45 protein-coding genes and 2 pseudogenes are annotated in these 50,617 nt (G+C 74.4%); 20 read left to right on the top strand and 27 right to left on the bottom strand.

Annotated elements, in window-relative coordinates; genetic code table 11:
- Window positions 1-170 precede the first annotated feature (170 nt).
- Both ACZ4W5_RS19660 and ACZ4W5_RS19655 read right to left on the bottom strand, forming a co-directional pair.
- Window positions 171-881 (bottom strand): alpha/beta hydrolase, encoded by a 711-nt coding sequence (locus ACZ4W5_RS19660; protein ID WP_465655791.1) that lies wholly within the window; start codon window positions 879-881, stop codon window positions 171-173.
- 226 nt (window positions 882-1,107) lie between these two features.
- A complete protein-coding gene (locus ACZ4W5_RS19655) occupies window positions 1,108-1,944 on the bottom strand; it encodes an IclR family transcriptional regulator (RefSeq protein ID WP_465655789.1) in 837 nt (278 codons plus the stop codon).
- Between the two features lie 330 nt (window positions 1,945-2,274).
- On the opposite strand from ACZ4W5_RS19655, the gene ACZ4W5_RS19650 reads away from it, so the two are divergent.
- The 3 genes from ACZ4W5_RS19650 to ACZ4W5_RS19640 are packed head-to-tail and all read left to right on the top strand — an operon-like array spanning window position 2,275 to window position 5,450.
- Window positions 2,275-3,585 (top strand): extracellular solute-binding protein, encoded by a 1,311-nt coding sequence (locus ACZ4W5_RS19650; protein WP_465655788.1) that lies wholly within the window; start codon window positions 2,275-2,277, stop codon window positions 3,583-3,585.
- A gap of 27 nt (window positions 3,586-3,612) precedes the next feature.
- Window positions 3,613-4,593, top strand: coding sequence for a carbohydrate ABC transporter permease (locus ACZ4W5_RS19645; protein WP_465655786.1), 981 nt, complete (start codon window positions 3,613-3,615; stop codon window positions 4,591-4,593).
- 5 nt (window positions 4,594-4,598) lie between these two features.
- Window positions 4,599-5,450: a carbohydrate ABC transporter permease gene (locus ACZ4W5_RS19640; protein WP_465655803.1), complete on the top strand. Its 852-nt coding sequence runs from the start codon at window positions 4,599-4,601 to the stop codon at window positions 5,448-5,450.
- Window positions 5,451-5,468: 18 nt separating this feature from the next.
- Here the strand turns inward: ACZ4W5_RS19640 and ACZ4W5_RS19635 are convergent, their stop codons facing one another.
- On the bottom strand, window positions 5,469-6,104 hold the full coding sequence (locus ACZ4W5_RS19635; protein ID WP_465655784.1) for an alpha-ketoglutarate-dependent dioxygenase AlkB: 636 nt from the start codon (window positions 6,102-6,104) through the stop codon (window positions 5,469-5,471).
- Window positions 6,105-6,218: 114 nt separating this feature from the next.
- Here ACZ4W5_RS19635 and ACZ4W5_RS19630 point away from each other — a divergent pair, with 114 nt between their 5' ends.
- The 4 genes from ACZ4W5_RS19630 to ACZ4W5_RS19615 all read left to right on the top strand — a co-directional run bounded on the left by ACZ4W5_RS19630 (window position 6,219) and on the right by ACZ4W5_RS19615 (window position 9,007).
- Window positions 6,219-6,638 (top strand): ester cyclase, encoded by a 420-nt coding sequence (locus ACZ4W5_RS19630; protein ID WP_465655782.1) that lies wholly within the window; start codon window positions 6,219-6,221, stop codon window positions 6,636-6,638.
- A gap of 36 nt (window positions 6,639-6,674) precedes the next feature.
- Window positions 6,675-7,745 carry a helix-turn-helix transcriptional regulator gene (locus tag ACZ4W5_RS19625; protein WP_465655781.1) on the top strand — a complete coding sequence of 357 codons (1,071 nt, stop codon included), beginning with the start codon at window positions 6,675-6,677 and terminating at the stop codon, window positions 7,743-7,745.
- Window positions 7,746-7,803: 58 nt separating this feature from the next.
- Window positions 7,804-8,400 (top strand): hypothetical protein, encoded by a 597-nt coding sequence (locus ACZ4W5_RS19620; RefSeq protein ID WP_465655779.1) that lies wholly within the window; start codon window positions 7,804-7,806, stop codon window positions 8,398-8,400.
- An 85-nt stretch (window positions 8,401-8,485) separates the two neighbouring features.
- Window positions 8,486-9,007: a universal stress protein gene (locus tag ACZ4W5_RS19615; RefSeq protein WP_360237175.1), complete on the top strand. Its 522-nt coding sequence runs from the start codon at window positions 8,486-8,488 to the stop codon at window positions 9,005-9,007.
- Between the two features lie 32 nt (window positions 9,008-9,039).
- Here the strand turns inward: ACZ4W5_RS19615 and ACZ4W5_RS19610 are convergent, their stop codons facing one another.
- From ACZ4W5_RS19610 to ACZ4W5_RS19550, 13 genes and pseudogenes are all read right to left on the bottom strand, one after another.
- On the bottom strand, window positions 9,040-10,671 hold the full coding sequence (locus ACZ4W5_RS19610) for an amidohydrolase (protein WP_465655777.1): 1,632 nt from the start codon (window positions 10,669-10,671) through the stop codon (window positions 9,040-9,042).
- Entirely contained in the window at window positions 10,668-11,510 is an 843-nt protein-coding gene (locus ACZ4W5_RS19605; protein WP_360237171.1) for a PaaX family transcriptional regulator, read from the bottom strand. Before ACZ4W5_RS19605 ends, ACZ4W5_RS19610 begins: the two co-directional genes overlap by 4 nt.
- 317 nt (window positions 11,511-11,827) lie before the next feature.
- The gene (locus ACZ4W5_RS19600; protein WP_465655776.1) at window positions 11,828-12,580 is read right to left on the bottom strand and encodes a maleate cis-trans isomerase family protein; all 753 of its coding nucleotides are present in this window, start codon (window positions 12,578-12,580) and stop codon (window positions 11,828-11,830) included.
- Between the two features lie 16 nt (window positions 12,581-12,596).
- Window positions 12,597-13,490, bottom strand: a complete 894-nt coding sequence (locus ACZ4W5_RS19595) for a fumarylacetoacetate hydrolase family protein (protein ID WP_465655774.1) — start codon at window positions 13,488-13,490, stop codon at window positions 12,597-12,599.
- A 16-nt stretch (window positions 13,491-13,506) separates the two neighbouring features.
- The gene (locus tag ACZ4W5_RS19590; protein ID WP_465655772.1) at window positions 13,507-14,649 is read right to left on the bottom strand and encodes a cupin domain-containing protein; all 1,143 of its coding nucleotides are present in this window, start codon (window positions 14,647-14,649) and stop codon (window positions 13,507-13,509) included.
- Between the two features lie 13 nt (window positions 14,650-14,662).
- Complete coding sequence (locus ACZ4W5_RS19585; protein ID WP_360237163.1) at window positions 14,663-15,631, bottom strand: carbon-nitrogen hydrolase family protein; 969 nt, start codon at window positions 15,629-15,631, stop codon at window positions 14,663-14,665.
- A 9-nt stretch (window positions 15,632-15,640) separates the two neighbouring features.
- Window positions 15,641-18,046 carry an oxidoreductase gene (locus ACZ4W5_RS19580; RefSeq protein WP_465655770.1) on the bottom strand — a complete coding sequence of 802 codons (2,406 nt, stop codon included), beginning with the start codon at window positions 18,044-18,046 and terminating at the stop codon, window positions 15,641-15,643.
- Window positions 18,043-18,570 carry an acyl-CoA thioesterase gene (locus tag ACZ4W5_RS19575; protein ID WP_465655801.1) on the bottom strand — a complete coding sequence of 176 codons (528 nt, stop codon included), beginning with the start codon at window positions 18,568-18,570 and terminating at the stop codon, window positions 18,043-18,045. Before ACZ4W5_RS19575 ends, ACZ4W5_RS19580 begins: the two co-directional genes overlap by 4 nt.
- A pseudogene (locus ACZ4W5_RS19570) lies at window positions 18,553-20,163 on the bottom strand (AMP-binding protein); the annotation flags it as partial. The pseudogene ACZ4W5_RS19570 and the gene ACZ4W5_RS19575, both read right to left, overlap by 18 nt.
- A gap of 229 nt (window positions 20,164-20,392) precedes the next feature.
- A complete protein-coding gene (locus tag ACZ4W5_RS19565) occupies window positions 20,393-21,550 on the bottom strand; it encodes a hypothetical protein (protein WP_465655768.1) in 1,158 nt (385 codons plus the stop codon).
- 142 nt (window positions 21,551-21,692) lie between these two features.
- A complete protein-coding gene (locus tag ACZ4W5_RS19560) occupies window positions 21,693-23,012 on the bottom strand; it encodes a hypothetical protein (protein ID WP_465655766.1) in 1,320 nt (439 codons plus the stop codon).
- Window positions 23,013-23,109: 97 nt separating this feature from the next.
- A complete protein-coding gene (locus ACZ4W5_RS19555) occupies window positions 23,110-23,637 on the bottom strand; it encodes a GNAT family N-acetyltransferase (RefSeq protein ID WP_465655765.1) in 528 nt (175 codons plus the stop codon).
- Entirely contained in the window at window positions 23,634-25,001 is a 1,368-nt protein-coding gene (locus ACZ4W5_RS19550; RefSeq protein WP_465655763.1) for a DUF6271 family protein, read from the bottom strand. The genes ACZ4W5_RS19555 and ACZ4W5_RS19550 overlap by 4 nt, the downstream gene beginning before the upstream one ends.
- A 392-nt stretch (window positions 25,002-25,393) precedes the next feature.
- Here ACZ4W5_RS19550 and ACZ4W5_RS19545 point away from each other — a divergent pair, with 392 nt between their 5' ends.
- The 7 genes from ACZ4W5_RS19545 to ACZ4W5_RS19515 all read left to right on the top strand — a co-directional run bounded on the left by ACZ4W5_RS19545 (window position 25,394) and on the right by ACZ4W5_RS19515 (window position 31,594).
- Complete coding sequence (locus ACZ4W5_RS19545) at window positions 25,394-26,593, top strand: peptidoglycan-binding protein (RefSeq protein WP_360237151.1); 1,200 nt, start codon at window positions 25,394-25,396, stop codon at window positions 26,591-26,593.
- Between the two features lie 212 nt (window positions 26,594-26,805).
- Window positions 26,806-27,432, top strand: coding sequence for a DUF2269 domain-containing protein (locus ACZ4W5_RS19540; RefSeq protein ID WP_465655761.1), 627 nt, complete (start codon window positions 26,806-26,808; stop codon window positions 27,430-27,432).
- A 63-nt stretch (window positions 27,433-27,495) separates the two neighbouring features.
- Window positions 27,496-28,503 (top strand): MsnO8 family LLM class oxidoreductase, encoded by a 1,008-nt coding sequence (locus ACZ4W5_RS19535; protein ID WP_465655759.1) that lies wholly within the window; start codon window positions 27,496-27,498, stop codon window positions 28,501-28,503.
- A gap of 634 nt (window positions 28,504-29,137) precedes the next feature.
- The gene (locus ACZ4W5_RS19530) at window positions 29,138-29,521 is read left to right on the top strand and encodes a hypothetical protein (RefSeq protein WP_360237141.1); all 384 of its coding nucleotides are present in this window, start codon (window positions 29,138-29,140) and stop codon (window positions 29,519-29,521) included.
- Between the two features lie 55 nt (window positions 29,522-29,576).
- Entirely contained in the window at window positions 29,577-30,623 is a 1,047-nt protein-coding gene (locus ACZ4W5_RS19525) for a transcriptional regulator (RefSeq protein ID WP_465655758.1), read from the top strand.
- 82 nt (window positions 30,624-30,705) lie between these two features.
- The gene (locus ACZ4W5_RS19520) at window positions 30,706-31,101 is read left to right on the top strand and encodes a roadblock/LC7 domain-containing protein (protein ID WP_360237138.1); all 396 of its coding nucleotides are present in this window, start codon (window positions 30,706-30,708) and stop codon (window positions 31,099-31,101) included.
- A 118-nt stretch (window positions 31,102-31,219) separates the two neighbouring features.
- On the top strand, window positions 31,220-31,594 hold the full coding sequence (locus tag ACZ4W5_RS19515; RefSeq protein ID WP_360237137.1) for a hypothetical protein: 375 nt from the start codon (window positions 31,220-31,222) through the stop codon (window positions 31,592-31,594).
- A 71-nt stretch (window positions 31,595-31,665) separates the two neighbouring features.
- On the opposite strand, the gene ACZ4W5_RS19510 is transcribed toward ACZ4W5_RS19515, so the two are convergent.
- The 7 genes and pseudogenes from ACZ4W5_RS19510 to ACZ4W5_RS19480 form a co-directional block, all read right to left on the bottom strand.
- Window positions 31,666-32,082, bottom strand: a complete 417-nt coding sequence (locus ACZ4W5_RS19510; RefSeq protein ID WP_360237135.1) for a DUF6188 family protein — start codon at window positions 32,080-32,082, stop codon at window positions 31,666-31,668.
- Window positions 32,063-33,292 carry an NUDIX hydrolase gene (locus ACZ4W5_RS19505; RefSeq protein WP_465655755.1) on the bottom strand — a complete coding sequence of 410 codons (1,230 nt, stop codon included), beginning with the start codon at window positions 33,290-33,292 and terminating at the stop codon, window positions 32,063-32,065. The genes ACZ4W5_RS19510 and ACZ4W5_RS19505 overlap by 20 nt, the downstream gene beginning before the upstream one ends.
- Window positions 33,293-33,510: 218 nt before the next feature.
- Window positions 33,511-34,395, bottom strand: a complete 885-nt coding sequence (locus ACZ4W5_RS19500) for an SGNH/GDSL hydrolase family protein (RefSeq protein ID WP_465655754.1) — start codon at window positions 34,393-34,395, stop codon at window positions 33,511-33,513.
- Window positions 34,370-35,566: a glycosyltransferase gene (locus ACZ4W5_RS19495; RefSeq protein WP_465655752.1), complete on the bottom strand. Its 1,197-nt coding sequence runs from the start codon at window positions 35,564-35,566 to the stop codon at window positions 34,370-34,372. The genes ACZ4W5_RS19500 and ACZ4W5_RS19495 overlap by 26 nt, the downstream gene beginning before the upstream one ends.
- Window positions 35,563-36,885, bottom strand: a complete 1,323-nt coding sequence (locus ACZ4W5_RS19490) for a glycosyltransferase family 4 protein (protein ID WP_465655751.1) — start codon at window positions 36,883-36,885, stop codon at window positions 35,563-35,565. The genes ACZ4W5_RS19495 and ACZ4W5_RS19490 overlap by 4 nt, the downstream gene beginning before the upstream one ends.
- 154 nt (window positions 36,886-37,039) lie before the next feature.
- A complete protein-coding gene (locus ACZ4W5_RS19485) occupies window positions 37,040-37,228 on the bottom strand; it encodes a YegP family protein (protein WP_360237125.1) in 189 nt (62 codons plus the stop codon).
- Window positions 37,229-37,405: 177 nt separating this feature from the next.
- Window positions 37,406-38,092: pseudogene (locus tag ACZ4W5_RS19480) on the bottom strand (helix-turn-helix transcriptional regulator); the annotation flags it as partial.
- Here ACZ4W5_RS19480 and ACZ4W5_RS19475 point away from each other — a divergent pair.
- The 3 genes from ACZ4W5_RS19475 to ACZ4W5_RS19465 all read left to right on the top strand — a co-directional run bounded on the left by ACZ4W5_RS19475 (window position 38,045) and on the right by ACZ4W5_RS19465 (window position 41,764).
- Window positions 38,045-38,680 carry an SDR family oxidoreductase gene (locus tag ACZ4W5_RS19475; protein WP_360237217.1) on the top strand — a complete coding sequence of 212 codons (636 nt, stop codon included), beginning with the start codon at window positions 38,045-38,047 and terminating at the stop codon, window positions 38,678-38,680. The pseudogene ACZ4W5_RS19480 and the gene ACZ4W5_RS19475 overlap by 48 nt on opposite strands.
- Window positions 38,681-38,921: 241 nt before the next feature.
- On the top strand, window positions 38,922-40,325 hold the full coding sequence (locus tag ACZ4W5_RS19470; RefSeq protein ID WP_465655749.1) for a hypothetical protein: 1,404 nt from the start codon (window positions 38,922-38,924) through the stop codon (window positions 40,323-40,325).
- 95 nt (window positions 40,326-40,420) lie between these two features.
- A complete protein-coding gene (locus ACZ4W5_RS19465; RefSeq protein WP_465655747.1) occupies window positions 40,421-41,764 on the top strand; it encodes an MFS transporter in 1,344 nt (447 codons plus the stop codon).
- On the opposite strand, the gene ACZ4W5_RS19460 is transcribed toward ACZ4W5_RS19465, so the two are convergent.
- A complete protein-coding gene (locus ACZ4W5_RS19460) occupies window positions 41,761-42,429 on the bottom strand; it encodes a TetR/AcrR family transcriptional regulator (protein WP_465655746.1) in 669 nt (222 codons plus the stop codon). The genes ACZ4W5_RS19465 and ACZ4W5_RS19460 overlap by 4 nt on opposite strands.
- Window positions 42,430-42,572: 143 nt before the next feature.
- Here ACZ4W5_RS19460 and ACZ4W5_RS19455 point away from each other — a divergent pair, with 143 nt between their 5' ends.
- Entirely contained in the window at window positions 42,573-43,472 is a 900-nt protein-coding gene (locus tag ACZ4W5_RS19455; protein ID WP_465655799.1) for an SDR family NAD(P)-dependent oxidoreductase, read from the top strand.
- Between the two features lie 30 nt (window positions 43,473-43,502).
- Here ACZ4W5_RS19455 and ACZ4W5_RS19450 read toward each other — a convergent pair whose 3' ends face one another.
- Window positions 43,503-44,948: an amino acid permease gene (locus ACZ4W5_RS19450; RefSeq protein ID WP_465655797.1), complete on the bottom strand. Its 1,446-nt coding sequence runs from the start codon at window positions 44,946-44,948 to the stop codon at window positions 43,503-43,505.
- A 403-nt stretch (window positions 44,949-45,351) separates the two neighbouring features.
- Here ACZ4W5_RS19450 and ACZ4W5_RS19445 point away from each other — a divergent pair, with 403 nt between their 5' ends.
- Window positions 45,352-45,576: a hypothetical protein gene (locus tag ACZ4W5_RS19445; RefSeq protein ID WP_360237115.1), complete on the top strand. Its 225-nt coding sequence runs from the start codon at window positions 45,352-45,354 to the stop codon at window positions 45,574-45,576.
- Between the two features lie 120 nt (window positions 45,577-45,696).
- Here the strand turns inward: ACZ4W5_RS19445 and ACZ4W5_RS19440 are convergent, their stop codons facing one another.
- Together ACZ4W5_RS19440 and ACZ4W5_RS19435 are read right to left on the bottom strand one after the other, a co-directional pair.
- Window positions 45,697-47,787 (bottom strand): MMPL family transporter, encoded by a 2,091-nt coding sequence (locus ACZ4W5_RS19440; protein WP_465655744.1) that lies wholly within the window; start codon window positions 47,785-47,787, stop codon window positions 45,697-45,699.
- 169 nt (window positions 47,788-47,956) lie between these two features.
- Entirely contained in the window at window positions 47,957-48,898 is a 942-nt protein-coding gene (locus ACZ4W5_RS19435) for a deoxyribonuclease IV (RefSeq protein WP_465655743.1), read from the bottom strand.
- A gap of 307 nt (window positions 48,899-49,205) precedes the next feature.
- On the opposite strand from ACZ4W5_RS19435, the gene ACZ4W5_RS19430 reads away from it, so the two are divergent.
- Window positions 49,206-50,285, top strand: a complete 1,080-nt coding sequence (locus ACZ4W5_RS19430; protein ID WP_465655742.1) for a right-handed parallel beta-helix repeat-containing protein — start codon at window positions 49,206-49,208, stop codon at window positions 50,283-50,285.
- Window positions 50,286-50,617: the final 332 nt, after the last annotated feature.

Here is a 50,617-nt window from a genome sequence, read left to right as displayed (position 1 = left end):
GGTGCCCCCACCGCATGGACTCCCTCCTCCGCCTTGCGATGCACGCACCCTGACGCCGCGGTCTGGTCCGACCTGATCCACAAGACACGCCCTAGCGGGCGGGCTAAGGCCGTTGCGCGCGGATGGGGGCACTATGACAGTCACCCTCCTGGACCCGCCCGCCGGAGCGTCTAACCGAGCCCGGCCGCCCGGGCGAGGAGTGCGGCGGTCCGCCGGCCGGCCGCCAGGGTGGCCGGGTCGGTGGCGGGCAGGCAGCGGTTGGCCCCGGGGTCGTAGGCGGTCATCACCACCCCGGCGTGGTCGGTGGGGAGTTCGAGCAGTTCGGCGCCCGGCACCACCGCGTGCAGCTGACGGGTCAGCTCGGCGGGTACCACCTCGTCCGCGGTGCCCAGCACCAGCAGGACCGGCACCGGGGACGGGTCCACCGCCAGGTGGTCGAGCGGGACGTCCCCGGTGGTGACCGCCGGGCGGCCGTACGCGGAGGCTATGCCGACGGCGGCGGTGGGACGCAGCTCGGCCGGGGTGTTCGGGTGGGTGGCCACGGCCACGGCCTCCCGGCCGCCGAGCGACCAGCCGGCCAGTACGAAGCGGTCCGGATCCCCGCCGTACGCCGCCGCGTTGCGCCGGGCGAAGGCCAGCGAGGCGAGCAGGTCGGCGCGGCCGCCGTCCGCCCGGTCGGGGCGCCAGTCCGGGACGAGGACCAGTAGACCGAGCCCGGCGGCCTCCTGGGCGAGGGTGTGCAGCACGTCGCGCTCGTCGGGGCCCGAGCCGTGCCAGAGCAGCACGACGGGGGCGGGCCCGGAGCCGGTGGCGGTGGGGCGGTGGACGTCCAACAGCCGTCCGTCCGCGTACGGAACGGCCTCCGGTCGCGCGGTCGTCATGCCGGGTTCGCCTCCGATTCGGTGGGTGGTCACGGGGCTGCTACTGTACTTCCTGTCGCGAGGGAGATGATCTCTCGTCAGGCGTCAGCGGTGCTACCAGAGCACGTCCTACTTTCAGTAGGAAGAGTCCGTGCGATCCGGGCCTGGCGCTCCACGGTCGGACGGGGTCCGGCACCTTCACGGGTGCCGGGCCCCGTTCGCGTTTTCGCTTGCGGGGAGCGGGAGTTCAGGACGGCTGGCGGTCGGAGCCCAGTTCGCGGGAGATCCGCAGGCCGACCTGGGCGACGACCGGGCCGAGGGCGCGGACCCGGGCGGCCGTCATCCGGGAGGTGAGGCCGGAGACGGACAGGGCCGCCGTGACCTCGCCGGTGTGGTCGAAGATCGGCGCGGCCACGCAGCGCACCTCGGGTTCGTTCTCCCGGTCGTCGATCGAGTAGCCGCGGGCGCGGATCCGGGCGAGGTCGGCGCGCAGCCGCGGCTCGTCCGCGATGGTCCAGGTGGTGACCGGGCGCAGGCCGGCCGCGACGACCTCGGTGACCGCCTCCTCGGGCAGCCAGGCGAGGATCGCCTTCCCCGTGGCGGTGCAGTAGGCGGGCGCCCGGCTGCCGACCCGGGAGGCCATCCGGACGTTGGTCTCGTCCTCGACCTTGTCCAGGTAGACGATCCCGGGTGCCTGCCAGACGGTCAGGTGGACGGTCTCGCCGGCCTCGCGCTGGAGCCGGCGCAGGTGTTCGGCGGCGACGCTGCGCAGGTCGAGGGTGGTCAGGTAGGCCTGGCCGAGCCGGAGCGAGCCGTGGCCGAGGCGGAACCAGCCGGTCTCGCGGTCCCGTTCGAGCAGGTGCTCGTCGAGCAGGGGGCCGGCCAGCCGGAGCACGGTGCTCTTGTTGAGGCCCAGGGCGTCGGCGAGTTGGGCGAGCGGCACGCCGCGCCCGTCGCCGTGGTCCCGGACGTGGCCGAGGACGGCGAGTGCGCGGCGCAGCGAGGACGACTGGTTGCGCTCGGTCGTGGGCTTCGACGCGGGCGCGGCCGCCGTCGTGGGCTGCTGGGGCGACGTCTCCGTCATGGGTGCGTTTCCCTGGTCCGGGTTCTGCTGGCGTGGCCCCGCACGCCGGCGGGGGTGGTCAGAACGTACCCCTTCGGGCCCGGATCACCGCATCCTCGATACAACGTTGTGCAGTGCAAAACTTCGTGAACCGCCTCTTGTTGGGCCCGATCGCCCGCGCCTAACGTCCCTGCCATCGAGCAGGCGGCGTCGCCCACCCGAGGCGCTGCGCCCTGCCGTCACCCCCACCACTTCACCCACCACCGGCCCCGGTCAGGGCCTGCTTCGACGCGCCCGTCCCCCGGCGGAGCGTGTCCTTGCGGCAGCTGTCGGGAGGGGAGGTCTCCACCCATGCGACTCACCAGTCGGGCCGCCGCGGCCGTCGTGCTCGCCGCCGGCTGCCTCGCCGCCACCGCCTGTGCCCCGGGCACCGCGGCGCCGGCCGGCGGCAGGGCCGCCGACGACCGCACCGGCACCCTCCAGGTGTGGCTGTACAACGAGGCGGGCAACGCGACCAAGGAGGCCGTGGTGGCCAAGGCCGTCAACGAGTTCCAGGCCTCCCACCAGGGCGTCACCGTGAAGGTTAGCTACATCGACACCGACGCCTCGGCCCGCGCCGCCAAGATGAAGGGCGCCTTCAACGACCCCAACAGCGCCCCCGACCTGGTGGAGTTCGGCAACACCGACCTGCCCGGCTACGTCGCCGCCGGCGGACTGGCCGAGATCGGCGCCGAGTTGGACCGGTGGCAGGCCAAGGGCGACCTCGACCCGGCGATCGCCGGGACCGCGGTGGTCGACGGCAGGACCTACGGCCTGCCGTGGTGGGTCGGCGTGCGCGCCCTGTACTACCGCACCGACCTGTTCACCGAGGCCGGGCTCAACCCGCCCGCCTCGTACGCCGAACTGGTCGCGGCCGGGCAGCGGATCCACGCCGCGCACCCGGACACCTTCGGCATCGCGGTCGGCGGCAAGTACACCTACGGCGCGCTGCCCTTCGTCTGGGACGCGGGCGGCGACATCGCCGCGAAGAACGGCACGGCCTTCAAGGCCGCCATCGACTCGCCCGCCGCGCAGGCCGGGATCAAGCGCTACACCGACCTGTTCGGGCCGGACGGCTGCCCCGCCCAGCAGTGCGCGGACCTGACCGGCGGCAAGACCGTCGACCTGTTCGCGGCCGGGAAGTCGGCGATGGCGATCCTGGTCAACTCCAACCGCAGCAAGGTGGACGCGGGCGCGGTCAAGGGCAGGTACGGCGTGGTGCCGCTGCCCGGGGAGAAGGCCGGCTCGATCGCCCCCGCCTTCGCCGGCGGCAACCACCTCGGGGTGATGAAGGCGGCCAGGCACCGCACGCTGGCAGTGGAGTTCGCCGAGCTGCTGGCCAGCCCGGCGTACCAGGAGCAGATGTACGACGCGATGGGCAACCTGCCGACGCTCAGGTCGGTCAGCGCCGAGGTCGGGGCGAAGGACGCCTTCCTCAAGCCGTTCACCGACACCATCGCGGCCGGCACCCGCTTCGTGCCGCTGGACCAGGCGTGGGCGCAGATCGACGCCCAGGCGGTGATCCCGACCATGCTGCAGCAGGTGGTCACGGGCAAGGCGGACGTGGCCAAGGCCTCCGCCGACGCCGCGGCGCAGATCAACTCGGCCTTCGCCGCGCACTGACCCGCCGACAGAGAGCAGGTCCCGCACGTGTCCCCATCCACCACGACCGCCCCGTCGGCGCCGGCCTCCCCGCAGCGGCGCCGTGGGGGCAGGGCGCCGGCCGCACCCCCGGGCGGCCGGCGCCGACGGCCCCCGCTGCTGCTGCTCCTGCCGGCCGCGGTCATCCTGGTCCCGCTGGTGGCCTACCCGATCTACCAGCTCGGGCTGTTGTCCGTGCTGGACTTCGGGCAGGCCCAGGCCTCCGGCGGCGTCCCGACCTCCTTCGTCGGCCTCGGCAACTACGCGAAAATCCTGGCGGACGGCCAGTTCTGGACGGTGCTGGCGCAGACCGTCGGCTTCGCCGCCTTCTGCGTGGTCGCCACCCTGGCCGTCGGCGCGACCCTCGCGGTGCTGCTGACCAGGGTCGGCCGCTGGCCGCGGCTGGTGCTGACCACGGCGGCGACGGCCGCCTGGGCGGCGCCCGCGATGACCGGTTCGACGGTGTGGAGCTTCCTGTTCGACACCAACCTGGGGCTGGTCAACCACACCCTGGTGAGGCTCGGGCTGAGCGGCTTCCACGAGTTCAACTGGTTCTACGACAGGTGGACGGCGTTCCTGATCGTCGGCGCCGTGGTGGTGTGGCACTCCTACCCGTTCGTGATGGTCACCCTCTACGCGGGCATCCGGGCCATTCCGGAGGAGGTGATGGAGGCCGCCGCGCTGGACGGCGCCGGCACCTGGACCACCTTCCGCCGGATCACCGCGCCGATGCTGCGGCCGATCCTGACCATCGTGGTGATCCAGTCGGTGATCTGGGACTTCAAGGTCTTCACCCAGATCTACGTGATGACCGAGGGCGGCGGCATCGCCGGCCAGAACCTGGTGCTCAACGTGTACGCGTACCAGAAGGCCTTCGCCTCCTCGCAGTACGGGCTGGGCGCGGCGATCGGCGTGATCATGCTGCTGATCCTGGTGGTTCCGACGGTCCTGTACATCCGCAGCCTGCGACGGACGGGGAACGAGCTGTGAACGCCCTGCGCAACCCCCGCGGCCGGTGGCGGCTCGCGGCGAACAGCGGTGCCGTGCTGCTGGGCGTGGTCACCGCCTTCCCGATCTTCTGGATGGTGCTCTCGGCCTTCAAGCCCAAGGGCGAGGTGCAGTCGCTGGACCCGCGGCCGTGGACCGCCCACCCGACGCTGGACAGCTTCCGGCAGGTGCTCAGCGTGGACGGCTTCGGCCGGTACTTCGTGAACAGCCTGGTGGTCGCGCTGTCGGTGGTGGTGCTGTCGGCGGTGGTGGTCTTCCTGGCCGCCGTGGCGGTGACCCGGTTCAGGTTCCGGTTCCGCACCACGATCATGGTGATGTTCCTGATCGCCCAGATGATCCCGGTCGAGGCGCTGACCATCCCGCTGTTCTTCATGTTCCGCGACGCCGGCCGGTTCGCGCCGGGCATCGGGCTGAACACCCTGGCCTCGCTGGTGCTGGTGCAGTTGGCGTTCTCGCTGCCGTTCGGGATCTGGATGATGCGCGGCTTCGTCGCGGCCGTGCCGGTCTCGATCGAGGAGGCCGCGCAGCTCGACGGGGCGAGCCGGACCCGCATCCTGTGGCGGATCCTGCTGCCGCTGGTGGCCCCGGGGCTCGCCGCGACCAGCGTGTTCTCCTTCATCGCGGCGTGGAACGACTTCGTCTTCGCGAAGACCTTCATCATCAGCGCCACCCAGAACCAGACGCTGCCCTCCGCGCTGCTGGTGTTCCTCAAGCCGGACGAGAACGACTGGGGCGGGATCATGGCGGCGTCCACGCTGATGACGGTGCCGGTGCTGGTGTTCTTCGTCGCGGTGCAGCGCAGGCTGGTGTCCGGGCTGGCGGGCGCGGTCAAGGACTGATCAGCGAGGGATCAGCGCTCAGGCGACCCCGTACGGGCGGAACTGGATACTGATCCGCGGGCCGACCGGGCGGGCGGTCTTCGGGATCGCGTGCTCCCAGGTGCGCTGGCAGGAGCCGCCCATCACCACCAGGTCCCCGTGGCCGAGCGGCCGGCGGACGACGGCGCCGCCGCCGTTGCGCGGCCGCAGCGCGAGGACGCGCGGCTCGCCCACGGAGAGGATCGCGACCATGGTGCCCTCCCGGGCGCCGCGCCCGATCCGGTCGCCGTGCCAGGCCACGCTGTCCCGGCCGTCCCGGTAGTAGCAGAGCCCGAGGGTGCGGAAGGGCTCGCCCAGCTCCGCCGCGTAGTGCCGGCTCAGCTCCGCCCGGGCCTGGCCGAGGACGGGGTGCGGCGGTTCGGCGTCGGCGCCGTAGGAGGCGAGCAGCCGGGGGACGTCGACGGTGCGCTCGTACATCTCGCGCCGCTCGGCCCGCCAGGGGACGTCCGCGGCCAGCTGTTCGAACAGCCGGTCGGCGCCGTGCAGCCAGCCGGGCAGCACGTCCAGCCAGGCGCCGTCGCCGAGGAGCAGGCGCTGGACGCCGTCGAGCGGGCCGAGCCGGGGGCCGGCGGCTTCTTCGAACAGCGAGGGTTGGAGGTGGACGGTGCCGTGCATGGGGCCAGCGTACGCCGTGAATCGAACAGGTGCGCGAATATGTCGGGCGTGGTCTTCGGAGAACCCCAGGGTTCTGGGGTACCGGACGGCCCCGGCCGGTCGAAGACTGCCGGTATGGACACCATCGAACAGAACAAGAGCACGGTCACCGCGTTCATCGACGCGCTCTTCACCAAGGGTGACCTGGGGGCTGTCGACGAGTACCTCGCCGAGGACTTCGTCAACCACGACCCGCCGTTCGGCGGCGACGCCGGCCGGGAGGGGATGCGGAGGGCCGGAGCGCTGTTCCGGGCCGCCTGCCCCGACTGGCACAGCGATCAGGACCTGGTGCTCGGGGAGGGCGACCTCGTGGTCGAGCACTTCACCGCGACCGGCACCCACCGGGGCGAGCTGCTGGGGGTGGCGCCCACCGGTCGGCCGCTCACGCTGCCCGGGATCAACATCTTCCGGCTCCGCGGCGGTCGGATCGTCGAGCGGTGGGGCCGCCTGGACGAGCTCGGGCTGCTCCGGCAGCTCGGGCTGGCACCGGTCTGACGGCAGGTTCACCGCCCGGGGAGTAGCGTCGGTCCCATGGCGGCATCGTTGGTGGAACGCCGGACGGCCGGACTCGTCGACCGCTGCTACGCCGGGTCCGACCCGGCCCGGCTGCGGGCGGACGTGGTCCCCCGGCTGCTGCGGCTGGTCCCCGCCGACGCGGTGTTCTTCGCCACCGCCGACCCCGCCTCCCTGCTGTTCACGTCGGCTGCGGCGGACGAACCGCTGGTCGGCCAGACCACCCGCTTCCTCGAGAACGAGTTCGGCCGGGCGGACGTCAACAAGTTCGCCGAGCTGGCGCGGTCCGCCGATCCGGTGGCCACCCTCGGCCGGGCGACCCGGGGCGACCTCGCGGCCAGCCCCCGCTACCGGGAGATCATGGCGCCACTCGGGCTCGGCGACGAGCTCCGGGTGGCGCTTCGGGTCGGCGGGAGCTGCTGGGGGTTCCTCTGCCTGCACCGGGAGCAGGCGGAAGCCGGCTTCGAGGAGGCGGATCTCGCGGTGCTGCGGGCCGTCGGTCCGCACCTGGCCGAGGGGCTCCGGCGCGCGGTCGCGCGCGGGCTGACCGGTGCCGCGTCCGGCCGGGTGGTGGCCCCCGGGGTACTGGTGCTCGACGCCGATTCCGTCCTGCTGTCCGCCAGCGAGGAGGCCCGTGACTGGCTCGCCCGGCTGGACCCGGCGGACTTCCCGGCCGGCTCCCGGCTCCCGGTCGCGGTCAGCGCGGTGGCCGCACGGCTGGGTCGGCTGGGCGGGCAGCCGGCCGACCGGGTGCCGCCGCCGACCGTGCGGGTGCGGGACCGGTTCGGCCAGTGGTGGAGCGTGCAGGCCACCCGGCTCACCGGGCCGCCCCGGCCGCAGACCGCGGTGATCATCGAGCCCGCGCCGCCACGGCAGCGGTCCTCGCTGCTGCTCAGCGCCTACGGCCTGAGCCCGGCACAGACCAGGGTCGCCACCCTCGTGCTGCGCGGCCGCTCCACCCGCGAGATCTCGGCCGAGCTGTGCATCTCGGCCAATACCGTGCAGGAGCACCTCACCGCGGTCTTCGACCGGCTGGGCGTCCGCAGCCGCCGGGAGCTGGTCGCGCTGGCGCTGGCGGGGAACGGCTGAGCAACGCCCCCGGGGTCTGTCCCGTGTCGCGCGCGGCGGCGGGATCTAGCCTGTCGTCATGGCGATCAACGGGTTCGGGGTCACCGAGTTCCAGCTCTTCCTGCTGCGACGGATGGCCGACTACCACCCCGAGTTGGTCGAGGATGCGGTGCGGCGGCTCGGCGCCACCCGGGCCTCGATGCGGGAGGCGAACAAGCGCTGGCAGGCGATGGTCCGGGCGCCCCGGTTCCCGCGCGGCGGCGCCCGGTACGCCGCCGTGCTGGGGCCGGCGGAGGCGAGCCTGCCCCGGCGGATCGGCGACCTCGCCTGCACGGCCCGGCAGTGGGTGCTGCCGCTCTGGCCGGAGCTGCGCTTCGAGGTGCTGCTGGGACCGGCGGAGATCGGTGCGCCGGTGCTGAACGAGTGGCTGGTCCGCGCGCCGGGCGCTCCCGGGCCCGTGCTGCGTACGGCGGCCGACCTGGCTCCCTGGGGCTGCGTGGTGGGCGACGTGGGGGAGGCGTTCCCGGGGGCCGTGCCGCGCGAGGGGAGTGCGCCGACCCGCTTCCAGCTGGACTTCCGGGCGCCGGGCGCGGACGGGCGGGCGGGCTCCTGGACGGCCGACTTCACCTGGGGGCTGCTCCAGGAAGTCCGAGCGATGCAAGGCGATATTCAGTGAATGCCTTCGATTTGTAGGTCTGCGCCGTAATGTGGCAGCATAATCGCAGACACTGGATAGGCTTCACATCGGAAAGCGAAGGATCATGTCGGACGGCGCCCGCGTCATCGTCGGAGTCAGTGGCTCCCTGCACAGCCTGACCGCCCTGCACCGGGCGGCGGAGGAGGCCCGGGCCCGACAGGCCGTCCTGGTCCCGGTGCTGGCCTGGACCCCGGTCGGCGGCGAGCGCAGCTACCGCGCCCGGCCCTGCCCGCCGCTGCTCCGCGCCTGGCAGGATGCCGCCGGGGCCCGGCTGGAGAGCGCGCTCGGCCAGGCCTTCGGCGGCCTGCCGATCGGCCTGCCGGTGCAGCCGCTGGTGATGCGCGGCGAGGCCGGCCCGGTGCTGACCGCGCTGGCCGACCGGCCCGGCGACCTGCTGGTGGTCAGCACCGGCCGGCACGGCTCACTGCGCGGCCGCCTGCGCCGACTGCTGCGCGGCTCGGTCGCCCGCTACTGCCTCGACCATGCGCGCGGCGGCGTGCTCGTCGTCCCGCCGTCCACCCTGCACGACGACCTGCGCGCCCTGCACCGCGGCGACATCGACCTGCGGGAGCTCATCGCGGCCTGACGGTCCATCAACTACCGTGCACGGTCGGGCCGTCATCCCCCGTGCACGGTACAGCCGCCGACCACCGTACGCAGCGGCAGCAGCCCGCGCAGTTCCGCCGTCGGGCAGTGCAGCGGATCGACCGGCCACAGCGTCAGGTCAGCGAACGCCCCCGGCCGCAGGCTGCCGCGCTCGGCCTCCTCGCCGGTCAGCCGGGCGGCGTTCACGGTGTGCAGCGCGATCGCCTCGGCCCGTCCGATCGCGTGCTCGGGGCCGACCACCCCGGCCGTGGTGCTCCGGGTCGTCATGCCCCACACCGACAGCATCGCGCCGTACGGGCCGACCGGGAAGTCCGAGCCGGCCGAGAGCTGCGCTCCCTCGTCCAGCCACTCGCGCAGCGGGAACAGCGCGGCGGTGCGCTCCTCGCCCCAGGCCCGCTGCTGGGTGAGCGCGCCGTCGTGCAGCAGCGGGTGCTGCACCGTCACCGGGATCCCCAGCGCGACCGCCCGGGCCCGCTGGTCGGCCCGGGCCAGCCCGCCGTGCTCGACCACGAGCGTTCCCGGCGGCAGCCCCGGGTGGCGCTTCACCACCTGCTCGAAGACGTCCAGCAGCACCCGCAGCCCGCGGTCGCCCCAGGCGTGCACGCCCACCCGCCAGCCGCGCCCGACCACCCGCTCCACCGCGGCCAGCAGCTCGGCCGGCTCCCAGAGCAGCCGCCCGTGGTAGCAGGGCTGTCCCTGGTACGGCTGCTCCAGGGCGCCCGCCTCGAAGCCGCCGTCGATGCCGAACTTGACGCCCCACAGCCGCAGTCGGGCGTCGTCCCGGCCGTCCGCGCGCCAGTCGTCCATCCGGTCCAGCAGGGCGTCCACCTGCTCGGGGGTGCGGGCCGCGAAGCCGGAGAGCAGGGCCCGGACCCGGACGGCGAGCGCCCCCGCGGCCCGGGCCGCGTCCAGTACGTCGAGGTCCTCGACCGGGACGAGGCAGTCGCGCACCGTCCCGATCCCGGTGGCCGCGTAGTCGGCGGCGGCCGCGCGCAGCCCCTCGATCCGCTCGGCGAGGGTCGGCCGCGGCAGTACCCGCTCGACCGCCTCGATCGCCCGGTTGATCAGCCGGCCGGTCAGCCGCCCCCGCTCGTCCCGCTCGATCACCCCGCCGTCCGGGGCCTCGGTGGACTCGTCGATCCCGGCCAGTCGCAGCGCGGCCGAGTTGAGCACCATGTTGTACGCGCCGCGGCGCACCAGCACCGGGTGGTCGGCGGTGGCGGCGTCCAACTCCTCGGTGGTGGGCAGTCGTTGCTCGGTGAGCAGCACCTCCTGCCAGTTGACGGTGGTGACGATCCACTCCCCGGCGGGGGTGCGGGCGGCCCGCTCGCGGATCAGCGCCAGGAAGCCGTCGAGGTCCCGGGCCCGGTGCACCGGGACGCCGTGGACGCTGTGCCCGGCCAGGATCAGATGGGTGTGGGTGTCGTCGAAGGCGGGCAGCACCGTCGCGCCCGGGGCGTCCACCACCTCGGTGTCCGGCCCGACCAGGCTGTCCAGGCCGGTCGGCTCGGCGGCGAGGGCGGTGATCCGGCCGCCGGTGACGGCGATCGCCCGCTGCGGCGCCTCGCCCGGGACGAGGGTGTGCACGGCGGCGGCGCGGATCAGCAGATCGGCGGGGGCGGGGGTCCGCTCCGGGGTGGTCATGGCAGCTCCTGGGGGTGGGACAGTCCGGTGACCTTCTCGACGTAGCGCAGGCTCGGCTCGGCGAGCAGCCCGTGCACCTCGCTGAACACCGCGCGGGCCGGCACGGCGTTCCAGTGCTCGGGCAGCAGTGGCGCGGGCAGCCCGGGGTCGAGGTACGGCAGCCGGCGCCACTGGGTGAGCATCGGCACGTAGTCCCGGAAGGCCTCGACCGGGTCGATCCGCTCCCGCCCGCGCACCTGCTCGGCGACCGGGCGCCAGGCGTCCGTGAAGGCCGCGTACTGCGCCTCGATCGCCGGGAGGTCCCACCAAGTCGCCACCGCCGTACGGAGTTCGGCGAAGCCGGCGTACTCGGCGGAGAGGAAGAGGTGGACGTAGGCGCTCAGGCCGAGGCGTTCCAGCAGTCGGCGGGCGTCCGGCAGCAGCCGGGCGGGGGCCAGCCAGACGCCCGGGGCGGCGTTGCCGAAGCCGAGCCAGCTCAGCCGGGAGCGCAGCTGGTGGCGGTGGGCGCGTTCGGACTCCGGCACCGAGAAGACCGCCACCACCCAGCCGTCGGCGAGCTCGGCGGGCTCCAGGCTGTGGAAGATCCGGCGGTCGCCCTCGTCGAACACCGGGCCCATCGCGGGGGCCAGCCGGTAGCCGGTGCCCGAGCGGCGCTCCTGGAGCAGGGTGCCGGCCTTCTTCAAGCGGGAGATGGCCGAGCGGACGGCCGGGCCGTCGACGTCCAGCTCGGCCATCAGCGCGATCAGGTCGGCGATCGATATCCAGCCGCCGAGGCGGCGGACGAACTCGCCGTAGACGGTGTTGATCAGGGAGCTGGGCCGGGTCGTGCTCTCCGGCATCTGCGGGCCCTCCTCCCCGACGGCTGGTGGTGATCATAGCGACGCCACCGCGGGTCGGGTGGGCCGGTGGTGGGTCGGGCGTGGGGGTGGGGCGTGGGTGCGGGTGGGGCACGGGTGCGGTCGGGCTTAGGGCGTGTCTTGTGGATCAGGCCAGGCCCGCGACGCCAGGGCACGCACCTCGCCGCGTTGTCGTCGGTCGCCGATGGCCCCCAGCCTTCGGCCGGGAGGTGCCCCCACCGCATGGACTCCCTCCTCCGCCTTGCGATGCACGCACCCTGACGCCGCGGTCTGGTCCGACCTGATCCACAAGACGCGCCCTAGGCGTACGCGCCGGAGAGCAGGTGCCCGGCGCCGGGGGCGACGGCGGGCAGGCCGAGCGCCCGGAGCAACTGGTGGGTGGTGCAGATCGCCGCCGAGACCACCGGCTTGCCGAGCAGCTGCTCGGCCTCCTCGACGGCGGACAGCGAGGGCATCTGCACGCAGGCGGAGAGCACCACCGCGTCCGCCTCGCCGTGCGCCAGGCCCTTGGCGATCCCGGGCAGCCGGGCCGCGTCGTGGGCGGCCACGTCGAGGTTGTCGGCGATCTCCAGCGCGGCGTGGTCGAGCACCTCGATGCCCTCCCCGCCGAGGTAGTCGACCACCGTCGCGGCCAGCGGGCGCAGGTACGGGGTGACCATCGCGACCTTCCGCGCACCGAGCGCCCGCAGCCCGGCGACCAGGGCGCCGGCGCTGGTCACCACGGGCGCGGGCGCGCCGTTCTCGACGGTGCGGCGGTGCAGCCGCTGCTCGGCCTCGCGGTGGTAGCCGGGGCCGGTGGCCATCACCGCGACCAGGCAGGCGTAGCCGATCACGTCGACCCGGGCGTCCGAGAGCTCGGCGGCGCAGCGGTCGGACTCGCCGTCCATGGCGCGCAGTTGCTCGGGGGTGACCCTGGTCATCCGCATCCGGCTGGAGTGGAAGGTGAACCGTTCCGGGGCGACCGCCTCGCGGGCCCGCAGCAGGGCCGGGACTTCGGTCTCCATGGTGACGTTGGAGCTCGGGACGATCTGGCCGATCCGGTAGGTGGTCATCTGCGCCGGACTCCTCTCAGCGGGCGTCGATCACGGGGTTGGCGAGGGTGCCGATCCGCTCGATGGTGGCCTCGACCAGGTCGCCGGGCTGCAGGAACTGCGGCGGGACCATGCCGGCGCCGACCCCGGAGGGGGAGCCGGTGGCGATGACGTCGCCGGGTTCCAGGGTCATCCCGGCGGAGATGTCGGCGATCAGCCGGGCGATGCCGAACAGCATGTGGCGGGTGTTGGAGTCCTGCCGCAGTTCGCCGTTGACCCGCAGCGAGAGGTCGAGCTGCTGCGGGTCGGGGATCTCGTCGGCGGTGACCACGACCGGGCCGAACGGCGCGTAGCTGTCCTGGCCCTTGGAGAAGAACCACTGCCCGCTGCGGCGCTGGTCGCGGGCGCTGATGTCGTTGACGATGCTGTAGCCGAACACGTGCCGCCAGGCGTCCGCCTCGCTCACCCGGAACGCGGGCTCGCCGATCACCACGGCGAGTTCGCACTCCCAGTCGAGCTGCTTGGTGAGGTCGGCGTTGTGCAGGATGGGTTGGCCGGGGCCGGTGACGGCGGTGGCCGGCTTGCCGAACAGTACCGGGCGGTCCGGGAGTTCGCGCTCGGTGTCCAGGGTGCGGTGCGACTCGGCCACGTGCTCCACGTAGTTGAGGCCGACCCCGACGATCTTGCCGGGGCGCAGCGGGGCGCACAGCGTGACCTCGGCCAGCGGCCGGGTGGCCGGCGTCCCGGCGGTCAGGGCGCGGGCGGTGGCCAGGGCCGGTTCGCCCGCCCGGATCAACCCCAGGAGGTCGTCGGGGAGTTCGACGCCGGCGCCGGTGGCGAGGGCGGTCAGGTCGGCGACCCGGTCGCCGTCGGTGCGGGCGCCGAGCCGGGGGGTGGGGTCGCCGTCGGCGCGGTAGGTCAGCAGCTGCATCGGGTGGACTCTCCTGTTACGGGGTGGTGGGGTCGGTGGTGTCGATGGTGTCTTGGTGCCCGTCGTGGGCCGGGTGGGCCTCCTCGCGGTAGAGGCTGAGGGAGTGCATCACCGGGAAGTCGTTGAAGGAGAACAGGCAGGCGTCCTCGCCCTGGTCGAGGTTCTCGTGCTCGTGCCAGGCCCAGGATGGCACGACGAAGATGTCGCCCTGCTGCCACTCGAAGCGCTGCCCGGCGATCACCGAGACGCCCCGGCCCTTGGCGGCGGTGTAGACCACCGAGCCGGTGTGCCGGTGGGCGCGGGTGGCCTGGCCGGGGCGGAGCAGCTGGAGGTGGGCGGACATGGTGGGCATCACCGAGCCGCCGGTGACCGGGTTGGTGTACTCCATGATCACGCCGTCGTACGGGGATCCCTCGGTGGCGCGGGCCAGTTGACACAGGGCGTAGTAGCTGGGATCCCAGGGCCAGCCGAGCAGCGGCGAGTAAGGGCGGGTCCACTTCTCGACGCCGTACGGGAGCAGGTTGCCGCCGTAGCTGAGCAGCGAGGAGTTCGGGACCGGGCCGGGGCGCTGGTAGAGGTCCGGGTGGACTTCGTAGAAGTTGGCGTCGAGGGTGTTGACCAGCGGGATGTCCAGGCCGTCCTGCCAGATCACCGGGTTGTCCTCGGCCTCGTTGCCGTGCTCGTGCCAGGTGCCGTTGGGGGTGATCGCGAAGTCGCGCGGGCCGACCCGGAGCTTCTGGCCGTCGACGATCGTCCAGGCGCCGGTGCCCTCGTGGACGAAGCGCAGGGCGGAGGCCTGGTGGCGGTGCGCGGTCATCGCCTCGCCGGGGCCCATGATCTGCAGGCCGGTGTACAACAGGCCGACGGCGGCGCTGAGTTCGCGGCGTCCGGGGTTGACCAGCATCACCACCCGGCGGCCCGCGTCGTCGGCCTTCACCAGCGGGAGGGCCTTGCGGACCAGCGGGCGCAGGTCGGCGTAGCGCCAGAGCACCGGGACGGACTTCGGCTGCGGGTACCAGGGTTCGATCTCGTTCGCCACCGTCCACAGGGCGCCGGCCTCGTGCTTGGCCAACTCCTCGTAGTAGGCCAGGAGTTCTGGGCTGTCGTGGACGCGGGCCCGGCCGATCCGGCCGTCGTCGTAGCTGCCTTCGGCGCTCATGGCTCCTCCTCGGTCAGGTGTCGTCGCGGGGGTACGTCAGGGGCCGCAGCGGGCGGTCGTTCACGTGCAGTTGAAAGACGTCGAAGCGGTTGTAGTGGCCGACGATGTCGTGCATCTGCTTGGGCTGGATGCAGCGGCCGAGGTCGATCTCGGCGTAGACGATGCCCTCCTCGTCCACCAGCGGCTCGGTGACCGCCCGGCCGTCCGGTCCGAAGATCCCGGACAACGCGCTGTGCGGGCGGGTGAGTTGCCTGCGCAGCTGCGGGTCGTCGCCGGCGATCAGGTCGACCATCTCCGGTGAGACGGTGGAGCAGGAGACCACGGTGAACAGCTTGCCCTCGAAGCAGTGGGCGGCGGCGCGCAGCGCGATCGCCTCCGCCATGTCGTAGTCCTCGGGGCCCACCGGCAGGGCGATGTAGGCCGCGGCGTGGACGAGTTCGCCCTGCGCCAGCAGGGTGAAGCGGGCCAGGGTGTTGGTGTTCTCCCCGCAGGCCAGGGCGCCGAGCGGGCCGACGGCGGTGTGGTGCACCTTCAACGAGCTGCCGTCGCCCTGGGTCCAGGTCAGCTTCTCGGCCCAGGTGGGCACCAGTTTGCGGTGCACTCCGAGGAGTTCGCCGTCCGCGCCGATGATCAGCAGGGTGTTGTACAGCACCCCGAGGCTGTGCCGGCCGCGCTCGTTGACGCCGATCACCAGCACCACCCCGGCCTGCCGGGCGGCCGAGCACAGGGTTTCCACGTACGGCCCGGGGACGTCCACCGCGGCGCGGTACAGCCGTTCGTACCAGGGCGAGCCCTGCACCGGGGTCATCGTCCAGTTCCAGTACGGGTAGCCGGGTACGAAGACCTCGGGGAAGACCACGAGTTCCGCGCCGCGGCCGGCCGCCTCCCGGATCAGGGCGACGGCCTTGTCCACGGTGGCGGCCGGGTCCAGGTAGACCGGGGCGGCCTGGACGGCGGCGGCGGTGAAGCGCGGCAGGTCCATGGGTCTTCCTCACTCCTCGGTCGGAGCCGGCCGCCAGCGGCGGTGGACGGGCGGGGCGGCCTCCCGCAGCAGGTGCAGGCGCGGGGAGACCTTGTCGGCGCCCGGTCCCGGCGGCCTGCGGCGCCCGGCCAGCCAGGGCGCGGGCCAGGGGGCGCCCGGGCCGGTGTAGTCCTGGTCGGCGGCGGCGTGCAGGGTCCAGAACGGGTCGTGCAGCTGGGCCCGGCCGACCGCGACCAGGTCGGCGCGGCCTGCCAACAGGACGGAGTTGGCGTCGTCGTGGCCGGAGATCGCGCCGACGGCGACGGTCGGCAGGCCGGTGGCGGCGCGGACCAGTTCGGCGAAGGGCGTCTGGAAGCCGCGCCCGTACGGCGGCCGCTGGTGCGCCACCACCTCGCCGGTGGAGACGTCCACCGCGTCCGCCCCGGCCTCGCCCAGCGCGCGGCAGATCGCCACCGCCTCGGCCTCGGTGGTCCCGCCGGGGGCCCAGTCGGCGGCCGAGATCCGGACCAGCAGCGGCCGCCCGGCGGGCCAGACGGCGCGGACGGCGGACAGCACCTCGACCGGCAGTCGCAGCCGGTGGGCGAGCGGCCCGCCGTAGCCGTCGGTGCGGTGGTTGGTGAGCGGGGAGAGGAAGGTGGAGAGCAGGTGCCCGTGGCCGAACTGGAGCTCCAGCACGTCGAACCCGGCCCGGGCGGCGCGCTCGGCGGCGGCAGCGAAGTCGGCGGTGACGGCGGCCAGTTGGACCTCGTTGGCCTCGTGCGGGACGGCACTGCCGGAATCCCAGGGCAGTGGCGAGGGGGCGAGCAGCGGCCAGCCGTCGGCGAGCGGGCGGCCGATGCCGTCCGGTCCGGGCGCGGCCGTGGCGCCCCGGCGACCGGCGTGGGTGAGCTGGATGCCGACCGGGGTGTCGCTCACCGCCGCGACGGCGCGCCGGAGTTCGGCCCAGGCGCCCTGCTGGCGGTCGGTCCACAGCCCGGGGCAGTGGTCGGTGGCCCGGCCCTCGGGGCCGACCGCCGTCATCCCGGCGATCACCAGCCCGGCGCCGCCGAGCGCGTGGGCGGTCAACTGGGCCCGGTCGAAGGCGCTGGGCAGCCCGTCGGGGGAGGTGAAGGTCGCCAGCGGGGGCACCACGATCCGGTTGCGCAGCTCCAGGGCGCCGAGTTTCAGCGGACGGAACATCGGCGGCACCCCGGGGGAGCCGCCGGTGGCGGCGTCCACGGCGGCGGTGAACTCCGGGTCGCGGGCCCGCAGGTTGCCGTAGGTGACCCGGCGGCTGCGGGTGAGCAGGTTGAAGGCGAACCGGTCCGGGTCCTGCCCGGTGCGGCGCCCCACCGTCTCGAACCACTCCAGGCTGGCCTGCGCGGCCCGCTGGGTGGACTCCACCACCGGCCGGCGTTCGGCCTCGTAGGCGGCCAGTGCGCCGTCCAGGGTGGGCTGTTCGCTCAGCGCGGCGGCCAGGGCGAGGGCGTCCTCCAGGGCCAGCTTGGTGCCCGAGCCGATCGAGAAGTGCGCGGAGTGCGCGGCGTCGCCGAGCAGCACGGTGTTGCCGTGGCGCCAACTGGCGTTGCGGACGGTGGTGAAGCGGATCCAGCGGGAGGCGTTGGGGATCAGCCGGTGGCCGTCCAGGTGCCCGGCGAACAGCTCCGCGCAGCGCTCCACGCTCGCCAGGTCGCTCTCGCCGCGCGCGAACTCCCGTGCCGCGAGGGCCTCGAAGCCCGCGCGGCGCCAGGCGTCGGCGGCGACCTCGACGATGAAGGTCGAGCGGGTGGCGCTGTACGGGTAGGCGTGCACCTGCACGGTGCCGAAGTCGAACTCCTCGACGATGAAGGTGAAGGCCTCGAAGACCTTGTCGGTGGCGAGCCAGATGTAGCGGCAGTGCCGCTCGTCCAGTTCGGTGCGGAAGGTCTCCGGATGGGCGGCCCGGGTGCCGGAGTTGATGCCGTCGGCGGCCACCACCAGGTCGTACTCGGCGGCGAGCCGGTCGGCCGGCGGGGCGGACGTGCGGTAGCGCACGTCCACCGCCAGCTCGGCGCAGCGGTCCTGGAGGACGGCGCGCAGCCGGTTGCGGTCCAGGGCGGCGAAGCCGTGCCCGCCGCTGGTGCGGACCTGGCCGGCGTAGCGGATGTCGATGTCGCTCCAGCGGGCGAACTCGGCGCTGATCGCGGCGAAGACCTTCGGGTCGGCCTGGGCGATGCCGTCCAGGGTCTCGTCGGAGAACACCACGCCGAAGCCGAACTCGTCCTCCCGGCCGTCCCGTTCGAACACGGTGATCTCGCGCTCGGGGTCCAACTGCTTGGCCAGGGCGGCGAAGTAGAGCCCGCCGGGGCCGGCGCCGATCACCGCGATCCGGCGCGGGCCGCCGGCCGTGTGCTGCTGCGGCGCGCCGGCCCCGGCGGGCTGCGGCTTGCCCGTCATGCGACCACCTCCGGCTGCTGCGGACCGGCCTCGGTGAGCGCCCGGCGGACCGGGGCGGGCCAGGGCTCGGCGCCCTTGACCCGCGGCGCCGCGTGCACCACCGACATCCGGCCGCTGGCGGCCAGTCCCTGCGGGCCGTGCACCTCGAAGGCGTAGTGCAGCGAGGAGCCGCCGACCCGGACCACCCGCAGCTCGGTGCGGACCACGTCCCCGAACCAGAGCCGCTCCCGGTAGTCGGCCTCGAAGTGCACCCGGGGGATCCGTCCGAACAGCTCGGCCAGTCCGAGCCGGCGCAGCAGCGCCGCCTCGGCGGCCTCGGCCCAGCGTTGCACGGCGGAGAAGTGGTAGTGCCCGGCGGCGTCGGTGTCCGACCACTCGACCCGGCGCTCGATGGTGATGGCGGCGGGGGCGGGCGCCGGTTCCGGTGTCGCGTGCTGCGGTGCGGCGCCCTGGGGCGCGGTGCCTTGCGGTGCCGCGTCCTGCGGTGCGGCGTTCTGAGGTGTCACGGCGGCCCTTCTGCGCAGCTCGGCGCGGAGCAGCTTGCCGGTCGCGGTGCGCGGCAGCTCGGGAACGAACTCGACGGCGCGCGGGTACTTGTACGGCGCGATGGTGCGTTTGACGTGCTCCTGGAGCTCCTTGACGGTCTCGGCGCCGCCCGAGGTGCCCCCGGTCAGCACCACGTACGCCTTGACCACCGTGCCGCGCCGCTCGTCCGGCGCGGCCACCACGGCGCAGTCGGCGACCGCCGGGTGGGCGGCCAGCGCCTGTTCCACCTCGGGGCCGGCGATGTTGTACCCGGCCGAGACGATCATGTCGTCGTTGCGGGCCTGGTACCAGAAGTAGCCGTCCCGGTCGCGCAGATAGGTGTCGCCGGTGAGGTTCCAGCCGCCGCGGACGTACTCGCGCTGGCGCTCGTCGTCCAGGTAGCGGCAGCCGGTGGGGCCCTTGACGGCGAGCAGTCCGGGTTGGCCGTCCGGTACCGGGTTGCCCTGCCGGTCGAGTATCGCCGCCCGGTAGCCGGGGACGGGGCGGCCGGTGGCACCGGGCCGGATGTCGTCGTCGGCGGCCGAGATGAACACGTGCAGCAGCTCGGTGGCGCCGATCCCGTCGATCAGCCGCTGGCCGGTGGCGGCGTGGAAGGCCCCCCAGACGGCGGCGGGCAGCGGCTCGCCGGCCGACACGCAGCGCCGTACGCCGGACAACCGGTCGGCGAGCCCGGCGGCCAGGATCGCCCGGTACGCGGTGGGCGCGGTGAACAGCACGCTCACCCCGTGCCGGGCGACCTCCTCGGCGAGTTGTTCGGGGGTGGCCTTCTCCAGCAGCAGGCTGGCGGCGCCGACCCGCAGCGGGAAGACCAGCAGGCCGCCGAGGCCGAAGGTGAAGCCGAGCGGCGGGGTGCCGGTGAAGAGGTCGTCGGGGGTGGGGCGGAGCAGGTGGCGGGAGAAGGTGTCGGCGTTGGCCAGCACGTCCCGGTGGAAGTGCAGGGTGGCCTTGGGCCGACCGGTGGTGCCGGAGGTGAAGGCGATCAGCGCGACGTCGTCGGCGGCGGTCGGTACGGCGGCGAAGCCGGGGCGCTGGGTGGCGCTGCGGGCGGTGAGGTCCTCGGGGCCGGGGCCGCCGAAGGAGAGGACCCGCAGCCCGGGGGTGTCGGCGAGGTCGAGCTCGGTGCGGAAGCGGTGGTCGCACAGGGCGACGGTGGGGCGGGCGATCCGGGCCAGTTCGGTCAGCTCGGCCGCGCGGAGCAGCGGCATGGTGGTGACGACCACACCGCCGGCTTTCAGCACCCCGAGCCAACAGGCTGCCAGCCAGGGGGTGTTGGGGCCGCGTAGCAGGACGCGGTTGCCGGGGACCAGGCCCAGTTCCTCGGTGAGCAGGCGGGCTGTCCGGTCGGCGTGGTCGCGCAGTTCGCCGTAGCTCCACCGGGTGGTGGGGGTGAGCAGGCAGCGGCGGTCGGGGCCCAGGCGGGCGATGGTGTCGTCGAGCAGGGCGGATGCGCAGTTCAGGCGGTCGGTGAAGGCCAACTCCGGTAGTTCGAAGAGGAGTTCTGGCCACTGGTCGAAGGGCGGGAGATGGTCTCGGCAGAACGTGTCCATGTGCGCCGAGGGGGAGAGCTCCATGGGCGGCACCTCGTCGGGCGAGCGGGAGTGAAGCCAGTATGGCGCGCTCGTGACGCCAGTCAAGAGAGCGATACATGCATTCGGGCGACGGGGGCGGTCGGCGCAGGTCGGGGGTGGGGCGGGGCACGCGGAACGCCCCGCGGGCCGGTGGGGCCCGCGGGGCGGATGGGGCGCATGGGTGTGGTGATGGGTGGTGGGGTTCCTGGGAGCAGCGGGCGGCGCCGGGCGTTCAGCCCCCGGTGGTGTGGAGGACGGCGTCCGGGGTCCGGCCGTCCTCGGCCTGCCGGGTGCGCTCGGCGAGCAGTCGGACGAACGGGGTGAGCCCGGGCAGTGCCACCGCGGCCCCCGGGCCGGCGTAGTGCACGTAGAGCAGCGCCGAGTCGACCCGGACCACCGTCTCCGCAGTCGAGTCGCCCCGGGTGCGGGCGGCGCTCTGGTCGCCGACCGCCTGGACCGCCGCCGGGGCCGCGTCGCCCCGGGCGTTGAGCAGGTCGAGCCGGGTGTCGAAGGCCCGGCCGGCCGCCTCGGCGGAGCTGAAGGTGACCACGGTGAACTGCACGGACGGCAGCGGAGGGGCACTGAACGAGACGGTCGCGTAGGCGAGTTGCTGGTCGCAGGCGCCCGGGAGCAGGCAGGGCGCGCCCGGCCCGCTGCCCGTCCCGGAGCGCGGTGCGCCCTGCTGCTGCCAGCCGCTCGGCATCGCGGCGGCGTCCGGCAGCACGCCCTGCACCCGCGCGGGATCGCGGATGGTCCGGGCGGCGTGGGCGAGGTCGGGCCCGGTGGGTTGCAGCAGCGGGCGCGAGCCGAGGTTGATCCCGAGTGCGACCAGCGCGGCGATCAGGACCAGGGCCAGGACGGTGAGGACGGCGGCGTTGCCGCGCCGGGCGGCCAGTGCCCGGGCGGCGCCGGCGGCCGCCGGGTCGACCCTCAGCTGGACGGTGCTCGGGCCGCCGGCCGGCGTGTCCGGGTCGACCCGGAGCTGGACGGTGCTCGGATCCGGACCCGGGCCGGTCCGCAGCTGGACGGTGCTCGGGCCCGGGTTCGGGTCCGTCCGCAGCTGGACGGTGGTCGGGCCCGCCGCCTGCTCCGTCCGCAGCTGGACGGTGGTCGGATCGGCCGTCCCGCCGAGGTCGGTGGTGGTCAGGTACTGGGCGAACCCCGGGTCGGTGGCGAGCAGTCGGGCGACGGCCGAGGCCAGCTCGGCCCGCGCTGCCGGAGCGTCCGGGTCCGCCTCGATCGCCGACAGCGCCCGGGCCCCCTCGGGCAGCAGCCGCAGCCGGGCCCGGACCACTTCGGCCACCGCCTGCCCCCGCCCGCCGGGCGTGCCCCGGGCCAGGCGCACCAGCGCTCCCACCGCACCCGCCACCAGCTCGCGGCCGTCCCCCATGGCAATTCCCCCCGCCGTACGAGTCGTTGCCCCCAGGCTCCCGGACCGGCCGTCGCGGCACACCCCCCTCCGGTCGAACGGAGACGCAACTGCAACCGGGTACGGACCTGGCGGAAACCCGGCGGCCCGCCGGTCCCGCCCGTCATGGGTAGGCCAGCTTCGCCATCACCGCCACCGGCAGGGCGGGGTTGGCCGCCGCGGCCTCGGCGGTGCGGGGGTCCGGAGAGGCCAGGCAGGCGGCCAGGGCGGCGGGGGAGGCGTTCGGGTGGGCAGCGATGGCGCGCAGGGCCTTGACGGGGGTGGGCGGGGTGGTGGCGATGCGGTCCAACAGCGCGGTGGGGGCGCCCGGGTTCCTGGCCACGGCGGTGGCCACCTTCGTACCGAACCGGTCCAGCACGGTGGCGAGTTGGACACCGTCGAGGCCCGGATGCGGGGCCACCGACTTGACCACGCTCGCGTCCGCGTCCGCGGCGAGTCGGTCCCGGAGGTCCGTCGGCAGCGCCCGGTGCTCGGCGACCAGCATGCGGACCCTGGGCTCGGGCGCGGCCGCGAGGGCACGGAGTTCGGCAGGAGCGGCGGCGGCGATCCGGGGGAGCAGGGTCGGGCCGATCCGGACGGCGGCCGCGAGCCGGGCGAGCAGGTCGAACGGGACGGCGGGGTGGTGGGCGAGCAAGCGCCGGACGTCGTGGCCGTCGTCCTCGGCCAGCCGGCTCATCAGTGCCGCGTCGATCCCCGGGTTCCGGGCCAGGTTGGACCGGACCCAGGGGATCTCGTCCCCGGCCAGCCGGTGGTACGTCCCGGCGGGTAGCCCGGGGTGGGTGGCGAGCGCCTGCCGGATCAGCATGTGGTCGGCCACCAGCCGGGCGGCGGCCGCCCCCGGGGTGGCCGGATTGGCTGCCGCCTGTTCGCGGACCGTCACCTCGGGATCGTCCAGCAGGGCCGTGAGCAACTCCGCAGGCGTGGCCTCGTTGGCCGCGGCCGAGCGTCGGACCTGCGCCGCCGGGTGCGCGGCCAGCCGCGCCAGCAGATCCGATCCGGTCGTGTGGAGGGCGAGTTCGGACACCACGTCGTCGGATCCGTCGGCCGCGAGGAGTGCCGCGACCTCCTCCGGCAGTCCGACCGCGGAGGCGAGCCGTGCCCGCACCGGCTCGTCCGGGTCGCGGGCGAACAGCGGGGCCCAGGCCGGGTCCCCGCGTCCCTCGTCCAGCAGGATGAGCGCGACCCGCGGCCGGGCGAGCGGGTCGACGTCCCCGACGGGCAGCAGGCCGCGCTCGGCCAGCCGGACGGCGGCGTCCTCGAACCGTTCGGCCAGCAGCCGCACCTGCCGCAGGTCGAGGTCCGTCCGCTCCGCGAGTGCGCACGCCAACTCCTCGTCGGTGTCGGTGAGTCGGGCGATCATCCGCCCGAGCAGCTCGGGCGGCAGGGCGGGGTTGCGGGCGACGGCGTGCAGCAGGGCGGGCATCCGCGCATTCTGCCCGCCGCCCGGCGGGGTCCGCCGCCGGTTTTCGTGCGGGCCCGGCCGGCTGCCGTCGTCCGCCCGCCGGGGCGTCGGGCCCGGGTCAGCGCACGGGTGCCGACATCACGGGTGCCGACATGTAGACGGCCCGCCGCCCGTAGTACTCCGGCACCGTGACCTCCCGGTGCGCCCGGTAGCCGAGCAGCCGCAGCAGGATGTCCGCGCCGCGCACCGCGACCATCGAGATCCGCTCGAAGCCCTGCTCCTCGGCCCGTTCGCGGAAGTGCCGCATGAACCCCAGGGCGACCTCCCGGCCGCGCAGGTCCTCGGCGATCACCAGGTCGTGCACGTGCAGGTTGGCCGAGGCGTACGCGGTCCGCTCCGGCTGGGTGAGGTCCGGGCAGCGCAGCGGTGGGTACGGCAGGCTCAGCAGGTAGCCGCGGACGGCGCCCTGCTGCTCCAGCACGTAGCAGGTGTCCGGTGAGCTGCGGGCCCGGGACTGCAGCGCCTCCCGGCCCTCGGACAGGCCGTCGGCGGCGTAGGCGTCGTGTTCGAGCGCGACCACGGCGTCCCAGTCGCCGTCGGTCAGCGGCCGGATCCGGAGGTCCTCGCTCACCGGGTCGCCGCTCACCGGGCCGTCCCCTCCGCACCGGCGACCGCCCCCTCCGCACCGGCGTCCGGGCCTTCCGGGCCGGTGTCCAGCCCCTGGGCGCGGGCGGCGGCCACCAGCGGTGCCCAGGCCTCGACCAGTACCGCCCAGCGCTCGGCGTCCTGCCGGGCCTCGTCCAGGAGCTGCCCGCGCCGCGCGGCCACCACGTCCGCCAGCTCGGCGTACTTGCCGCCCAGCTTGCGGTAGGAGCGGTCCAGGACGTCCAGGCAGTGCTCGTTCCCGGCCCGGTCCCAGTCGACGCTGCCGCGCACCAGGTCGACGATCGGCTCGACCCGCAGCCCGTGCCGCTCGTCCAGCAGCTCGCGACCCAGGTCGATCATGCCGCCGTAGACCGGGTACAGGTACAGCATCGAGAGCAGGAACTTGACGAACCGCAGCTGGTAGTTAACGAAGCCGGTGCCGGTGCGGCGCTCGGGCGTGTAGTAGTTGACGATGTGCCGGTTGTGGACGACGCCGGGCAGCCGGGAGTGGACCAGGGCGTGCAGCAGGGCGTAGTCGCTGCCGATGGTCTCGATCGAGGGCAGCAGCGGCAGCACCTCGTAGGCCCGGTGGTCCAGGGCGATGTTGCACATGTAGACGTCCCAGATGTCGGGCACGCCGAGGACGGACTCGTCGGTGGTGAACGGCTCCGAGCCGGCGCCCTTGAACGAGACGTCGACCATCGCGTCCCGCTCCTCCTCCGGCCACACCGGCGGGGTCCACAGGCGCACCACGTCGCGGTAGACGGCCGGGTCCAGCTCGTGGATCTCGCTGATGTCCACGTTGAGTTCGCCGATGAAGGAGCCGCTGACCAGCATCACCGGCTTGTCCGCGTCGGCCGGGTCGAGTTCGGAGCGGGTCACCCCGGCCACCGCCTCGCCGGCCGGTCGGCCGATCGAGAGCAGCTCGTGGTGGATCGGGAAGACCTTCCGGCCGTCGACGACCTGGAAGTCGGCGTCGTCGTTGCGCAGGTGCGCCGAGGTGCAGCCGAGGGCGGCCGCGCCCAGGAAGAGCCGGTTGACGCAGGAGCCGTACGCGACGGCCGGCGGGAGCATCAGGTCGAGCAGCAGGTCGGGGTCGGCGGCGCCGGAGCGCTCGGCCACCCGGCGCAGGAACTCCCGCTGCCGCGCCTCGCCCAGGTGGTGGACGACCACGCCGGGGGTCGGCTCCAGCGCGGCCACGGCGCCCGCGTTCTGCGCGAAGGTGGCGGCGTCGGTGGTGTCGAGGATGAGCAGGTGCACCTCGGCCCCGAAGTTCGCGACGGCGTAGGCCGCCTCCTCGGCGAGTTCCGCGATGGTCTCGGGGCAGGAACGCATGGTGGGCAGGGCGAGGCAGACTCTCTGCATGGCGGTGGTTCTCCGTCGGTTCGTCAGAACGGTTGCGGCAGTGGCGCCGTGAGGGCTTGGAGCGCACCACCGTGGACTAGACCACTTCCCAAGTCAACGATTGACAGCGGGGCTGCGGCGGGGTGGAATGCGCCCCCGCCCGGCGATTCCGGGGGCCCTTCGGGGCCGTGTGGACCGAGCCCGGACCCGCTTCCGGACAGGGCGGAGTACGGACCCGGCGGCGCGCCCTGTCGCCGCCGGGTCCGCACGTGCGGACGAATTCCCCTCGTTGATCCGAACGGCCGTGCGGCATCGGGCGGTTCAAGCCCGTCGATTCCGCCGCTAGGGTCAATTCGTGACCGGTACCTGCCGATACCGGCAATGACGTCATTACGCCGTTCGGAGGAGCCAGCATGCCCGAACAGTGGCTGCCCGGTGCCGAGATCCACGACCTCGGCGACCACGCGCCGACCGACCACCAGTACCCCCCGAAGGCCATCGCGCACATCACCTGGGACCGCAACGCCACCGCCGCGGCGCCGCAGGACTGGTGCTCCTACGAGGACCTCGTCGGGTACTTCACCGGCGCCGGTGCCGGCAACGCCCCGCACCTGGTCTGGGACCCGTTCAGCGGCCGCACGGCCCAGCTCTTCCCCGCCGACTCCCGCTCCAAGAGCCTGCTCAGCCCCGACCGGAGCCCCACCCGCACCAACCGGGCCGGGCTGGTCGTGATCCAGATCGAGGCGGTGTTCTTCCCCTACTGCCGCTACCAGGGCACCGTCTACCCCCGGCTGGTCGACACCCCGTGCGCGGGCTGGGACCGGATCCACGCCTGGATCTCCTCCTGGGGCGTGCCCGACGTCTGGCCGATGGGGCGGCCGACCGACTTCACCGAGCACCGCGACGAGCGGGTCTGGGAGACCGCGGGCGGCTGGTACGCGCACGCCCACGTGCCGTACAACGACCACGTCGACCCCGGCTCCTGGCCCGCCTTCACCGCCGGCCCCGGCTCGCCCACCGGCCCGCCCTCCCAGCAGCACCCCGTCCCGCCCGCCGACCCGACCCCCGCCCGGTACCAGGTCACCGTCAACGGCCTGGCGTACGGCTACGGCGCCCAGGGCTACCAGGTGACCACCGTCGGACGGGCGCTGGTCGCGGCCGGCTTCGGCACCCACTACCACTCCGGGCCCGGACCGAACTGGACGGACGCCGACACCGAGAACTACGCCGACTACCAGGCGAGCCTGGGGTACTCCGGGCAGGCGGCGGACGGCGTCCCGGGCGAGGCCTCGCTGCGCCGGCTGCTCGGCTACCTGCCCGGCCCGCGGACCGTCTCGCTCGCCCACGTCGTCGCGGCGGCGCGCAGCGACCCGGGGGCGGAGCAGGGGCACCGGACGTACGGGGCGGAGGTGGCGATCGTCGAACAGGCGCTGGCGGACGAGGGGTTGCTCGAACAGCGCTGGGTGGACGGGTCGTACGGCAGCCTCACGGTGACGGCGTACGCGGGCTGGCAGCGTCGCTGCGGGTACTCGGCGGGCGCAGCGGACGGGATCCCTGGGCGGGACTCGCTGCACCGGCTCGGTGCGGCGCGGGGGTTCGCGGTGACGGACTGACGGGCTGACGGGCTGCCGGGCCGAGGGGCTGCCGGCCGACGGGTCGTCGGGGTCGGCGTGGGTACTCCCCGGGGAGGCGGTCGGCCGCGGCGACGCCGGGGCACGTACTCGCCAGGGAGTAGCCGAGGTTACTTCCGCCGTCAGATGCCCGATGAGGGGCGGGCGGGGGAGTCTGGGCGCGTCATCGTGACCCAGACTCGAAGGAGGTACCCGTGCCCCCGTCCACCGAAGCCGTCGCGGCCCCCGGCGCGGGGCGGCGGTCAGCGGGCCGCCGACTGTCGCCGGGAGCGCGCAAGCGCCTGGTGGTGCTGCACGTCGTCGTCTCGGTGAGCTGGCTGGCCCTGATGCTCTGCCTGCTCACCCTGGCGGTGACGGCTCTCACCACCGACGACGCCGACCGGCTGAGAACGGCCTACCGGGCGATGGGCCTGCTCGGCGACGCGCTCGTCCTGCCGCTGAGCCTGCTCACCTTCCTGAGCGGGGTGGCGCTGGGGCTCGGCACGTCCTGGGGCCTGTTCCGGTACTACTGGGTGAGTACCAAGTTCTGGCTGACGCTCGGTGCGATGGTGGCCTCGGTCTTCGCCCTCACCGCCCGGCTGCACGACGCGGTCCGGGTGGCGGACGCCCACCCGACCGGCCCCGTCCCGGTGGCGGAGCTCGGATTCGTCCGCTACAACGCGGTGATCGTCCCGGCGGTGGCCCTGGCGCTCTACCTGTTCAACGTGATCCTCTCGGTGTACAAGCCCTGGGGCCGCCGCAAGGCCGCGGGCGCGCGTCCGGGCCGAATACCCGGCGCCTCGGGCGCGGCCGCGCCCGGCCCGGGCTCCGAGGGCCGGTGACGGCGCGCCCGGGCACACCGGCCCGGGGAATGCCCGTACGGCGGGTGGGCGTTGTCCACCCACGTGACCAGCGCTACGCCCGCGACCAGGCTCTCCGTCCTCGACCGCTCCCGGACCAGGCAGGGCGAGGAGCCGGCGCAGGCACTGCGCGACACCGTGGCCTTCGCCCGTGAGATCGAGCGGCTGGGCTACCACCGCTTCTGGGTCTCCGAGCACCACGGCGTGCCCGGGGTGGCCGGGTCGGCGCCCACGGTCCTCGCGGCGGCGGTCGCGGCGGCCACCAGCCGGATCCGGGTCGGCACCGGCGGGGTGATGCTGCCCAATCACCAGCCCATGGTGGTGGCCGAGCAGTTCGGGGTGCTGGCGGCGCTGTTCCCGGGCCGGATCGACATGGGGCTCGGCCGCTCGGTGGGCTTCACCGACGGCGTCCGGCGGGCGCTCGGGCGGGAGAAGGACGCGGCCGACGACTTCGGCGGCCAGCTGACCGAGCTGCTCGGGTACTTCGACGGCACCCAGCAGGTGCACCGCGGCGTTCACGCCCGCCCGGCCGAGGGCCTGCACGTGCCGGCCTTCGTACTGGCCACCGGCGCGGGCGCCGAGCTGGCCGCCGAGGCCGGGCTGCCGCTGGTCATCGCCGCCGCACGCGGGGAGGAGCGGATGCTCGCCGCCCTCGACGGTTACCGCAGCCGCTTCCGCCCCTCCGCGCAGTCCGCCGAACCGTATGTGGTGGTCTCGGGCACGGTCGCGGTGGCCGAGACCGAGGAGCAGGCCCGTGACCTCCTCCTCCCGGAGGCCTGGGCCGGCGCCTACTCCCGCACCCACGGGGAGTTCCCGCCGCTGGCCCCGGCCGCCGAGATCCGGGCGCGCACGATGAGCCCGCGCGAACGGGCGGCCTTCGAGCAGTCGCTCAAGGGCCACATCGCGGGCACCCCGGAGCAGGCGGCCGCCGAGCTGTCCGCCCTGGTGGCGCGCACCGGTGCGGACGAGGTCCTGGTCGCCACCAGTACCTACGACCGGACCGCCCTGCTCGACTCGTACCGACTGCTCGCCGAGGCCGTCGGTCAGCTCTGACCCGCTGCGCCCCGGCGCCCGCCCCACCGTTGTCCGGGCGTCCGGGCGGATTTCTGACCAGCCCTGCTGACCTGCTACTGTTCTTCTCGTCGAGGGGAAATGATCTTCCGAAGCGGAGGATCCCAGGAACCCTCGAACATGCGTCAGCGGTGCTACCAGAGCACGTCCTACTTTCAGTAGGAAGAGTCCGTGCGACCCGGGCCTGGCGCTCCATCCGAAGGGGCCCGTTCCGTCAAGGAACGGGCCCCTTCGTCATGTCCGGCTGCGCCCCGCTCGCCCGCACCCCGCCCGGCCGTACCCCGCCCTCGGCGCCGGCGTGCGCCGAGGCCTCTTATCGCACTTTCGCTTTCGAAACTCCGGGCCCCGATCCGGTATCGGTCAAGGTCCCGTGCCAGGTGGTCGACGAGTGGCGGTCCGTGGCGGCTGACCGGCCAGCGGTTTTGCCGCTCCGGTAGGGGCGGCACATCGTCGCACCTTGGCCGGAAGTCGCCGTAGCTGGTGTGAATATGCCATTGGAATGTTCGTCAGATGGAATCCGGCAGTAGCCTTCCGTGTCGAACCTGCCACTGCTGGTGGCGATCCGGCCGGATCTGCGCTGCGCCCGGCCACCCAGACCCCCCTCGAAGGAGCCGGTGTGCCGGGTATCGACGAATGTCTCTCCGGAGCGATGGCGATCGCCGGAGCCCGCTCGGCGAGCCTGGTCGACTGGAGCAGCGGACTCGCCCTCGGCAGCCTGGGCGAAAGCCCGGTCGGCGAACACGAGACCGCCGCCGCCGAGGCAACCGACCTGGTGCGCGCGGCTGTTGAGAGCCAGACCTTCACCGCGGCGGAGGACCGGCGCTCGCCGTTGGAGGACATCATCGTCACCGCGGGCCGCAGCTACCATCTGATCCGCTTCATCGACACCGCCTTCGACAGCCGGCTCGTCCTGCACCTCTGGCTCGACCGCGAGTCGGGCAATCTCGCCGTCGCCCGGTTCCGCCTCCAGGCCCTCGTCGAGGACCTGGTGCTGGGGTGAACACGGGGCCAGCACCGAGCGTCGCATTCCGGCCAGCCCTCCGGCGGTGGCCCGCGTGACCGCCGCGCCGCCCCTGGCGGAACCCGCCGACCACCACGTCCAGCCCACCGCGCCGAGGTCCCCGGGCGAGGCCGTCGCCCTGCTCGCCGCCCGCCGTGCCACCGGGGCCCTGCGCGGCCCGCTCGGCATCCTGTGGCTGGTCGACGGGCAGGTGACCGCGGCGGAGTCCCCCCGCGCGCCCGGCCTGGCCGACCTGCTCACCGGCTGCGGTCGGCTCACCCCCGAGGCGTGGGCCGACCTCCTGCACCGCCACGGCCCGCACGGGCGGGTCGGCGAGGCGCTGGTCGACCGGCAGCTGCTCACCCGCGGTGAACTCGAACTCGGCCAGCTGGGAACGCTGTTCGACGCCGCCTACTTCGTCCTCGCCGACCGGACCGGCGGCACCTGGTGGTTCGAGTCCGAGGCCCGGCACTGGCTGGGCACGGTAACGCCGGTCGACCCGGCGCGGCTCGGCCGCGAGGTCGAGCGCCGGCGCCAACTCCTCGACCGGATCTGGCCCTGGCCGCAGCTCGACACCGCGCCGGTACGGCCGGTCGAGCACGGCAGGCGCCCCTCCCACCGCCCGCCCGGGCGTCGGCGGCGCGAACTGCTGGACCACGCCGACGGCCGAAGAACCCCGGCGGACCTGGCCCGGCTGCTCGGCCGCTCCGGCTTCGGCGTGACGGCGGACATCCGCCGCCTGGCCGCCGCCGGACTGCTCGACACCCCTCGGCACGCCGCTCCGATCGCCGAACCCGTCCCGTCGGCCGCCGAACCCGCCCGACCGGCCGCCGAACCGGGCCCGTCGGCCGCCGTGCCCGCCAGACCTGGCGGCGGCCTGCACCGCAGGGTCCCCGGCGCCACCCTCCGCGGCCTCCCGGGCCCCGGCCCCGTAGCCGCCGGAGACCTCGCGGTCCCCGCAGTCCCCACCGTCCCCGTAGCCCCCGCCCCCACGCGCTCCGACCGACCGCCCACCACGGCAGCGGCCCACCCGCTGACCGTCCCCGACCCGGACATCGCGCTGCTGACCCGGGTCCGAGACCTTCTGGAGGCCCGACTTTGAGTCACTCCCCGCCCGCGACCCCGCCGTACCGGCCATGAGGCGGGCACTCAAGCAGCGTGTCGGAAGGAGACAACTGATCGCCTTGGAGACCGAGCTGCTCGCCGAACTCCGCGCCGTCAAACGTCGCGTCCCGCACCTCGCGGGCGGGCTGGTGGCCAGCGTGGACGGCCTGTTGGTCGCGCACGACACCCACGGGACCGAACCCTCGGGCCTGGCCGCGATGACGGCGGCCTCGCTCTCGCTCGCCCAGCGGCTCGCCGACACCACCGGGCAGGGGGAGTTCCGCGAGTCCGTGGTGCGCGGTGAGCACGGCTACGTCGCCACCTACGCGGCCGGCGGCAGCTGCGTGCTGACCCTGCTGGCACTTCCGGACGTCAACGTCGGCCGGCTCCACCTGGAGGCCCGCCGCAGCGCCCGGCACATCGCCGAACTGCTCAACGACGCCCTGGTGCCGAAGGATCCGCGCGACGCGCTCTGAGCTGTCCCGGACCGTCCCGTCCGGTCCCGGACCGGACCGGACCCTCGCCCACCCCTGTACCAGCCAACCGACCTACCCACCGACCCACCGACTCACCGACCCACAGGAGTTGATCAGAATGACCGACGCAGCCGGCGCGCTCAAGCAGGCCATGACCGTCATCGAGGGCGCCATCGGCGCGGCCCTGGTGGACTACAACAGCGGCATGGCGCTCGCCACCCTCGACGGCCCCGGCGGCCTGGACCTCAACGTCGCCGCGGCCGGGAACACCGACGTGGTGCGCGCCAAGATGCGCACCATGGACATGCTCGGCCTCCAGGACGGCATCGAGGACATCCTCATCACGCTGAGCAGCCAGTACCACCTGATCCGCCCGCTCACCGGTCGCACCGGCAAGGGCCTGTTCCTCTACCTGGCGCTGGACAGGAGCCGCGCCAACCTGGCGATGGCCCGCCACCAGTTGGTCAGGATCGAGGCCGACCTGGAGGTCTGACCGGGCACCGGCACGGCACCGGCACGGCCCCGGCGGCGGCTCACACCCCGCCGGGCCCCGCCCCGTCCGGCTCACACTTCGCCGGGCCCCGCTTCATCCTGCTCAGCCCACTGGACCTCCCCGCCGGCCAGCCCCGCGCAGACCGCCCCCTCGGCGGTCAGCACGCTCCACGGCGCGAGCACCGCGTGCGGCGGGACGGACAGCTCACCGCCCTCCGTGAAGCCCAGTTCCAGGCCGCCGGCCAGGGTGATCCGGGCGGTGCCGACGGTCCGGCCGACCAGGGCCTGCAGGGTGGGCGTCGGCCGGAAGGTGAGCTCGGGGAAGAAGTGCCCGACCTCCTCCGGCCTGGTGAAGGACGGCGCCGCGAAGCGGAACTCGTGCACCACCCGTACGGTCACCGGCCCGTCGAGCCGCAGGTCCAGCCGGTCGCCTCCGCTGACCGCCTCGACCGTCCGGCCGGCCAGCACCTCAGTGATCGTGTTCTGCATGCTCCCAGTCTTCACCCGCCGACGCGTTCCCAACCACGGGACCGACCGGCCGCCCGCGCACCAGCTCGACCGGCCCGCCCGCCCGCTCCCGGGCGGCGAGGGCGGCGGCCACCCGGTCCCAGGACGGTCCGGAGAGCAGCGTCCGCGCCTCGGCCGGGTCGCACAGCCGCCACTCCACCAGCTCCTGCTCCTGGAGTGCGATCGTGCCGAGCAGTTCCTCCGTCACCGCTCCGCCGTCGTAGACGTACACCAGCACGGCGGTGTCCAGGCCGGTCGCCGGATCGGCGCCGGGATCGGCCGTCGTCCCCGGCTGCCAGTCCAACGCCAGCAGCCGCCCGGGCTCGACCTCCCAGCCCAGTTCCTCGCGGATCTCCCGCTCCGCCGCCGTGCGGGGCGTCTCCCGGTCCGCCTCCACCCCGCCACCCGGCAGCGTCCAGTACGGCACCATCCCGCGCGGCCCGTCCCACGGCCGCAGCCGCACCAGCAGCACCCGCCCGTCGCCGTCCGTGAACAGTGCCCGCGCCTTCGCCCGGATCCGGGGCCGGGTGGCGTAGTAGGTGTCCCGGTCCATCGGCGGTTCCGGCGGCTCCGGCGATTCAGGTGACTCCGGCGGCCCCGCCGACTCCGACGGCTGCCCCGCGCCCGGTACCAGCCCCGGCGCGGCGGCCAGCCCGGTGTACTCCGGTACGGGCCCCTCGGCGGGCAGCACCCCCAGGGTGTGCCCCACCGGCCGGCTGTCCTCCAGCTCCAGCGGCCCGGCCTCCCGCGGCGCCCGCAGGCAGGCCGCCACCCGGCGGGACAGCCGCGGCGGCAGGGCGTGCCCGGCCTCCTCCGCCGTCAGCCAGACCCAACCGCCGACCTCCGCCGCGTCCGGCCGGATCGCCGACACCTGATTCGGTGTCAAGGCCTCGGCCCAGTACAGGTACGCCACGATGGGCGGCCGACTCGGGGACATCGCCCAGTCGACGCACGCCAACGGTCCCAGTCGGGGCGTGAACCCCAGTTCCTCGGCGATCTCCCGCACGGCCGTCTCCCGCGGCGACCGGTCCGCGGGCTCCCACCCGCCACCCGGGATCGCCACCGGATGCTTCCGGTCGTACGGCAGCCGCACCACCAGCACCCGCCCCCGCCCGTCCGGGAACAGCACCCCGGCCGCCGCCATCGCCTCCCGCCCCGTCACACCCGACGCCTCCACCCCGACACCCTCCACCCCGACTCCCTTCACCCGCTCGTCTCCCGGGGGACGACATCCCCACGCGCCCGATGGTTCCCACCCACCCCCCACCTCGATCACCACCCAGGAGTGACACACCCCCCGTCGGGGCCGCACCGGCGAGCAGCCACCCAACCCCGTGTCCCGCCCGGCATCAGCACTCCCGCGCCCCGGACTCCGACCAGCCACCCCACCACACCCCGCCCGCTGGACGGTCACCCCAGCGAGGCCAGGGCCTGGGCCGCCGCCCGGGCCATCTGTTCGTCGTGGCGGGCGCTCGATCCGCGGAGGCGGGCGGCGCCTTCGACCGCCGCGAGGGCGAGCAGTCCCGGGAGGAGGTCGGTGCTGCGGGCGGCGAGCCAGCGGGTGCCGCGGGTGGCCATCCACCACAGGTCGGCGGCGAGGCCGGGCGGGGGTTCGGCGGGTTCGGCGGCGGGTGGTGGGCCGAGCGGGTGGCCCCGGGTGTGGAGCAGTTCGTGGAAGCGGCGGGCGATCAGGTGGTGTCCTTCGGCACTGGGGTGGAGGCGGTCGACGCTGAGCAGGCCGCGTTGCTCGCACCAGGGCAGTTCGGCGATGTGCAGGTGGACGGCCCGGTGCCTGGCGGTGAGGGCGTGGACGACGGTGTTGACGGCGCGCATCCGCCGGGCCAGCGGTCGGGCGAGCGGGGCGGGGAGCCGGAGGAGGGTGCCGGGGTCGGGCAGGCAGGCGGTGAGCAGTACGGCGCCGTGGCCGGAGAGTTCGCCGAGGGTGGCGTCGAGCTCCCGGGTGGTGCGGTGGATGTCGAAGCCGGCCCGTAGGGTGTCGTTGCCGCCGACCAGGACGGCCGCCAGTTGGGGCCGCAAGGCGAGTGCAAAGGGTAATTGACGGACCGTCAGATCCTTGGTCAGCGCGCCGCTGTACGCCAGGTTGGTGAACTCGACGTCCTGCCCCTCGGGTGCCAGTGACCGGGCGAGGACGGCGGCCCAGCCGCGCCACTGTTCGCCGACCTGGTCCCCGACGCCCTCCGTGAGCGAGTCGCCGAGTGCGACGAAGCGCAGCAGTTCGCCTGCCGTGGGCCGGTCGTCGGCGGTCCGGTCAGGCCCCGCGTCGAGCACGCTCATCCCAACTCCTCTCCGTGGCATCGGAGTTGCGGACCCCGTGCGCGGTCAGGAAGGCGGCCACCGCGGCCGGCCAGCCGTACCGTTCGGCCTGGGCCCGGGCGGCGGCCCGCCGGGCCTGCTCCGGGCGGCGGAGCAACTCCGCGACGGCGGCGGCGAATCCGGCCCCGGTGTCGGCGGCGGCCGCCCCGGCGAGCCCGATCAGGCCGGGCAGGGCGGAGGAGCGGCTGACCGCGACCGGAGTGCCGCAGGCCAGGGCCTCCAGCGCGGCCAGCCCGAAGGTCTCCACCGGTCCGGGGGCCAGCACCACGTCCGCGCTGCCCAGCAGCGCGGCCAGCTCGGCCCGCCCGTTCAGGTGCCCGAGGAAGCGTACGGGCAGCCGCAGTCGGGCGGCCCGGGCGGCGAGCCGTGGCCGCAGCGGTCCGGTCCCGGCCACCACCAGGACGGCGGGGAGCCCACGCGCCCGCAGCCGGGCCAGTGCCTCGACGGCGCGTTCGGGGCGCTTCTCGGCGGAGAGCCGGGAGCAGAGCACCAGCAGGACGTCCTCGGGCGCCGCGTACCGGGCCCGTTCCACCACCCGTACGGCCGTCGGCAGCGGGCGCATCGCCGCCAGGTCGACCCCGAGCGGGGCCCGGACCAGGTTGGGCACGCCGATCCGGCGGAACTCCGCCGCCGCCCAGTCGGTGGTGCACAGCACCGAGTCGTAGCCGCGGGCGGTGGCCGCGTTGAGCCGGTCGGCGGCCGCCGCGGCGAGCGGACCGGGCAGGCCCCAGGTCCGCAGCACCCCGGTGGCGCTCTCGTGCGAGACCATCACCGAGCGGACCCCGTGCCGACGGGCCCAGGCGCCGGTCCAGCGCAGGGTGGTGCGGTCGGAGACCTCCAGTCGGTCGGGGCCGAGGCGGGTCAGTTCGGCGGCGACCGCCCGTCGGTCGGCGAGCAGCCGGTAGCCGCCGCTGGCGGGCAGCACCGGGCCGGGCAGGGTGATCACCAGGCCCTGTTCGGTGTCCTCCTCGGTGCGCCGTTCGCCGGGCACGATCAGTACGGGCCGGTGTCCGGCGGCCCGGTACCCGGCGCCCAGGTGGCGCAGCGCGGTGCGCAGGCCGCCGGAGACCGGGGTGACGAAGTTGGCGAGCCGCACGATGGTCAGCGGCCCGCCGCGGGGCGGCGGAGTCATGCGGGCAGCTCCTCCGGCAGGACCGGCACCACCGTCCCGGCCGGTGTCCCCAGCGACCCGGGCCCGACCTCGGCCTCGGCCTCGGCCCCGGCTCCGCCTCCGCCGCCGACCCCGCCGCCGGCCCCGGCCCCGACTCCGATTCCCGCAGGCGAAGGCGAAGGAGCCACCCCCACCCCCCGGTGCTCCGCCAGCACCTCGGCGTAGTGCCGCAGCAGCAGGTCCCCGACCGCCTCCCAGGTCCGGGCGGTCACCTCGGCCCGCCCGGCCTGCCCGTACGCGGCCCGCCGGGCCGGGTCGGCGGCCAGTTCGGCGACGGCCCGGGCGACCGCCGCGCCGTCGCGGGGCGGCACCAGCAGTCCGGTCCGGTGATGGGCCACGAGGTCGAGCGGGCCACCGGCGGCCGGGCCGATCACGGGGACACCGCTGGCCATCGCCTCCTGGATGGTCTGGCAGAAGGTCTCCAGCGGCCCGGTGTGGACGAACACGTCGAGGGTGGCGAAACATCGCGCGAGTTCCTCGCCGGTGCGGCGCCCGAGGAACACCGCGCCGGGCATGGCGGCCCTGAGGCCGGGCGCCGAGGGGCCGTCCCCGACCACCACCACCCGCACCCCGGGCAGGGCGGACGCGGCGGCCAGCAGGTCGACCCGCTTCTCGGGCGCGAGCCGCCCGACGTACCCGACCAGCACCTCCCCGCCGGGGGCGAGGGCCCGGTGCAGCGCCTCGTCCCGGTGCCGGGGGTGGAAGCGCGCCGAGTCCACGCCGCGCGGCCACAGCTGGACCCGGGGCACCCCGTGCGCGGTGAGGTCCTGGGCGGCGGGGGTGGACGGCGCCAGCGTGCGGGCGGCGGCCCGGTGCACGGCCCGGATGCGTCGCCAGGCGGCGGCCTCGCCGAGCCCGCGCCCGGCCCGGTAGGCGTGGGCGTACCCGGCGAGGTCGGTCTGGTAGACGGCGACGGCGGGTACGCCGAGCCGGGCCGCGACCTGCATGCCGCGCGCGCCCAGCACGAACGGGCTGGCCAGGTGGACGATGTCGGGCCGGTGCCCGGCCAGGGCGGCGGCCAGCTGCCGGCTCGGCAGGGCGATCCGCACCTGCGGGTACCCGGGCAGCGGCACCGACGGGATCCGCACGACGGGGATCCGCTCCGCGTCGGCGCCGGAGCCGAAGGTCTGCGGCGGGCACTGGGCGCCCCGAGCCGGTGCGGGGGTGACGACGAGGGGCCGGTGGCCCCGGCGGAGCAGGTGCTCGGCCGTCCGCAGCACGCTGTGGGCGACTCCGTTGACCTCGGGAGGGAAGGATTCGGTGACGATGGCGACGCGCATGCCTGTGTTGTGTCCGCGCACGGCGTGCACCCGGCCAAAGGGATCTGTCGTACAAGCGAACGCGGGTCGGCGATTTGCACCGCCGACCCGCGGGTCGTCCTACCGTGGTCCCTCGGCCGGCCCTCCGTGGTCAGCCGCGGACCCCGCCGCCGCCTCAGGCGGACCCGGCCGTCTCCTTGAGCTCCGCGTACGGCGCGAGCTTGCGGATCGACTCGATGCTCTTCAGGCAGTCGTCCTTGCTCTCCTGCGGGTCACTGGTCACCACGACGGACCCGTTGCTCGCCTTGAGCCGGAACCGGTGCATCCCGCTCTCGTCCGTGTACAGCTCGAACTTCCCAGCCATGCCGTCAACAGCCTTTCGCTCGACAACCCCCTGGCACCGCACCGTAGGCCCAAATCCATTGGAGCGCTCGCCAGTTGACCCAGCCGGGTGGCGACCGTTCGAGTCGCGGAGCCGGGTGCCGTCCGGCCGCCGGATGAGCTGGACGAGACGCCGATGCCGATGGAGCCGGCTTCCGGCCTACCCGGCGCCCCGGTCCGTGGTGGCGCGCAGGGACCCGAGCAGGCCGAGGGCCTGGGCGCTGGAACTGCCGGGCTCCGCCTGGTACACGACCAGCTGCTGGCCGGGGGCGTCGCGCACGTCGAAGGCCTGGTAGGTGAGGGTCAGTCGGCCGACGTCCGGGTGGAGGAAGTGTTTGGCCTCCTGGGTCTTGCCGCGCACCGCGTGGGCGTTCCACCTCCGGGTGAACTCGGTGCTGCGGTCGGTGAGGGTGCGGACGAGCGCCCGCAGCCGGGGGCTGTCCGGGTCGAGCCCGGCGGCCTGCCGCAGGTGGCCGACGACGGCTTGGGCCGTGTGGCCCCACCGTTCGTGGAACTGCCGGCCCGCCGGGTCGAGGAAGGCCATCCGGGCGAGGTTGTCCATCCGCCCGAAGGGTGAGTGCAGGGCCTGGGCCAGGGCGTTGGCGGCCAGGACGTCCAACGTCCGGTTGATGACGAACGCCGGGGCGGTCGGGTAGCCGTCCAGCAGCTGCCGCAGGGCGGGGCCGACCAGGTCGGTGGTGTGGGCGAACCGGTTGCCCGGCACCGTCCCCGCCAGCTGGTGCAGGTGCGCGTGCCCGTCCGGGTCGAGCCGCAGGGCCCGGCCGAGCGCGTCGAGGACCTGGGCCGACGGGTGGCGTTCGCGCCCCTGTTCCAGGCGGGTGTATTCACCGCCGCGGGCGGCACCGCGGCGTTCCGGCGTCTCGACGTCACGGACGCCGCCGACGTCCGGGCCTTCGTGTCCGCCGCCCGTGAGCGCTACGGCCGGGTCGACGTCCTGGTCAACAACGCCGGCGTGATGCCGCTCTCGCCCCTGGCGGCGCTGAGGACGGACGAGTGGGACCGCATGATCGACGTGAACCTGCGGGGAGTCCTGCACGGCATCGCCGCCGCGCTGCCCGTGATGCGGGCCCAGGGCGGCGGGCACGTCGTGAACATCGCGTCCGTCGGCGCGTACGAGGTCTCGCCCACCGCCGCCGTCTACTGCGCCACCAAGTTCGCTGTCCGCGCGATCTCCGAAGGGCTGCGCCAGGAGTCGGCCGGAGACGTCCGGGTCACCCTCGTCTCTCCCGGTGTGACCGAGTCCGAACTCGCCGAAGGCATCTCCGACCCCGCCGCGAGGGAGGCCATGAAGGCGTACCGCGCGGTGGCCATCCCGGCCTCCGCGGTGGCGGAGGCCATCGCCTACGCCGTGTCCCAGCCCCGGCAGGTCGACGTCAACGAGCTGGTCGTCCGCCCAGCGGCGAGCGCCCAGTGACCCGAGTGACCGTCCACGTCGGCGGGCGGGCCGACGCAGACGGACCGCCGCGGACGGACCGTTGCAGGCGGATCGGTGCAGGCGGACCCGTGCGCGTTCGGCTCCTCACTCGATCTGACGAACCGCGCGCTGCGCTCCACCGAGTCGTCCGCAGGGGGCTGGATACTCCGGGATCACGTGTGTGCACCGGCCGTGGCGGGGCGCGGGCACACGTCTCCCATCTGCGGAAGGACACCGGATCATGCAGTCGATTCCCGGCCCCGGCGGCGAACAGGGCACGGTCGGCGGGCCGACCGGCGCGACCACGACCACGGTCATGCCGGCCCGCCCCCACGTGCCGTCCCCGGACGGGCCCAGGACCGGCGGGTACACCTGGCCCGGGCTGGACGAGGAGTTCACCCGGAAGGTCGTCGAGATCGCGCGGACGGCCGAGGGGCGCGAGCTGGCCGAGTCGCAGGTCTTCGAGATCGTCCGGGCGCAGCCGCAGCCGCAGGGACTGCCGCTGCGAGTGCGCCCGCAGCTGCGCCACGAGCTGGACGCGTTCGTCGCCTCGTACCACCGGGTGATCGAGGCGGTGGTGGCCGCCTGGGAGCACGACCGCCACCTGCGCGAGGTGCTGACGCTTCCCCAGGTGCTGCACGACCACGTGGCCGCCGCCCGCGACAGCCGGGTGCACCTGCTGCGGATCGACCTGCTGCCCCAGGCCGACGGCACGCTGCGGGTGCTGGAGACCAATGCCAACTGCCCCGGCGGCCTGCCCGGGGCCGGCCGGGGCCGTTCGGCCTGGCGGCCGCTGCTGGCCCGGCACGGCGTCGAGGTGCCGGGCCCGCTGCCGGCCGACGACCCGCTCTGGCCGGGGAGTTGGCTGCTGCGCCTGGCGGAGCAGCACACCGGCACCCGTCCGGAGACGGTGGCCCTGCTCTGCCCGGACGGCAGCTACCGCGCCGACACCCGTGACTACGACACCGCCCTGACGGCCCTGGGCGTCCGGGTCCTGCACGCGGACCCGCGCGAACTCTCGCTCGACGGGCGCCAGGGCGTCGCCGTACGCGGGGAACCGGTGCGGCACGCGTTCGCCAAGGTCGGCATCCAGGACCTGCTGCGGATGGGCGACGACGCGGCGCCCTACCTGGAGGCCGTACGGGAGGGGCGGCTGTTCGTGCAGAACGGGCTGCGCGGGCGCCTGATCGGCGACAACAAGCTGTGCCTCGCCGTGCTCTCCGACCCGCGCTTCGCCCACCTCTTCGACGCCGCCGACTACCGCCGGGTCCGCCCGGCGATCCCGTGGTCGCGCAACCTCGCGCACTGCGACGCCGCGACGCTGCGCGCCGTCCTCCGCGACCGCGACCGCTACGTCCTCAAGCGCCCGCTGGACACCCGCGGCAACGGCGTGGTGATCGGCCGGGAGGCCGCCGACGCACCGGCCTGGGAGGCCGCCGTCGACCTCGCGGGCACCGAGGGCTGGCTCGTCCAGGAGTACGTGACCAGCCCCCACCTCCTCGGTGTCGTGGACGGGCCGGCTCCCCGCCACGACGTGGCCCTGGGCGCCGTCGACGGCCGTCTGGTCTCGGCCTTCTCCCGCGCCGGCCACGGGGAGCGCCACAACGTCGCGGGCTCCGGACGGCCGCACCCGCTGTACCTGTGAACCGGCCGGGCGAGGTGGTGCCACCCACGGGTTCGCAGCGGGAGCTCCCCGCGCCCGGGCGGCCGGTGCCCGACCGGAGGCGAGGGAGCGTGGACGTGGACCTCGACGTGGGCGGGGCGATCGTAGGCTCCGACTCGGGCCCGGCCCCGGCTGCTCCCGCCCGGCGGCCCCGGCCCCGGCCGCCGGTCGGCGTCAGCGTCTGGCGGCAACGGAACTTCCAGGTCCTGTGGTCGGCGCACACCGTCAGCGAGTTCGGGACGCGGATCACGTTCTTCGTCATTCCCGTGCTCGCCCTGACGACCCTGTCCGCCTCGACCGGCCAGCTGGGGCTCGTCTCGGCGATGGAGTCCCTGCCGTTCCTCCTGGTCGGCCTGCCGGCGGGCGCGCTGCTCGACCGGTGGGACCGCCGGCGCGTGATGGTCGTGGCGGACGTCGGCCGGGCCGCGGCCATCGCCCTGCTGCCGGTCGCCCACCTGGCGGGGGTGCTGAGCGTGCCGCTGCTCTGCGCGGTCGGGTTCGCCATCGGGCTGTGCACGGTGTTCTTCGACATCGCCGACCAGGCGTTCCTGCCGACGGTCGTGGCGCGGCAGCAGACCCCGGACGGCAACAGCCGGCTCGAGTTCTCCCGCTCGACGGCGGAGCTGGCGGGCCCCAGCATCGGCGGCCTGCTGTTGCAGAGCGTCGCGGCGCCCCTGGTCTTGGTCGTCAACTCGGTGAGCTACCTGGTGTCCGCGCTGCTCCTCTGCCTCATCCGGACGCCCCGGGTGCCGCTGCCGCGGACGAGCACCAGGATGCGCACCCGGATCGCCGAGGGGCTGCGGTTCGTCTTCCGCCACCGGACCCTGCGCTCGCTGACCCTGGCCACGGGCATCAGCAACCTCGTCGGCCTGAGCGGCGCGCTGGGGGCCGTCCTGACCGCGTACGCGCTGCGCGACCTGCGGCTCTCGCCGGGGGAGCTCGGGCTGGCCCTGAGCGTGGGCAACTGCGGGGCGCTGCTGGGGGCCGCGCTCAGCGGCCGGGTCATCAGGCGCGTCGGCCTCGGCCCCGTCCTGGTCGCGGCCAAGTCCATGTCGGGGATCGCCGTGCTGGTGCTCGCGACCGCGGCGCCGGCCCGTGCCGTGCCGACCCTGGGCGTCGCGACCGGCATCATGGCCTGCGGCATCACCGTCTACAACATCGGCCAGGTGAGCCTGCGCCAGGCCATCACCCCCACCGGCCTGCAGGGCCGGATGAACGCCTCCGTCCGGTTCGCCATCTGGGGCACCCGCCCGCTCGGGGCACTGGCCGGCGGCTACCTCGGTTCGGTCCTCGGCACCCGCCCCACGCTGTGGACGATCGCCGGGATCGGCCTGCTCTCCTGCCTGCCCCTGATCGCGACCGAGGACCTCCGGACGCTGCGGGTCTTCCCGTCCCGGCCCGAGCTACCGGACACTCCCTAGCCCTCGGACTTCCCGGCCAGCCCGGTGATCGTCGCGGTGAGGATGCGGGCGAGCCGGGGTTCGACCTCGACGACGGCGTGGGCGAGGCGGGGGTCGCTGCGGTAGAGGGCGGCGACCTCGGGGCCCGGGTTGGCGATCTGCCACATGGCGCCGGCGAGGGAGACGGCGGTGGCGATCAGGTCGAGGACGTCCTGGTCGTCCAGGGCGGGCAGCTGCTCCTGGACCGCCGCGGTGATCGGCTCGCGGGCGGCGACGGTGGCGAGTTTGAAGTCGCGGACGGCGGCGACGGAGACATGGCGTTCGAGGTTGAGCGGCGCGTGGGCGAGCAGGTCGCAGAAGCTTCCGCGGTCCGCGAGGGTGCCCGCGAACGCTTGGGCGACGGTCGCCGGGCTCGGGTCCCGGGTCTCCCGCAGCCGTGCGGTGAGGGCCTGCGACCACTCGGCCCAGCCCTCGGCGGTCAGCCGCAGGAAGATCTCCTCGCGCGTCTCGAAGTACCGCAGCAGCGCCGACTTGTGCATCCCGACGGCGGAGGCGATGTCGGTCAGGGTGATCTCCCTGATGCCGCGCTCACGGCCGAGTGCCGCGGCCGCCTCCAGGATCGACGCCTCGCGTCGGCGCTTGGCCTCGGGCGAGCGTGCGCGCTTGAACTCCGGTGCGTCTGCCATCCACCCATGGTAGAGCAACGCTGTTGCCGTAATACCGCAACGGCGTTGCACTATTAACGCAACGGTGTTCTACTAATGGCACGGAGCGGAACGCGACGGAGGGCGGGATGAGCGACATGAGCGAGATGAGCGACATGACCCACATGGAGAGCACAGACACCGTGGAGCACGGCAAGGAGCAGGTCTGGTTCATCACCGGAAGCTCGCGCGGCTTCGGCCGGAGCCTGGTGCGCGCGGCGCTGGAGGCCGGCGACCTGGTGGTCGCGACGGCCCGACGGCCGGAGCAGCTGGCCGACCTCGTCGAGGAGTTCGGCGAGCGCGTCCGCCCGGTGGCGCTCGACGTGACCGATCCGGCGGCGGCCCGGGCGGCCGTCGCGCAGGCGCGGGCCGCCTTCGGCCGGATCGACGTACTGGTCAACAACGCCGGGTACGCCAACGTCTCGCCGATCGAGACCACCGAGGACGCGGACTTCCGGGCCCAGTTCGAGACCAACTTCTGGGGCGTCTACCACGTCACCACGGCCGCGCTGCCGTTGCTGCGCGAGCAGAAGGGCGGCCTGGTGATGCAGTTCTCCTCGGTGGGCGGCCGGGTCGGCGGTTCGCCGGGCATCGCCTCGTACCAGGCGGCGAAGTTCGCCATCGACGGGTTCAGCCGCGTCCTGCGGGCCGAGCTCGCGCCGTTCGGCGTCAAGGTGCTGGTCGTCGAGCCCAGCGGTTTCCGGACCGACTGGGCCGGCTCCTCGATGGTCGTCCACGACGTCCCGGAGGCCTACGCGGAGACGGTCGGCGCGATCAACGAGCGGCTGCGGCAGGGCGGCGACGGCGCCGCCGGGGACCCGGACCGGGCCGCCGGGATCCTGGTGCGGATGGCCAGGCGCCACGACGTCCCCGATCACCTGCCCCTCGGGGTGAACGCGGCCGAGGCCTCGATCGCGCAGGACCGCCGGCTCCTGGAGCAGGACACCAGGTGGCGCGAGGTCTCCCGCTCGGCCGACTTCTCGGAGCCCTACCCGGTCGCCTTCCCGCCGGACTCCGAGCGGTGAACCCCGAGCGGTGAACCCCGACGTCGGCGGTCAGTTCACCTGCCCCTGCTCCTGCTCCTGCCCCTGCCCCTGGCGGTGGCGGCGGCCGGCCAGCCAGACGTAGACCAGGATCCCGGCGAACAGGAACAGCACGCCCTGGTAGACGGCGGCGTAGCCGGCCCCGGCCAGCAGCCAGATCGAGAAGGCGAAGGCGCCGAGGCCGAGCACCGCGTCGCGGACCAGGCGGGTGCCGTCGACCTTGTCGGTGGCGCCGCGGACCAGCCAGTACAACTGGGCGGCGGTGGACAGCAGGTAGGGCACCACGGCGGTGAAGGTGGTGATCAGGACCAGTACGTCGAACGCGCCCTTGGCGCCGCTGGCGAAGTTGACCACGGTCAGCACCGAGGCGAGCGCCACGCTGACCAGCACGCCGAAGGTCGGCACGCCGCGCTTCTCCTTGCCGAAGGCGGCCGGGAACAGTCCGTCCCCGGCGGCCGCGTACGGCGCCTGGGCGGCCAGCAGGGTCCAGCCGTTGAGTGCGCCGGTCATCGAGACCAGCGCGGCGACGGCGATCACCGTGCCGCCCCAGGTGCCGCCGAACATGGCGTTCACGGCGTCCGAGAACGGCGCGCTGGAGTCGACCAGTTGCCGGTGCGCGACGGTGCCGAACACCGCGAGGGTGCCCAGCAGGTAGACCACCGCGGCGCCGCTGGTGCCGAGCACGCTGGCCCGGCCGACGTTGCGCTCCGGGTCGCGGACCTGTCCGGCGCTCATCGCGGCCGACTCGACGCCGACGTAGCTGAACATCAGGATCGCCGCGGCGGCCGTCATGCCGCCCATCCAGCCCTGGCCGCTGGCCTCGAAGGGCCCGACGTTCTTCGGGTCGAAGAAGAACAGTCCACCCACCGAGATCAGCAGCAGCGGGATGAACTTCAGTACGGTGGAGACGAGTTGGACCGCCCCGACGTACCGGGTGCCGGCCAGGTTGGCCAGTGCGGGCAGCCACTGCAGCGCCAGCGCGGCGGTGATCTCCAGCGCGACGTCGTGGTGGATCGGCAGCAGTACGTCCAGGTAGCCGACGGCGGCCACGGCGAGCGCGGCGTTGCTGACCACGGCGGTGATCCAGTACGACCACGCCGACAGGAAGCCGGCGAAGTCGCCGAAGGCCTCGCGGGCGTAGACGTACGGCCCGCCGGTGCGCGGGTTGCGGCGGGCCAGCTGCCCGAAGACCAGCGCCAGCGCGATCGAGCCCACGGTGATGACGGCGAAGGCGAGCAGGCTGACCGTCCCGAAGGGCGCCACGGCGGCCGGGATCATGAAGATGCCGCCGCCGATGATGTTGCCCATCACCAGGGCGGTGGCGACGGGCAGCCCGAAGCGGCCGTTCTTCGACGGTCCCGCATCGACGTGGTCCGGGGTCTCCGGGCTGTTCGGTGACGTCGTCTGCCGGGTCGTCTGCGGGCTCGCCTGCCGGGTTGCGGCGGGGCTGGTCTGCATGAGGGTGGTGCGCCTTTCGTGGTCCTGCCTGCGCTCGGTGGAGCGACCGTTCATGCTCGGACCGGGCGGTACCTCGCACCAAATCGACGGGATTTGTTCATTTCGCCCGGAGGAACACCGCAAGACTTGCGGTCGCACGCCCGTCGGACCGGCACTCGTCCGGTGGGCCCCCGCGAGGGCGTTCGACCCGGAACGCGGGCGTACGACCGCGTTCGTCCGGCCGGGGGAGATGTGTCACCCGAATGCCTCAGCGCGGTTGCGGCGCGCGCGTCGCCTGCGGGTTCGTGTGCCAACCTTGGCCCGGCGCCTCCCCGGTGGAGCGCCGCCCGGCCCGTCGGACCGGCTCGAACTGGCCGTTCGGGGGCGTGGGTTGACGACCAGAGACCAACCAAGAGGACATCAGATGTCGCTTCGTGGGAACATCCGCAAGTTCGCCGTGATCACCGTCGTGACGGGCGCTGCCGCCCTCGCCGCGCCGGCTCCGGCGATGGCGGCGTGGCACGCGTCGGACTCCTCGTCCAGCGCGAGCCTGGAGTCGGGCTCGGCCGGTGTCGGCCTCTTCGGCCCGCACGCCAGCTGGCTGAACGCCCACTCGCACAGCGAGGACGCCTGCATCGGCGACTGCTGATCCGGCAGATCCGCAGCTGAGCCCGGGGACCGCCCACAGCGGTCCCCGGGCTCACGGCCGTCCGGACACCGGGCTCACGGCCGTCCGGGCGCCAGGCTCACGGCCGTCCGGAGACCGAGCTCACGGCCCTCCGGCCACCGGGGGCGGAGCCGGCGCGCGGGACAGCCGCCCCGGCCACCACAGGTGCCGGTCCAGGTCCATGGTCAGCGCGGTGACCAGCACCGAGCGCACCACCAGGGTGTCCAGCAGCACCCCCAGCGCCACCGCGAACCCGATCTCGGCCAGCCCCACCACCGGCAGCGTCCCGAGCACCGCGAAGGTGCCGGCCAGGATCAGCCCGGCCGAGGTGATCACCCCGCCGGTCGCGGACAGCCCGATCAGCGCGCCCTGCCGGGTGCCGTGCCGGGCGGACTCCTCCCGCACCCGGGTCATCAGGAAGATGTTGTAGTCGATCCCCAGCGCGACCAGGAAGACGAAGACGAACAGCGGGAACGCGTTGTCCTCACCCTGGAAGTGGAAGACGTGCGCGAAGAACAGCGCGCTGATCCCGAGCGCCGCCGCGTACGACAGCACCACGGTCGCGATCAGCACCAGCGGCGCGGTGACGGCCCGCAGCAGCACGGCCAGGACCAGCAGCACCACGCCGAGCACCAGCGGGATGATCGCCCGGTTGTCGTCCCCGGCGGCCCGCCCGGCGTCCAGGACGACGGCGGTGTTCCCGCCGACCTTGGCGTCCGCCCCCGGTACGGCGTGCACGGCGGCGCGCACCCGGTCGACGGTGGCCTTGGCGGCCCGGCTGTCCGGCGGGTCGGCCAGGGTGGCCCGGAACAGCGCCCGCCCGTCCCGCACCACCGGTGGCGAGGTGGCCGCGACCCCGGCGGTGGACTGCGCGGCGGCCCGTACGGCCGGGGCGCCGGCCGCGGCGGAGACCACGGTGAGCGGTGCGCCCGTCCCGGCCGGGAAGTGCTGCTCCAGCACCTGCTGGCCGACCACCGAGTCCGGCTTGCCGGTGAAGGAGGCGGCCGTGCCGAGCCCGTTGGCGTTCAGCGAGACCAGCCCCACGCAGCAGGCCGCGAGCGCCAGCGCCGTCCCGACCCACACCTTGCGCGGCCGCCGTCCGATCCAGGCGCCGACGTGCGCCCAGCGGCCGGTCCGGGTCGGCTCCGGGGTGCCGTAGGCCGGGCTGACCGGCCAGAACACCCAGCGGCCGACGATCACCAGCAGCGCGGGCAACAGGGTCAGCATCGCGGCCAGGGCCACCACGACACCGATCGCCAGGACCGGGCCGAGGCCGCGGGTGGAGTTCATCCGGGCGATCAGCAGGCACAGCATCGAGGCGACCACGGTCGCCGAGGAGGCCAGCACGGCGGGCCCGGCCCGGTGCAGGGCGTACGCCATCGCCTCGTGCCGGTCCTGGTGCCGGCGCAGTTCCTCCCGGTAGCGGGCGGTGAGCAGCAGGGCGTAGTCGGTGCCGGCGCCCAGCACCAGGACGATCAGGATCCCGGCGCTCTGCGCGTTGACGGTCAGCCCGGCGTGCTTCGCCAGCAGGTAGATGAAGGCCTGGGCGACGGTCAGCGCACCGGCGGCGGAGAGCAGCGGCAGCAGCCACAGCACCGGGCTGCGGTAGGTGAGCAGCAGCAGGACGATCACCACGCCGACGGTGGCGGCGAGCAGCGAGCCGTCGATGCCCGCGAAGGCCTTGGCCTGGTCGGCGGCGATCCCGCCGGGGCCGGTGACATGGGTGGTCATACCGGGGCTGTCGGCGGCCGCGGTCCGCCGCAGGGTGTCCACGGCGGGTTTGAGGTCGTTCCAGCCGTTGGTGCCGACGTCGATCGGCACGATGGTCTGCATCGCCTGCCCGTCGGCGGACACCACCGGGCCGATCACCGGCCCGACCACGTGCGGGACGGCGGCGAACCCGACGGCCTGCCGGGCGGCCTCGGCCCGGTCGGCGGGGGTGATGCCGGTGGTCCGCTGGTAGACGACGACGGCCTGGGCGGTGTCCACCGGCTGGAAGGCCCGCTGCTCGTTCAGCACCTGGGTGGACTCGGCGCTGCCCGGCAGCCAACTGGACGCCTGGTTGTCCTCGGCGCCCATCAGCTTCCCGGCCGGCGGGCCCAGCGCGATCAGCAGCACCAGCCACAAGGCCAGCACCACCCACTTGCCCCGGCGCCCGCAGGGCAGCGCGGCCAGCTTCCGAGTCGTGGACATCCGCCCACCCCCAGGTGGCGATGGATCGTGCAGGTGGCGTGAACCGTTCCAGCCTGCCACCGCCCCGCCCGACCGGCAGCTCCGGAGGTCGGGCGCTGAGACGGGGACCGTCGGACGCGGGCCGCCACGACGGGCACGGTCAGGACGGGCACGGTCAGGACCAGGACGGTCAGACGGGCACGGCCGCCCGCTCGCGCAGCTCCCGCAGCACCGCGATGTCCATCGCGTGCCCGGTGCCGTCCCCGCCGTGCTTGCGGTCCGGGGTCTCCACCAGCAGCGGAACCCCGGCCGTCTCCGGGTGCTCGAACAGCTCGCGGAACGGCTCCGCGCCGATCATCCCGGCGCCGATGTTGGCGTGCCGGTCCTTGCGGGCGCCGACCACGTCCTCCGAGTCGTTGGCGTGGATCAGCCGGAGCCGGCCCGGACCGGCGGCCGAGGCCAGCGTGTCCAGTGCGGCCGTCACCCCGCCGGGGGCGGCCAGGTCGTGCCCGGCGGCGAAGGCGTGGCAGGTGTCCAGGCAGACGCCGACCTTGGGGTGCCCGTCCAGCGCCTCCACGTACTCGGCCAGCTGCTCCAGCCGTGAGCAGAGCGAGCTGCCCTGGCCGGCGGTCGGCTCCAGCAGCAGCCAGGGCGCGTCGTCGCCGAGCGCGTCCAGCTCGTCCAGCAGCGGCCGGACGTCGGCGCGCACCTGCGCCATCGCCTCGGCCCGGCGCGAACCGCCGCCGGGCGCGGTGCCGACCGCCGAGCCGGTGTGCAGCACGACGCCGAGCGCGCCGATCGCGTGGCCGCGGTGCAGCGAGTGCCGCAGCGAGTCGGCCGAGCGCTCCCGGGTGGCCGGGTTGTCCGAGCCGAAGTTGATCAGGTACGGCGCGTGCACCCAGGCCGGGATGCCCTGCTCGGCGCAGGCCGTACGGAACTCCTCGTCCTGGGCCGGGTTGCCCGCGGGCGTGGCCCAGCCGCGCGGGTTGGCCACGAACACCTGCACCGTCTCGGCCCCGACCCGGCTCGCGTACGCCAGGCCCGTCCCGGCCAGGCCCCGGCCGGCCACCGGGACGTGGGCGCCGATCGGGTTCCGGCGGGCGGCGGGGGTCGGTCCGGTCGCGGTGCTCATGCCCCCGAGGATGTCACGGGCCCGGGTGGCGACGGCGCGCGGGCCCGTCCCCGCGCCGGGTGCGCACGACACGCCGGGGCGCGCCCGGCGGGAACGGTCGGACCCGTCCCAATGGCCGACGGCCCGTCAGTCCGGCAGCCCAGCCCTGGTGGCGGGCCCCCGGGGGCGACCGTACCGTCGACTCGGCCGTACTCACCGAACGTCACCACCCGCACACGCCGGGTCGGACCGTCCCCTCAGCCCTCCCGCAGCCGACCAGCGCGCCCACCGTCCCACGGCGCGCGCGCCGAAAGACAGGTCACCACTGATGCCCACGCGCCGGGTCCACCACCTCGCCGCGGCCACCGCCGCCGCCACCGCCCTGACCACCGCTCTCGCCGCCCTGGCCGCCGCCCCCGCGGCCCGCGCCGCCGGCGGGGCCCTCCACCTCGTCCACCCCGGAGAATCGATCCAGCGGGCCGTCGACGCCGCCGCCCCCGGCGACACCGTCCAGGTGCTGCCCGGCAGCTACCGCGGCAGCGTCCGCATCACCACCCCCGGCCTCACCCTGCGCGGCGCCGGAGCGGCCACCGAGATCATCCCCGGGGACGGCACCGAGAACGCCTGCGCCACCGCCGGGCACGGCGTCTGCGTGGTCGGCACCGAGCAGGCCCCGCTGCCCGGGGTCACCGTCGAGGCCCTCGCCGTCACCGGCTTCCGCAAGAACGGCATCGACGCCAGCGGCACCACCGGCCTGACCGTCCGCGCCACCTACGTCCACGACAACGCCCAGCAGGGCATCAGCCAGGAGATGTCCACCAAGGCCACCATCGTGGGCAACCGCTCCGTCGACAACGGCCAGTCCGGCGTCTTCCTCGCCAACTACGCCTACCGCGAGGGCGGCGCGCCCGACACCGGGGGCACCCTCGTCGACGGCAATGTGCTCACCGGGAACCGGGTCGGCGTCACCGTGCGCCGGCTGCGCGTGCTCACCGTCCAGGGCAACGAGATCAGCGGCAACTGCAGCGGCGTCTTCGTGGTCGGCGACGAGGGCGTGCCCCGCGCCGGGGACCTCGACGTCCGGCGGAACCGGGTGGTCGCCAACAACCGGTTCTGCCCGGCCAATCCGCGCCTCGGCGCCATCCAGGGCGCGGGCATCGTGCTCACCGGCACCGAGAACACCCGGGTGACCGACAACGAGGTCCGCGACAACGTCGGATCCACCGACTTCTCCGGTGGCATCGTCCTGGTCAAGAGCGCCGTCGGCATCCCCAACACCCGGGCCACCGTCGCCGACAACCGGCTGAGCGGCAACGGCCCGGCCGACCTCGCCGACCGGGACACCGGCGCGGACAACTCCTTCACCCGCAACACCTGCGCGGTCTCCCAGCCGTCCGGCCGCTGCTGACCCGCCCGTCGACGCCCCGCCGAGCCGCCCGCCGACCCGCGCCCCGCCGACCCGCGCCCCGCCAAGCCGCGCGCCGACGCCCCCGCGCCCGACGCCCCGCCGAGCCCCCGACCGACAAGGACCAGCCCATGACCACCGCCCCCGTCAACCCCACCCCCCAGCCCGCGATGCGCCTGCGCGAACTCGTCTTCGGCGCCGCCTGCGCCGCCGCCGTCCGCGCCGCCGCCCGGCTCGGGGGTGCCTAAAGGCTCCGAGACACCCCAACCCCCCCTCCCGAACCCGCCCCCCCACCCGACACCCAAAACCAACAGCCGTGCCGCCTCCTTTTCTCT

The organism is Kitasatospora sp. NPDC029367 (assembly GCF_055569135.1).
The sequence above is the reverse complement of the archived record's forward strand: the minus strand, read 5'-3'. Positions and strand labels throughout refer to the sequence as shown.

Bases quoted from the DNA above. Each gene is read 5' to 3' on its own strand.
- ACZ4W5_RS19585 (WP_360237163.1), bottom strand. From the start codon at position 15,631: ATGGACCTGCCGCGCTTCACCGCCGCCGCCGTCCAGGCCGCCCCGGTC.
- ACZ4W5_RS19650 (WP_465655788.1), top strand. From the start codon at position 2,275: ATGCGACTCACCAGTCGGGCCGCCGCGGCCGTCGTGCTCGCCGCCGGC.
- ACZ4W5_RS19605 (WP_360237171.1), bottom strand. From the start codon at position 11,510: ATGCCGGAGAGCACGACCCGGCCCAGCTCCCTGATCAACACCGTCTAC.
- ACZ4W5_RS19550 (WP_465655763.1), bottom strand. From the start codon at position 25,001: ATGCAGAGAGTCTGCCTCGCCCTGCCCACCATGCGTTCCTGCCCCGAG.
- ACZ4W5_RS19500 (WP_465655754.1), bottom strand. From the start codon at position 34,395: ATGAGCGTGCTCGACGCGGGGCCTGACCGGACCGCCGACGACCGGCCC.
- ACZ4W5_RS19490 (WP_465655751.1), bottom strand. From the start codon at position 36,885: ATGCGCGTCGCCATCGTCACCGAATCCTTCCCTCCCGAGGTCAACGGA.
- ACZ4W5_RS19435 (WP_465655743.1), bottom strand. From the start codon at position 48,898: ATGAGCACCGCGACCGGACCGACCCCCGCCGCCCGCCGGAACCCGATC.
- ACZ4W5_RS19545 (WP_360237151.1), top strand. From the start codon at position 25,394: ATGCCCGAACAGTGGCTGCCCGGTGCCGAGATCCACGACCTCGGCGAC.
- ACZ4W5_RS19470 (WP_465655749.1), top strand. From the start codon at position 38,922: ATGCAGTCGATTCCCGGCCCCGGCGGCGAACAGGGCACGGTCGGCGGG.
- ACZ4W5_RS19620 (WP_465655779.1), top strand. From the start codon at position 7,804: ATGGCGATCAACGGGTTCGGGGTCACCGAGTTCCAGCTCTTCCTGCTG.
- ACZ4W5_RS19450 (WP_465655797.1), bottom strand. From the start codon at position 44,948: ATGCAGACCAGCCCCGCCGCAACCCGGCAGGCGAGCCCGCAGACGACC.
- ACZ4W5_RS19495 (WP_465655752.1), bottom strand. From the start codon at position 35,566: ATGACTCCGCCGCCCCGCGGCGGGCCGCTGACCATCGTGCGGCTCGCC.
- ACZ4W5_RS19590 (WP_465655772.1), bottom strand. From the start codon at position 14,649: ATGAGCGCCGAAGGCAGCTACGACGACGGCCGGATCGGCCGGGCCCGC.
- ACZ4W5_RS19440 (WP_465655744.1), bottom strand. From the start codon at position 47,787: ATGTCCACGACTCGGAAGCTGGCCGCGCTGCCCTGCGGGCGCCGGGGC.
- ACZ4W5_RS19595 (WP_465655774.1), bottom strand. From the start codon at position 13,490: ATGCAGCTGCTGACCTACCGCGCCGACGGCGACCCCACCCCCCGGCTC.
- ACZ4W5_RS19600 (WP_465655776.1), bottom strand. From the start codon at position 12,580: ATGACCACCTACCGGATCGGCCAGATCGTCCCGAGCTCCAACGTCACC.
- ACZ4W5_RS19630 (WP_465655782.1), top strand. From the start codon at position 6,219: ATGGACACCATCGAACAGAACAAGAGCACGGTCACCGCGTTCATCGAC.
- ACZ4W5_RS19625 (WP_465655781.1), top strand. From the start codon at position 6,675: ATGGCGGCATCGTTGGTGGAACGCCGGACGGCCGGACTCGTCGACCGC.
- ACZ4W5_RS19445 (WP_360237115.1), top strand. From the start codon at position 45,352: ATGTCGCTTCGTGGGAACATCCGCAAGTTCGCCGTGATCACCGTCGTG.
- ACZ4W5_RS19610 (WP_465655777.1), bottom strand. From the start codon at position 10,671: ATGACCACCCCGGAGCGGACCCCCGCCCCCGCCGATCTGCTGATCCGC.
- ACZ4W5_RS19510 (WP_360237135.1), bottom strand. From the start codon at position 32,082: ATGCAGAACACGATCACTGAGGTGCTGGCCGGCCGGACGGTCGAGGCG.
- ACZ4W5_RS19660 (WP_465655791.1), bottom strand. From the start codon at position 881: ATGACGACCGCGCGACCGGAGGCCGTTCCGTACGCGGACGGACGGCTG.
- ACZ4W5_RS19560 (WP_465655766.1), bottom strand. From the start codon at position 23,012: ATGCCCGCCCTGCTGCACGCCGTCGCCCGCAACCCCGCCCTGCCGCCC.
- ACZ4W5_RS19485 (WP_360237125.1), bottom strand. From the start codon at position 37,228: ATGGCTGGGAAGTTCGAGCTGTACACGGACGAGAGCGGGATGCACCGG.
- ACZ4W5_RS19515 (WP_360237137.1), top strand. From the start codon at position 31,220: ATGACCGACGCAGCCGGCGCGCTCAAGCAGGCCATGACCGTCATCGAG.
- ACZ4W5_RS19580 (WP_465655770.1), bottom strand. From the start codon at position 18,046: ATGACGGGCAAGCCGCAGCCCGCCGGGGCCGGCGCGCCGCAGCAGCAC.
- ACZ4W5_RS19460 (WP_465655746.1), bottom strand. From the start codon at position 42,429: ATGGCAGACGCACCGGAGTTCAAGCGCGCACGCTCGCCCGAGGCCAAG.
- ACZ4W5_RS19455 (WP_465655799.1), top strand. From the start codon at position 42,573: ATGGAGAGCACAGACACCGTGGAGCACGGCAAGGAGCAGGTCTGGTTC.
- ACZ4W5_RS19565 (WP_465655768.1), bottom strand. From the start codon at position 21,550: ATGGGGGACGGCCGCGAGCTGGTGGCGGGTGCGGTGGGAGCGCTGGTG.
- ACZ4W5_RS19615 (WP_360237175.1), top strand. From the start codon at position 8,486: ATGTCGGACGGCGCCCGCGTCATCGTCGGAGTCAGTGGCTCCCTGCAC.
- ACZ4W5_RS19655 (WP_465655789.1), bottom strand. From the start codon at position 1,944: ATGACGGAGACGTCGCCCCAGCAGCCCACGACGGCGGCCGCGCCCGCG.
- ACZ4W5_RS19635 (WP_465655784.1), bottom strand. From the start codon at position 6,104: ATGCACGGCACCGTCCACCTCCAACCCTCGCTGTTCGAAGAAGCCGCC.
- ACZ4W5_RS19430 (WP_465655742.1), top strand. From the start codon at position 49,206: ATGCCCACGCGCCGGGTCCACCACCTCGCCGCGGCCACCGCCGCCGCC.